The sequence below is a fragment of the Pseudomonas syringae genome, assembly GCF_021606685.1.
Taxonomy (GTDB): Bacteria; Pseudomonadota; Gammaproteobacteria; order Pseudomonadales; family Pseudomonadaceae; genus Aquipseudomonas; species Aquipseudomonas syringae_R.
Window position 1 is genome coordinate 1 of the sequence record NZ_WKCB01000042.1, and the last position, 48429, is coordinate 48429.

The window sequence follows — 48429 nt, forward strand, 5'->3', positions numbered from 1 at the left end:
ATACAGGCCGACCCAACGGTCCACAGTTGCGAGCTACCGTGGTTTGTCGTGAGAGATTGGGAGTTGAAACCCACAGAGCAACTGCAGCTATCGCCCACCTATCGGCTGGAGCGCAGCGATCAATACCAGCGCGTCGGCCTGGGGACCAATGACGCCGACATCAACCAGACCTACAACTGGCGCGTCGCCAAGGGGGAAATTGGCGAAGGCTCCTTGACGCTCTCCGCCAGCACCGGAATCGAATTGGCAAACGACTGGTCGATCAGGACGCACCTCGCAAAACCACACTTCAGTGCGCGACTGAACAATGCCTTTGTGCACACGGGACAATCGTCAAAGGGCTGGACACAAGCCGCCAGCGCCGACATCGCAGCCTACATTCCAGCCAGCAAGACCGTTGCGGCTTACGTCATCCGCAGTGAATACAAGTTGCTGCGCAGCGATGGCACCCAGCTCGCGGACACCGTCACCTATGTCAACGCGGACCATGTGTACTTTCGAGAGTCGCTGGCGGCTGACGCCGAACCCGGTGATCGCCCTGGCGCCTTAATGCCCGCAGGGCAACCGGTGAGCCAGGAGGTGCCGACCCTGGCACCTCAGGTCGATACGAGCCTAGAGATAACGCTCGATGATTTCGTTGACAACACCCTCGCCCCGTAACTGATCCAGCGCCTTCTGGAGTTTGGCCACCACCTCGTCCGGCACATTTTTGTTCAGCGCCAGATACAGCTCTGCACTGTTGAAGCGCAGCACCGTCTTGAGCCCGGTCACCCCGACCTGGCGTGCCAGATAACGGCCCGCCGGGTCGCCGGTGGCCCACAGGTCGATCTGGCCATCCATCAGCTTTTGCGCATTGTCCTGGTCACGCAGTACCACCAGCGGTTTGAGGCCCTGCTTCTCCAGGGTCTCGGCGATGGCGTCGCCTTTATAGGCACCGATCTTGTAGCGGCGTGCATGCGCAAGGTCGGCCAGCTGGATTTTGCTGTCGGCCTTGGCCAGCAGCACCCAATCATCCGGGCCAATCGGGCCGACCCATTTGAACAGCGCTTCGCGATCCGGCAGGCGCGCCATCACGAATACGCCGTAGCCGGGCTTTTCCAGGGCGAGCTTGTAGATTCGCTCCCAAGGAAAACGCAGGGTCAGGTTGTAGGAAATGCCGGCGCGCTTGAAGGTCTCGCGGACGATGTCCACGGCGATACCTTCGATGTTTTCTTCCTTGGCGAAGTTCTTGCCGTTCCTGGCCATGTTGTAGGGCGGGAAATTTTCCGTCAGCAACACCAGGGTGGCGTCAGACGGTTCTTCGGCGTGGGCCGAACCGGCCAACAGCAGGGAGGTACTGGCGAGGGCGAGCAACAGGGTCTTGAACATGAAGGCTACCGGGATCCATGGCAAGCGCAGAGAGTGCCGCGCGCCCGCCATGGTGTCCAGCAACGTTTAACGAACGACGATACCGCGCGCCGCCATGTAGGCCTTGGCCTCGGGAACCGTGTATTCGCCAAAGTGAAAAATACTCGCCGCCAGCACTGCGCTGGCGTGGCCTTCGGTCACGCCGTCAGCCAGGTGCTGCAGGTTGCCCACACCGCCGGACGCGATCACCGGAATGCCCAGCGCATCGCTGATGGCGCGGGTCACCCCCAGGTCGAAGCCGTTTTTCATGCCGTCCTGGTCCATGCTGGTCAGCAGGATTTCGCCAGCGCCCAGGGCTTCCATCTTCATCGCCCACTCCACCGCGTCCAGGCCAGTCGGCTTGCGGCCGCCGTGGGTGAAGATCTCCCAACGCGGGGTTTCGCCCGGGCCGGAAACCTTTTTGGCGTCGATAGCGACCACGATGCATTGCGAGCCAAAGTGCTGCGCGGCTTCGCCGACAAACTCCGGGTTGAACACGGCCGCGGTGTTGATCGAAACCTTGTCCGCACCGGCATTGAGCAGGTTGCGGATGTCTTGCACGGTGCGCACGCCACCGCCCACGGTCAGCGGGATAAACACCTGGCTGGCCATGCGCTCGACGGTATGCAACGTGGTGTCGCGGCCGTCGACGCTGGCGGTGATGTCGAGAAAGGTAATCTCGTCAGCACCCTGCTCGTCGTAACGACGGGCGATTTCCACCGGGTCGCCGGCATCACGGATGTTCTCGAACTTGACGCCCTTGACCACGCGACCGTTGTCGACGTCCAGGCAAGGGATGATGCGTTTGGCCAGCGCCATGGTCAGTCCTCAGCCGTTGTAGGCGTCGCAGTAAGCCTGGGCTTCGGCGACGTCCAGGGTACCTTCATAGATCGCGCGGCCGGTGATAGCGCCGATGATGCCGGGGGCCTTGGCGTCCAGCAGCGACTTGATGTCACCCAGGTTGTGGATACCGCCGGACGCGATCACCGGAATCTTCGTGGCCGCCGCCAGCGCAGCGGTGAAGGGCACGTTGCAGCCCTGCATCATGCCGTCTTTGGCGATATCGGTATAAACGATGGCGGACACGCCATCGGCTTCGAACTGCTTGGCCAGGTCGATCACCTGCACGGTGCTGATCTCGGCCCAGCCGTCGGTGGCGACAAAACCGTCTTTGGCGTCCAGGCCGACGATGACCTTGCCGGGGAACGCGCGGCAGGCTTCAGCGACGAAGGCTGGGTCTTTCACGGCCTTGGTGCCGATGATCACGTAGCTCACGCCGGCTTTGACGTAGTGCTCGATGGTTTCCAGGGAGCGAATACCGCCACCGATCTGGATCGGCAGGTTCGGGTAGCGCTTGGCAATCGCGGTGACCACTTCGCCGTTGACCGGCTGGCCTTCGAAGGCGCCGTTCAAGTCCACCAGATGCAGACGACGGCAGCCCCCTTCCACCCATTTGGCGGCCATGCTCACCGGGTCATCGGAGAACACCGTGGAGTCTTCCATGCGGCCCTGGCGCAGACGTACGCAAGCGCCGTCCTTGAGATCGATAGCGGGGATAATCAGCATCTGGCAAACCTTATTCGATATTCAGCAATGCTTGGGAAATCAGGGTTTCTCAAGCGACCACAGGTCGCTTTCGATGCTTTCGAACCTTTCTTTAAGGAGCGTCTGCGCGTCGAAAACTGCCCTGTTGTAATAATGCGGAGCCACTTCGGTGGTGAACAGCTCAAGAATCTCGGCAACCTCGAACGAGCCCAGTTTGAGCTCGAAGCGGTCTTCCATGAAGCGCTTGATCTTGAGGGTAGCCTCACTCTCCTGCTCAGGCGTGAGGTTCAAGATCGGCAACTTGGGTTTCTTGGCCATTTACCAGCGACCGTCCCAGGCGGCGAAGTTCTGCAGCAATTGCAGGCCATGGGTATGGCTCTTCTCCGGGTGGAACTGCACGGCAAACCGCGAGCCCTCGGCCAGCGCGGCAGCGAAGTCGACGCCGTAGTGCCCGCCGCCCACCACCTGGCCCGGCTTACCGGCGGCGATGTAGTAGCTGTGCACGAAGTAGAAGCGCGCCATGTCCGGCACTTCGTGCCACAGCGGGTGGTCCACGGTCTGGCGAACTTCGTTCCAGCCCATGTGCGGCACTTTGAGGTGCTCGCCGTCTTCGTGCAGGTCTTTGCCGAAGAACTTCACCTGGCCGGGAAACAGGCCGATGCAGTCGACGCCGTCGTTCTCTTCACTGCTGTCGAGCAGGGCTTGCATGCCCACGCAGATCCCGAGGAACGGGCGGTCCTGGCTGACTTCGCGCACCAGGCTGTCAAAGCCCAGGCGGCGGATCTCGGCCATGCAATCGCGAATCGCGCCGACGCCCGGGAACACTACCCGGTCGGCTTCGCGAATCACGCTGGCATCGCTGGTGATCAGCACCTTGCCGGCGCCTACGTGCTCGAGGGCCTTGGCCACCGAGTGCAGGTTACCCATGCCGTAGTCGATAACCGCGACCGTCTGCATTACAGAACGCCCTTGGTCGAAGGCATCTGGCCCGCCATGCGGTCATCCAGCTCCACCGCCATGCGCAGCGCGCGGCCGAAAGCCTTGAACACGGTTTCGATCTGGTGGTGGGTGTTGGTGCCACGCAGGTTGTCGATGTGCAGGCTGACCAGTGCGTGGTTGACGAAACCCTGGAAGAATTCCTGGAACAGGTCGACGTCGAAGCCGCCCACGGTGGCGCGGGTGTACGGCACGTGCATCTGCAAGCCTGGGCGGCCGGAGAAGTCGATGACCACACGCGACAGCGCTTCGTCCAGCGGGACATAGGCGTGGCCGTAGCGACGGATGCCTTTTTTGTCGCCGATGGCCTTGGCAAATGCCTGGCCGAGGGTGATGCCTACGTCTTCCACCGTGTGGTGGTCGTCGATATGCAGGTCGCCCTTGCTGACGATATCCAGGTCGATCAGCCCGTGACGGGCGATCTGGTCCAGCATGTGCTCAAGAAAAGGTACACCGATATCAAATCGGGCCTTTCCGGTGCCATCCAGGTTGATCGAGGCTTTGATCTGGGTTTCCAGAGTGTCGCGCTCGACGGACGCCTTACGTTCGGCCATCACCAGCTCCGCAAAATCATTGGGCGAAAAAGGCAGCCATTATAGGGGCGCGGGCGCTAAACAGAAACATCGGAGGGGATAAGACTGATGGAGTGTCGGGGATAGACATGTGCATACAACTGCGAACCCAGTTCTGAACACTCTGTACAGCCAATGTGGGAGGGGGCTTGCCCCCGATGGCGGTAGATCAGCCAGCACTCTGCGACTGAGCAACCGCTATCGGGAGCAAGCCCCCTCCCACAAGGTTCATGCGGTGTTAGTGGAACAGTACCGCCGTTTTCTGCAGGGTCACCCACACACCCCACGCCAACGGAATACCCACCACCAGCCACGCAGCAATCGCCAATGGCTTGCTGCCGGCAGAAGCTTTCCACTCCAGGGAAGTGGAGGCATCAGCACCTTTGTCATGCCCCAGCGCCTGTTCGGCGGCCAGTTCGGCGTCGGTCATGAAGTACTTGTCGGCCACCGGGCGCACCAGCAAGTTGCAGATGAAACCCAGCACCAGCAGGCCGGCGAGGATGTACAAGGTGATGTCATAGGCGGCAGCGCGTTCAACGCCGATGCTCAATTGATACTCACGCAGGTAGTTCACCAGCACCGGGCCCAATACGCCCGCCGCCGCCCAGGCCGTCAGCACACGACCATGGATCGCGCCGACCATCTGGGTACCGAACAGGTCGGCGAGGTAAGCCGGAACGGTCGCAAAACCACCGCCGTACATCGACAGGATGATGCAGAACGCCGCCACGAACAGCGCCACGTTGCCCAGGTGGCCCAGGTTCGGGATCAACGCGTACAGGGCAAAGCCCAGGGCGAAGAACACGAAGTAGGTATTTTTACGGCCCAGGTAGTCGGAGAACGACGCCCAGAAGAACCGGCCACCGATGTTGAACAGGCTCAACAGGCCAGTAAAGCCGGCAGCGATGGCCGCAATCGAGGCCAATTGACCGGCGTCCAGTTGCCCGAACGGCACATCCACACCCAGCAACTTGCCGCCGAACACTTCCTGCAGCAGCGGCGAAGCCATGCCGAGGATGCCGATACCGGCCGATACGTTCAGGCACAGCACCAGCCACACCAGACGGAATTGCGGGGTTTTCCACGCCACGTTCACGTGCACGTGACGGTGGGTGATCATCGCGTTATTGGCTTTTTTCGCCGGCGCGGTCCAGCCCTCAGGCTTCCAGCCGGTGGGCGGTACGCGGTACGAAAGTGCGCCGCCGATCATGAACACGAAGTAGATCGCAGCCATCACCAGGAAGCTCTGCCATACACCGACGCTGGTCGGCGAGCCAAAGTGGCCCATCAGCGCCGCGGCCAGGGGTGCACCGACCATCGCGCCGCCGCCGAAGCCCATGATCGCCATGCCGGTAGCCATACCGCGCTTGTCCGGGAACCACTTGATCAGGGTCGACACGGGCGAGATGTAACCCAGGCCCAGGCCGATACCGCCAATGACCCCGGAGCCAATCCACATCAGCCAGATCTGGTGGGTATAGATACCCAGCGCCGAGATCAACAGGCCGCCACACCAGCACAGCGCCGATACTACGCCAGCCTTGCGCGGCCCGGCATGTTCCAGCCAGCCGCCCCAGATCGCTGCCGAGCAGCCCAGGAAGATGAAGAACAGGGTGTAGATCCAGCCCAGCATGGAGATGGGCCAGTCGCATTGGGACGAGAAGACTTGGGCGATAAAGCTCATGTCCGGCGCACAGGCAACGGGCTTGGTGATCCCCAACGCCTTGGACAGTGGCAACCAGAACACCGAGAAGCCGTAGGCCATGCCGATGCAGAGGTGGATGGCCAGGGCGGCCGGTGGAACCAGCCAGCGGTTGAAGCCGGGCTTGGCGATAATGCGCTGCTTGGACAGGAACGCAGGCTGTGCGGCGGTGTGACCTGCCGCAGTGCTAGTGCTCATTGGTGTTTCCCCCAGTTATTAGTATGCGTCCGTCAGGCGCTCTCTCCCTCGGCCTTGCACGCATAGCGTGGCCGTTTTTGTTGAGTGAAGCTCCATTTTGGCGCGACGATACGTCGCAGAAGGCGGACGAACACGCAGAGATTAGCACCTGCGGATGACAGAAAAACCAAACTGATATCACTTTTTTCAGCAAATCTGTTTTTTCTGGCGCCAAAATCCTGTTCTCCTGGCTCTGGATACAATGTAACGATCGCGAACTGACGCAGGCTGCCAGCGCGTTATACTCTGCGGCTTAATTTTGAAATCGACATACAAGGACTCGCCCATGAAAGCGTTCGGCAAAATCCTGGGTCTGGTACTTCTCGGGCTGTTGCTGATCATTGTGGCTCTCGGCTTTGCCCTGACCCACCTCTTCGATCCCAACGACTACAAGGAAGAGATTCGCCAGATTGCCCGCGACAAGGCCCACATCGAGCTGACGCTCAATGGCGATATCGGCTGGAGCCTGTTCCCCTGGCTCGGCCTCGAGCTGCACGAAGCCAGCGTGGCGACCCTGACCGCCCCTACCCAGCCCTTTGCCGACCTGCAAATGCTTGGCCTGTCGGTGCGCGTGCTGCCGCTGCTGCGCCGTGAAGTGCAGATGAGCGATGTGCGCGTCGAAGGCCTGAACCTGCGCCTGAGCCGTGACAAGCAAGGCCATGGCAACTGGGAAGACATCGGCAAGAACGTAAGCGTGGCGACCACCACCGGCACCCCTGCTCCGGTGGAGCAGCAGGCCGAGCCGGAGCCGGAAAAACCGTCAAAACCGATCCGCCTGGACATTGACAGCCTGACGGTGAATAACGCCCGCATCGAATACAACGATGAGCAGACCGGCAAGCAATTCAGCGCCGAAAGCATCCAACTGAGCGCTGGCGCCGTGCACGAAGGCGCAAGCATTCCGGTCAAACTCACCGCCTTCTTCGGCAGCAACCAGCCGGTCATGCGCGTGAAGACCGAGCTTAACGGCAACCTGCGCATCCAGCGCGCGCTCAAGCGTTACCAGTTCGAAGACATGAAGGTGACCGGCGAAGCCACTGGCGAGCCCCTGCAGGGCAAGACCGTGACGTTCTCCACCCAGGGTCAATTGCTGGTGGACCAGGCGGCCAATATCGCCGAATGGACCAACATGAAGCTGTCGGCCAACCAACTGCGCGCGCTGGGCGAACTCAAGGTCAACGACCTGGACAAGACCCCGCAACTGAGCGGCGCTTTGTCCATCGCCCAGTTCGACCTGGCCAAGTTCCTCGACAGCGTCGGCCACCCGCTGCCGCCCATGGCCGAGGGCAGCCTGAGCAAAGTCGAGCTGGTCAGCCGCCTCAAGGGCACGCCGACCAGTGTGGCCCTGGAAGACCTGAACCTGAAACTCGATGGCAGCACCTTCACCGGTCGTGTGGCCGTGGACGATTTCGCCAAGCAGTCGCTGCGGGTACAGCTCAAGGGCGATACCTTCAACGCCGACAACTACCTGCCGGCCAAATCCGAATCTGCCAAAGGCGCAAGCGCCGCACGCCAGGCCGAAGTGCAGAACAGCGAGGCCGGCGCCATGGCCGCTGGTGGTACCACACCGCTGCCGGACGCCCCCACCAAAGGCGCCTGGAGCACTGACAAGCTGCTGCCTCTGGCTCGCCTGCGCACACTGGATATAGACGCCGACCTGGCCTTTGGGCAACTGACCCTGAGCAAGCTGCCGATCCAGAACGCCGCGCTCAAAGCCTCCGGCATCGACGGCCAGCTCAAGCTCGACACCCTCAGCGGCGGGCTCTACAACGGTACGTTCCAGGCCAACGGCACACTCGACGTGCGCCCGGATATCCCGGTATTGGCGCTGCAAAGCCGTATCAAACAAGTGCCGGTCGAACGCATCCTGCAAGCCCAGGGGCAAAACCCGCCGGTGAAAGGCCAGATCACCCTCGACAGCAACCTCACCGGGCGTGGCAACAGCCAGAAGGCACTGATCGACAGCCTCAACGGCACCGCCAGCTTTGTGATCAACAACGGCGTGCTGCTCAACGCCAACCTTGAACAGCAACTGTGCACCGGTATCGCCCTGCTCAACCGCAAGACCCTGAGCAGCACACCACAAGGCAAGGACACGCCCTTCCAGGAGCTCAAAGGCAACCTGACCTTCCGTAACGGTGTGGCCAGCAACCCCGACCTGAAAGTGCGCATCCCAGGGCTGACGGTCAACGGTAAAGGCGACGTCGACCTGCGTGTGCTGGGCATGGATTACCGCGTCGGCATCATCGTCGAAGGCGACAAGCGCGATACGCCGGACCCGGCCTGCGAAGTCGGCTCCAACTTCCAGAACATCGAAGTCCCGTTGCGCTGCCGTGGCCCGCTGGAACTGGGCGCCAAGGCCTGCCGTCTGGACAAGGACGGCTTGAGCCAGGTCGCAATCAAGGCCGCCGGCAACAAGCTCAGCGAGAAGCTGGAAGAGAAACTCGACAAGGTTAACCCGCAGCTGAAAGACGCGTTGAAGGGCCTGTTCAAGCGATGAGAAACGAGCAGTTTTCAGAGGCCGTACTCGACTGGTACGACCGCCACGGTCGCCATGACCTGCCCTGGCAACAGGGCATCACGCCTTACCGGGTTTGGGTTTCGGAGATCATGCTGCAACAGACCCAGGTAAGCACCGTGCTCAATTACTTCGACCGTTTCATGGCCTCGCTGCCGACGGTCGAAGCCCTCGCCGCCGCGCCGGAAGACGAGGTGCTGCACCTGTGGACCGGCCTGGGTTACTACACCCGCGCCCGCAACCTGCAGAAAACCGCGAAGATTGTCGTGGCCGAGTACGGCGGCGAGTTTCCCAAGGATGTCGAAAAGCTCACCGAACTGCCCGGCATTGGCCTGTCCACCGCTGGCGCAATCGCCAGCCTGAGCATGGGCCTGCGTGCGCCGATCCTCGACGGCAACGTCAAGCGCGTGCTGGCGCGCTTTACCGCGCAAGAGGGCTACCCAGGCGAGCCCAAGGTGGCCAAACAGCTGTGGGCCACCGCAGAGCGCTTCACACCCCATGACCGCGTCAACGCCTACACCCAGGCCATGATGGACATGGGCGCCACCCTGTGCACCCGCAGCAAACCCAGCTGCCTGCTGTGCCCGCTGGAAAAAGGCTGCGAAGCCCATATGCTCGGCCTGGAGACTCGCTACCCCATCCCCAAGCCGCGCAAGACCATCCCGCAGAAGCGCACGCTGATGCCTTTGCTGGCGAATGCCGAGGGCGCGATTCTGCTTTACCGCCGCCCCTCCACCGGCCTGTGGGGCGGCTTGTGGAGCTTGCCGGAGCTGGACGACTTCGCCGACCTGGAACACCTGGCCAGCCAGCACGCGCTCGAACTGGGCAAGCACCAGGAACTGCCGGGGCTGATCCACACTTTCAGCCACTTCCAGCTGGCCATCGAACCCTGGCTGGTCCAGGTCGAGGAATCCGCCCATCACGTGGCCGAGGCCGACTGGCTCTGGTATAACCTCGCCACCCCGCCGCGCCTGGGCCTTGCCGCCCCGGTAAAAAAACTGCTGAAGCGCGCGGCCGACGTATTGAATGCAGGAGTGTCGTCATGACCCGCACCGTAATGTGCCGCAAGTACAAAGAACAACTGCCAGGCCTGGAACGCCCTCCGTATCCAGGCGCCAAGGGCCAGGATATTTTCGAACACATTTCGGCCCAGGCTTGGGGTGACTGGCTGAAACACCAGACCCTGCTGATCAACGAAAAGCGCCTGAACATGATGAACGGCGAAGATCGCAAATACCTGGCAGGCGAGATGGACAAGTTCTTTTCCGGCGAGGAATACGCCAAGGCCGACGGCTACGTGCCGCCTGCTCAATAATTGATCAAAAACCGGGGTCGGCACGTAAGCGACGGTAATAATTAAATATTTTTTGAAAACTTGCTTGACGACCCCCTGAAAAACCCGTTTAATGCGCCCCGTTGCCCAGATAGCTCAGTCGGTAGAGCAGGGGATTGAAAATCCCCGTGTCGGCGGTTCGATTCCGTCTCTGGGCACCAAAACATCTAAGCCCCTGATTCCTAACGGTTTCAGGGGTTTTTTGTTTGTGCCGCATTTGCCAAGCCCGCCTCACTGGTACACAAAGGCGGTACACATGGCATCTCACAGCCGTATCATAAACGGGTCAACAGTCCCCCGGTTTCGTGCGCTCATGGCTCAACCCTTCAAGCATCCTCAAAGCGGCGTCTTTTACTTTCGACGACGTGTACCTGACGACCTGCGCCCTGCGTTGGGCCGGGAATACAAACGCTCATTGCAAACCCGAGACATCGGCGAGGCGAAGGGGAGACATGCGGCTGAATGGATAAAGTCCGAGGAAGCGTTTGCCCTCGCACGCGCTCAACTCTCTGGCGCCGAAGTTCTCAGCGCGAAGGATGTGCAGCAGTTGGCCGCTCGCTGGTTTCACCGTGAACTTGACGAACTGGAACAGTCCGGCAAATTCCGAAGGGCGTTAGTGCCCGGTGACGCTGTAGAGCTGGAGACACCATTCGGCTTTGAGCAACATCAGGAATGGTTGAGTATTCGTGAAGCATTGAACGAGGGTGACGAGACGGATTGGCGAGCAGTGATCCTGCCGCACATGCTCCGCGCCCTGAAAGCAGAGAACATCCCAGCCCCCGCCAAGGACTCACCGGCCTTAGACTCGCTCACCAGCGCATTCAAAGAGCACTTGCTCAAACTGTCGGACATTGCCAAGCGGCGAGAGGAAGGGGACTGGAGCACTACGGCAACCGAGCCCTGCGGGCTTCTACGGGGCGAACGTGGGAAAGGCATGGGCGAAGTACCTGCGAGATGTGGCGCAGCTCCAGAGCCCTGCCAGCCCTTCTCACGGTTTCCGGCACACCTTCAAGACGATGAGCCGACAGGTCGGTATTCCAGAAGATGTGCATGACGCCTTGACGGGGCACAACGATGGTAGCGTGAGCAGGGAGTACGGGAGCATGCCGCTTTCGCGAATGGCATCTGAGCTGAAACAATTGCCCAGCCTTCCAGACCTGGCGGGCTCCCTGGGGCTAAGTCTATCAACCCCAACCTGAGCCCCTGGCATACGTGCAGCGCTCATGATCGCCTCGTGAGTGCCCTGGTTACGTAGCTCATGACAGCGGTGCTCCGGCGTCCCGAGAGAGCACCAGGGCCTGTGCGGCAAGGCATCACTTATGACACGGGGGCCAGGGTCGGATATCCGCGAACTGAACATCGTTCGCCCTGGTGCCCGCATCAATGAACTGCGCAGCCTGGGCCACAAGATCCTAACTCACCGCCTTACCCTGACCGACGATCAAGGGCGCACTCACCAGGGCATGGCGCTCTATTACCTCAGCACCAACCCGCCGGCGCAGGTGACAGCATGAATGCAATCACGCTGACTCACACCGAGAACGAACCGCGCGTGGATAGCCGCCAGCTCGCCAATCAACTGGGAGCCAAGCACAAAAACCCGATGGCGCTGATCGAGCGCTACCTGGCGAATTTTGCAGAGTTTGGGGTTGTTCCGTTTCAAACGGAGAAACCCTTGGCCGGAACTGCTGGTGGTAGACCGGAGCGCTTCGCCCTACTGAACGAAGATCAAGCGTTCTTCCTGCTGTCGCTGTCCCGCAATACCGACCGCGTTGTGGAGCTGAAAGCGAGCCTGATCATGGCGTTCCGCGAAGCGCGGTATGGGAACGCCTGCCAGACGCTGGAGGCCCGCAAGAAGGAAGCCAGCAGCAGTGGCCGCCGGTTGGCTCACTGGCGCTATGACAAGCCGGGTGTGTACGCGCACGTTGCTCATCTGAGGGAGCAACTGAGGCTGCCACTCGATTCGGAGGACTTCCGCCCATGACAGCTATGCTCATGATCAGTGACAAACGGTCGATAACTTTTGTTGCAAGCAGTCGTGGTCGTCGGTATGGTTTGCCCGTCGCTGCAAATTCAGCGATCGGGCTTGGCCGCTCGAGGAACGTTAGGCGCAATAGCGCCCCCATTACGATTGCTGGCGCTTTTTTTGTGCCCGCAGTTACGTGTTATGGCGGGTTGCGTGGGGACACCTTCGGGTGTGCCGGGTTCCTAACGTCCCGGTCGGCCAACCCCGCGCAACCTGCCACCCTAATTTGCTTGGCCGCGAACGGTGGCAGTTCCTCAACGTTAGGAGCTACACCGATGCCCACCCTAAGTCCGTCCGCGATTCGCGCCTTTGCTCACCGACGCATGGCTCTGAGCGTCCTCCGCGCAAACTCATCACTTTCTGTTCGCCTCGCCCGTTACAACTCCCACATGACCATTGCACGTTCCCTGGAGTCTGCCGGCGGTGCGCAATGAATACTCTCGCCCGCACCATCCAAGAAATCGCCCACGACACGCTTGAGGATCTCGAGAGCGCCCAGATCGCCCTGCGCAAGGTTGAGGCCGTTCTCTATGCCGCATTGGCAGACAAGGGCACGAGTCAGCACGTCCGCAATCTGGTAGATGTCGCGTGGAACCTAGCCGCTGACGGCGCCAACACCGCCGACTGCAACCGCGAGGCAATTTCCGCCGCTCTGTCCGGGTGCGCTGGCCTGAACGCCGGGGGTGAGCTATGAGCCGCTCCTACAACCGCGCCGGATACTGGGAGCTGGTGGCCGGCAAGCGGCTCTATCTGTTCAACAAGTCCGCGCTGATCGAGGCCGCCCATGGGTTCGGCCTCACCCGCGTGGTCAAGGCACTGGAGGTTGGCGGGGCCCTGGCCAAACGCGACACCGACCGCGATAGCCGAAAAACCAAAAAGTACCGCATCCCCGCCGGCGGATCGGCGCGGCTGTACGTGATCGACCCAGAAGCCATGGACAGCGAAGGTGCCGGCGCATGACCACCAAATCCACCAAGTACGAATGCCCGAGTTCACAGGAACCTATAAACGTGGGGAACAGGGGGAACGGGGGAACAGCCAGTAAAACCGTGGGCTGCGGCCGTTCCCCCTTATTGAATGTTTGGGGAACAGGGGGAACACAAACATGTTTTTGAATATAAGCGTGTCTGCGTTTTCCAGAATTTGGTTATCACCGTTCCCCACAAAAAAACGTGGGGAACAGAAACCCCCTCTGAAAGCCCCGGAAACATTGGCTGTTCCCACTGTTCCCCCGTTCCCCCGATTTTTTTCTAGAGACACATATGGGCAATGGAGCAATCAGGCCGAGGTGACGCCATGAGTCTCCTTTCCGGCTTGCTCGATCACATGCCGCCAGCCATTACAGGTATCGACTCACCAATTTTGGGGAGTCGGCCTCGCCCACGCCTGGTGCTGGCCAACCCTGTCGAGCGCGCTCCCCGACTCATTACAAGCCCACACGCAAGCGCCGCCACTGCCACGCCCGAATGGCGACAAGCCCGTGACCACTACCTCAACCACATCATGGTTTGTCGGAGCTGCTACGCGCCCACCGGCCGCTATTGCACGGCTGGCGCCCACTTGCGCGCCAGCTACGACAACACGCCTATGGAGGCGTACCAATGACGCCCAGCCTTATCACCCGCTTGTGTAACATCGGTATGAAAACCGGCATCAGCGCCGCCACGCAACTCATCACCACCCGGCGAATCTGCCGCGCCATTGCTGACCAGCTCGACGTTATCCGCAGTGAACGGCGAGCCCTACGCCGGCAGGCGGGCAAGTTGAAAGCATTCCTCCCCTTCACCCGGCAAGCCATTGCTGAATTGGAGGAGCGAGCCCAGGAACACCAAGAGGCTGTCCGCAGTGGAGCGTGGAGCGCACTTGCTGGGTTTGGCCAATCACTGATGTTCGACCGTGAGGGGCTGGCGCAGGCGTTGGGCTTCGACCAGATGTGCGACTTGCTCGGCGTCAACCCAGTACATCGCCATCGGGCCAGCGCAGACGGTGACACCAGCCTTCGCGGAGTGGCCTACCTATCCCAACTGGAGAACAGCGCCGACCGCAAGAGTGAGGAATGGGGCGCCGGTGGCCCACTGTATCGCGCCTGCCACGCTGCCATGATCCGATTCATCAGGGAGTGCCCAGAAGACCAACTGCCTGATCCATTCGCCCCTGGTGCGCCGTTCGGCCCAAAGCTGCCACCAGCCCTCAGCATCGTCGGCAACTGACTATTTTCCGCGCCACGTTTTGCGAATCACGAAAACGTGGCGCGACACCGAGCAACACCACCGAGCACCAGCCCACGACCAGCGCCAGCGGCGTATAGAGGAAACATGACTGACCAAGACAGCAACACAACGGGCCAGGCGCCCACGCACCGGGAGCGCTTCGCCGAGGCGTGCGCAGTTCAGATGCTGGAGCGCCATGGATCAGCGGCAGCACACATTGCATACGACGTAAGGGTCACAAATAACGGCCAGAAACACCAAGTTGATGGCCCGTTTCTCACATATGTGGAAGCGGCTATCTCGGCTGAGATCCTGCGCAAGTCATGCAGAAACGCCAGGGCGAGCAGCGCTTGTTATCAGGACCACCCGGCAATTACTCCTCAATTGATAAAAGACTGCCAGGCCAATCGCGCCCGACTGGCCCTGGAACTCAACCTTGCATAAGGAAAATCGACTTATGACATCAAGCACCGAAAAAACTCAAACAGTTATTGTCTCGGGCAGTCTTATCCGAATCACTGGCAAGCGAGAGCATCCCATTTGCACAGAGTCAGGATCATCCATTCTCGGGATGATGGGCTATTTCAGGCAGTTCCCTGGCTTTGAAAGACATATGACGGAGAGCGCATCAAAAGGAGTTAAGTACGCCGTTTTTGTCGGGAATCAAAACGTTAGCGAGGGCGACCTAGACAAGCCAACTGGCCGCGAGGTAATCAGAATTGTTCCAGTGATTGCTGGTGCTAAACGTGCCGGCAGCTTGCAAACAATTGTCGGCGTAGTCCTTATTGCAGTGGCAACGGTAATGACTGGCGGCTTCGCTGGGATCGCTGCCGGTGGTGGCTGGGGAGTGGTTGGCGCAGTCGGTATATCTATGTCGGTTGGCGGCGTCATGGCAATGCTAAGTCCTCAGCCAAAAGGGCTTGGCACCCAGGACGGGGCAAATAATAGAGCGAGCTATAGCTTCAACGGCCCCGTAAACACAAGCGTGCAGGGTAATCCAGTGCCCCTGCTGTATGGACGGATGATCGTGGGCAGTGCGGTGATCAGCGCCGGCATCTACTCCGAGGATCAAATGTAACTGCCCCTGAGAGCCCGCGCTTTGCGGGCTCATTTTGAGCAGAGTGCGCTCAGTATCACGAAGCCTTCCCACGGCCAAAAGGCCGAGTTATAACGAAACATCGCCACAACGCTGTCTCACCACACACAGCGCCCTCTTTCATGGACATCAAATAAGGAAATTCAATGAAAAGGATTGCCAGCGCGCTCGCGATTGCTGCCGCACTTCAAGGTTGCGCCTCAGTACCTATGGGTGATCCTACCCTTGACGCAGAAATGAAGCGTTTCGGCACGCTCCCGGATATGTCTCGGATTTACATCTATCGCAACGAGAATATGGGGGCAGCGATCAAAATGACGGTTACCGTCGACGGCCGAGTGATTGGCGCTACAGCAGCCAATACTTACCTAGTTGCGGAGGTTCCTGCCGGCCCCCACACAATTGGTTCCGACGCTGAAAATCTGACCATGCTGAAGGTGAACGCCCAACCAGGGAAAAACCTTTACGTGTGGCAGGAGGTGAAAATGGGGTTTGGTTATGCCCGGAGCCAACTCCATCTGGTGAAAGAAGCCGAAGGCCGCGAAGGCGTGCTTGAGACCAAACTTGCGGGTTCACTCTAAATCAAAGACAGACGATACGGTCTCACTCAGACCAAATCGTCTGTTTCGCCACATCGCTGGTAACCACTCTGGTAACCACCAAAAGTAACCACATACATAATTGTCATCCACCAAAGCAATTTCAGCCACGGATTCAACGAGCCCAACGTAATCGTGCTATCGCCTTAAATTGGGGGATGCCGACAGACCCCCTCTCATTCCGAGCTTTTGAACCAGGTCTAGTCAGCAACTCCTCAATAGCTGGGCGCTCTGCCTCGTAGATCGCGAATGCGTTCAGGTCAGCATCTAATAAAACCAACTGGACAACATCGAATGGCTGCCTGAGGTCAATGGAGCCCACTCGGCCGACAACTTTTTTCAAATTGGCAACCACCCGCCCTTTTATCTGTATTTGGACCGCCCCCCCTTCCCTTATTTCTGTGGCGTCGTAACCCGCTGTACGCGCCGCGTGCAGATCCAAACCAAGAATCGCAGCAGCTTCGCACTCGGCAATTTCGCCAGTGATACCTAGGGGCTTTCCGGTCAACTGCTGGTATCGGGTGGCAAGTCGTTTGGCCTGCTTCAGAAGTTCAATTAGCTCCACACGGTCAGAGTCAGTCGGTGTGCGCAAGTTGGGTTCGGTCATGGTGTATTGCTCTTAGTTTTTGTCAGCAACATATCTTGGCCCGCGCCCTATCGTTATACGTCTTGGTCGGAAGACCTCACCGTCAAATACTACCCTCGCGCTTAACTGACAGTATTCGGGTTTCTCCAAAAAGATGAGTTGCGTGCCCGAATGTCCTCCCGACCTGAACAATTGCACCTCCCCGGACGAAATTTTGCCAACAGGCCGCGAGCGCTGCCATCTGCCCCTGGCCGGTCTGATCCCAACATTTCTCAACATCGTGACAGACCCCGCACTCGATCCAATGTCAGGTTTTGTCAGGTTCTCGACCTGAAAAAAGGTTAAGTTTTGTTAAGTCGCCAGCGCTGACCAGATCGGGCGGTATCCACTTTGGTATCCACGGTTTACACACCACCCGAACCGGGTACCGCCAGTAAGAGCTGTCATTGGTGCTGATGCGGATGGAGGTCGACCTTTGAGACTACTGATAACATTCGCCTTTCCCTGCGTGCCGTCTCTCTCAAACAAGGAATGTTCCCAATGAGAACCTTATACCTGATGTTTTTATCGATCACCCTTGCCGGCTGCGCAGGCGGCATAGCTAGCGGTACGGCACCTTCAGTGAAGTGGGTAGCTAACTCTAAAACCGATAGCTTTACGGATGTATCCAGCTGCGCTGTAACTGTTGGATCTCTCTACACCTCGAATGGGGTGTTTACCATGACGAACAAGTACTACCCCTACATTGAGGTAGTGAACGGAGACCTCCGAGTAGGTGTGAAAAGCGGCGGCCGCTTCCTGATCCCGGTCGGCGACGTCCAGCTCAGAATCGATCAGAACAAGGCATGGACGATCAGCACCAGCGAAACCCCGCTGGACTATGTGCCCGAGGGCCAGCTCAAAGCGATGCAAGCCTACGCACCGAAAGATCCCCAGCAGCAACAAATAGTGGAAAACGCCTACAAGACTGCGATGGAGGCTACAGCTAGGTCCATGTCGCCGTTTACCGCGTCCACAGGCGAGAAGGCTCAGTCAATTCTCAAAGAGATGCGATCCGGCAAGACGCTTATCTATCGTACTGTTGGCCTGAATCAAGCGGCGTCTACGACCGGGGAATATGTACTGGATCAGTCGCTGGAGGTCGCATTGCGTCAGTGCGGCATCCAATAAGCGCAGGCATCCGGGGTTCTCGCGCATCGTTTCGCGTACCTGGTCAATGCGCGAAGCCCTCCCCAGGTAAGGTTTCACGCAGCCTTCACGCGGCATATTCACGCACTGGGCCGCGTGATGGCCAGGCGGCCTACAGATGCTGTCTAGCCACAACAAAGGCTCGTTTATGACGCATGCTACAACTCGCTAGTGGTAATCAGATCGGGCGGTATCCACTCTGGTATCCACGGTTTGGAAGGTATCAATTAGCGATGAACTGAGGCGCGTTTAATCGCCTTCGGGTTCTCCGTTCTGGGCGGCTGGTCCCGTTGCAGCCAAATCCTCTAATGCCTCTAGCGTCTCCCTGTACAGGCTTTCCAGCCATTTCCACGCTGTTGCTTGAAATAGATCGCGCTGATTCTGAGGGTATTCATTAGCGATGACAGAAAGAGATCCAACCAAACTGAGCCCGCAGAACATTAGGGGCTGTGCCAGCCCCTCATTAGACGGACCAGTAAGAAGTATGTTTTTCCGGCTGAGATACAGCCCCATGTTGTTATCCAGGCTATCCGCGCCTGTGTGAACGTATTGGCTCGCAAGCTTGTATTGCGGCCTTAGAGACTGATACCCAGAAAGCTCCTCCAATTTGGAGAAAGTGATTTTCTTGGTGTCAGGAAGAAGGACTTTTGCCCATCCGTTTTCACGGTCAAAATCGGAGCCATGTTTCTGAATTGCGCGATCAAATGCCTCCTGAAGCTCCGTCATTACCTCGGCTGATATCGGCGGTTCACCAGTAACCTTGCTGTGTGCATTAAAAAACTCAGCTGCTCGTAAACCTAGAACTGACTGGAAATCTTTAAAACGCTCTGACAGCGAGTTATCTGCATTACCCAACAGAGAGAGCACTACGCATGTCTCATGCATAGCCCGCCAGCGGCTGAACCCGCCTTCTGAGTATCCGCCTGAAAGAGAGTTATGGATTTCTCCGGATAGCTGAACAGAACGCGAAAATAAACGAGTCAACACATTAAATTTTACGTCGGATGGCAACTGTCCGTTACGTTGCTCCTCTATCAACTCAGACAGAATTTCTTGGCACATCAACGTGAGACTTCTAAGTCTGCCTAGCGGTTTTCCCCAGGTTACGGACAGCCTTTCGCGGAAACCGGAGAAATCTGAATGGTCTCCGGAGAGCGTCTCCTCGAGCCGCCCCTCCAATCTCTGTTTGAGATTTTCCGCTTCGCGTTGGAGAACGGTGTCTACGTCAGCGGATGATTTCTTCAGCGTCATGTGCCTTCAGCTCTTTAAGGAATGGGTTGGCCGCTTTCGACATCCTGAGCAGATGGTCCCATTTTTTAATCGCTGTTAATACCGCCCCATGCCCTGGCGACAACAACTTGCCGCAGCATGAACACACAGTAAGTACGCACGGTTGGTACGCATTCGGGTGCTTAGCGGCAGCAAGTTCGCACTGAGGTTCGCACGTCTGGTTCGCAACCTCTAACGCGAACCAGGCCGCCAACCTGTTATCAAAAGTTATGGTTGCCAGGCGATGGTTTCCACTGTGGTTTCCACCAAAATCAGGTGTTTTGACTGGCAACCTAGCCGTTGGCTAAACAAAAATCACGGATGTTTTATGTAAAGCGCTACACCAGGCAATGAAGCGCTACATGTAATCACCCCCGCAATGCAATGCTCGCGAAGCTTCAATCTATTCCTATGCTGGCTAGCTGATTGGGGAGCGCTTTAGATCAGCCCTATAATCGAAAGCGCTTAACCAAATCGTCAAGTTCATGACCTAAGCGTGCCAACTCGATACTTGAGGCGGCTGTCTCATCACTAGCTCCAGCGGTTTGTTCAGAGATATCACGCACGTTCAGCACGCTACGGTTGATCTCTTCAGCCACTGCGCTTTGCTGTTCAGCAGCTGAGGCAATCTGTTGATTCATCAACTGGATTGTAGACACCGTGCGGGTGATATTTTCCAGAGATGCTCCGGCACGACGAGTTAACTCAACACTGCTATCACTCAATATACGACTGTTCTCCAGAACGGCGGATACCTCTAGAGTGCCGCTTTGCAAGCTGGAGATTAGTTTTTCAATTTCTTCGGTGGATTGCTGGGTACGCTGCGCCAGGCTACGAACTTCATCGGCAACTACCGCAAAACCTCGTCCAGCTTCACCCGCTCGCGCTGCCTCAATGGCGGCATTGAGAGCGAGTAGGTTGGTTTGTTGTGCAACCGCTTTAATAACATCGAGCACGCCGCCGATTTTGTCGCTTTCCTCTCTGAGATTACTCATAGCCACGGTGGAGTTGCCGACTTCGATAGCCAGGCGTTCGATTTGAGCCACGGCCTCACCAACAACTTTGTCTCCCTCCTGAGCTTGCCGATCTGCGGCGGCCGCGGCGTCAGAGGCTTCTTCAGCATTACGCGCTACCTCTTGCACGGTGGAGGTCATTTCGTTCATGGCTGTAGCAACTTGATCGGTTTCGACTTTCTGGTTATTCACACCCGCACTGGTCTGCTCAGTTACGGCTGACAACTCTTCGGCAGCACTAGCGATCTGTATGACACTAGCGCCGATACCGCCAATCAGTTCGCGCAAGCTGGTGGTCATCTTTTGCAGGCTTCTCTGCAATTGCCCCAACTCATCGCGACGGTTGACCTCTAGATCCTGACTTAAATCGCCTGATGCAATACGATCGACGTCCTTGAGGACATGCTGCAACGGTGTAACGATTTGCCGGGTAATAATCCAGGCCGCGACGGCGCCGAGCAGCAACGCCAGCGCAGCGATACTCGCAAGCAGGGTTTTAGCAAAAGAAGAATCGGCCTCGCGCTTGGCGGATTGCGACGCTATCAACTGCTGCGCAGTATTGAGCAAGATTTCGCCTTGCTCACTCATTCGGGCAAACACTGGAGTCAGGTCGGCTCCCGCTTGGCTTAAAGCACGTTGGGCATCGCGGTACACATTAACTGCGGCTATCTGCTTGTCAATCAGCGCCAAATCGCTGGGAGAGGTCAGATGAGCACGCGCAGTGTCCAAATGCACAGTTAGCTTCTCAAGCGTCTGAAGAATCAACTGGGCACCATCTCCCTTGCGGTTGAGCTCTATTTGCAAACGATGAACGCGCAAGTCCTTGGTCATCTCGGCGACGCGAGCAATACTCTCAATCTTGAGGCCCCGCTCATCAAGACTATTGATTGCTATCCAGCCAGTGAGAGCGAGCAGAGAAGTTAGCGCCAACACCAGGCCGAAGCCAAAACCGAGTTTCGTACCTATACGGATATTGCTGATCCAGTCGAACATACATGCTCCAAGCAGCAGATTGCGTTTACCTACGGATACCTATCGGCTAGCTCACCGCTAGGCTGAGCAACAGAATATTGCGGGATGTGTCACGAGGATCAGAGGCTCATCCCCCTACCTGATCGCCAACGCCAGTTTGCGAAACAAACGCCATGACTGAACCACCGCCAGCGATTTGAATGTCAGATTTCTGCGTGTTGAAATCGACACTCAGTGTAGGAATCAACACTGAGTGTCGAGCGCGCGAAGGTGATGGGGTATGCCTGTCTCTGGTGACCGCTACTTTGACCACGCTTTGACGGAATGTAAGGCAGGCGTCAGACCAAAACCGCGCCGGGTGGGCGTCTGAGGCTTATCGCGTGGCCAGCCCGTCAAACAAGCGCACCTTGACCGCTGATACCCCTGACAGCCCCCAGACGGATACGGCGCTTTCGGCCCGGCTACTTTTACCCGGCTTTTACGGAGTCGCTGGTAAATGTGAGACAGGCATGAGACGGATTCGGCAAGCGTGGCCGCCTGAGAACGCTCATCGGCCAATGCGGGCGGGGCTCACGCATTAGATGCGGGGAAATCCCGTATCACATCGCCAGGCCACTTTGCCGCCGGCAGACGCAAACCACGTAAAGGTGATTCCAGGCATTCGCGGCGCCGGTGCTACGCTCTCTCGAAACACGGAGAGCCACCATGACGGATACCAAACTGATAGCCAGCCTGTTCGACCGCCTCAATCAAAACCAGCTCGCCCTGGGCGCCGCAGTGGAGGAGCTTTCCAACTGGGTCGAACAGCGCGGATCGGCAGACATTGCCATAACGTGCGCGGCGCGCTGGAAACGCTCGACGAGAACCTAGAGGTGCCCTACCGGCGCGACGAAGTGGCACCGCCGGTGATATGCCTGGTGCCGCCGAGCATCGTGCTGGTGGCCCAAGGGGCTAAGCAGATGTGGGCGGGCGGCGAGGGTTTCCCCTACGACACGGGGCGTTTTCTGGTGACGTCGCTGGACCTGCCGGCCAACTCCGAAGTCACCCTGGGCAGCCCGGAGCAGCCTTGCCTGGGCCTGAGCGCGACATCATGGCCTTGCGGGAGCGGGCGGTGGTGTCCTGACGCCGGGCGAGGGCGCCGCTACCTCACTGAACACCACCCCCATCTCGGTCAGCAACTCGGCGCGGGTGGCGGCCGAAGAGTCGCGGTAACCGCTCAGGTCACGGTATGCCGTCAGCGCCTGGGTTGTGGCCAGATCCCTTGTCCCTTGGCGCCATAGCCAGGGCAGCAACTGCAACCGTGCCTTGATCCGGTCAGAGGGGCGGTCGGCCGGCAGCTGGTCGATCATGGCCACCGCTTGGGGCAGCAGTGCTGGCTCGGGCTGTTTCAGGCCCGCTTGCCGGGCCAGGTCCAGAAGCTTGACCAGGGTGCTGATGTCTTCAAGGCTGCGCGGCGTGCCGGCGGCGGGTTCCAGGGCCTGGAATGCCTGCCGGTAGCTGGCGCTGAAGTCCTGGTGGGCTTGCCACTGCAGTTGAGCCACCTGCTGCCAGGCGCTGGCCTGTTCCAGCGCAGATTGCTTGATCGGGCGTTCGGCGAAATAGCGCGCGGTGGGCAGGTCATTACGCTCGCTGGCATCCTTGATGAGCTTTGGCCACAGGCGGGCGCCGTAATGGGTGTTGCCGTCCTGGGGCGCGGCGGCGAGCAGCGCATAGGCTTGGTCCGGGGCGCCAGTGATAGCCAGGCGTGTCATGTTCAGATAGGGCGTCAAGGGCTCTGGCAGCGAGGCTCTGCCGGCCTTGAGCGCCAGCAGGTTGAGCTGGCTGAGGACGTAGCCTTTGCGCGAGTCGCGCAGTTGACCGGTGGCCTCGATCCCTTGGTCGACAAAACCCAGAGCCTGGGTCTTGTCGCCCATTTTCAAGGCCAGCTCGGCCAGGCCGAGCCAGTCGAAGGCGGCATTTTCCCGCTCGCGCGCAAGGGCCTGGGTCACCGGGCCGATCATCCAACTGCGGGTATGCTGCGGGCTGCGCTGCATCGCGTAGATCATCCGGTCGTAACTGTCGAGCTTGTGCGCATACTCCAGCGCCAAAGCAAGCAACGCACGGGCCTGAGTCTCGTCGCCCGCTCCGCAGTAGTGCAGTGCCAGCCACATGAAGGCCCCGGTGCTGGCGGTGCTGTCGCGCTCGGCCTGTTGCCGGGCAATGTCCAGCGCCTGACCCAGCAACGCTTCACGGCGCGCCGCGCTTAGCTGTGGCAGCTCTGCCACTTCCACCAGCCGATAGGGCTGCGAGCCAGCATAAAGACCGGCGATGGTCTTGAGGGCGTCATCGACAAAACCGGCCCTGGCCTGGATCAGCGGCAGTGATGAATCGATATTTTTCTCCTGGCCAGCCTCAAGCAGGACGGCACGGGCCGCCTGATGCCAGTCGTGGCGGGCGATCAGGGCCTCGGCATTGCTGGCATGGGCAAGCAGTGGCAGGCAGGTGAGCAGCAGGGTGGTCAGCGTCCGTGCGAGGGTGTTCAACGGCGGGTCTCTGAAGGTCTAACGAGTAGGGTGGCAGACTAGGTTTTGTACGTAAAGTGCCTGCGCTCGGCCATGCTGCGTTAAAAACCGGCTCGGAATACTCATTTACTCCAGTAAAGTCGGCCGCGACTCCGACCGTTCCTCGCCTGTTTTTGCCTTGCCTGACCTTCGCTCGCCGACTTTTCGTACAGAACCTAGTGTTCATTCGCCAGGGCATTGCTGAGCTGACCGTCGCCGGCAGCCTCGGCGAGGTATGACACTCGCCAGAATTCTGGACAGGCATTGGACGGGCTGAGAGGTCACAGATCATCCAGCTCGGCCTAGAAGGCAAAGCCACCAAGGCCTGGCGTCAGATCGGGTAAACAGCCGGATAGCCGAGTCGTCCAGAAACAGGGGCGAGCCGCGAAAGTCACTTGCGGGACAAGTAGCACACGATCGAACCCGGCAAACGCGGCCATAATCCTTGACCAGCCTTGACGAAATTCTTGACAGGTCTTGACGGATTTATCCAGCGCCGTCAGCGGTTGGCGCTCTGAAAGCCACGCAGTTCAAGGCTTTGCGAGCATTCGGGCTGCCTGACCAGCACCAGCCCAGTCTAAAATTCGGGAAGCGGCCGTCAAGGTGGGTGTTCGATCAATATCCTGGCGCGATGGGGTGGTGAAATACCGGGCCAGAAAAATGCTTAGCGCGCCAGGCAATACTAGACAGGCACTAGACGGATTCCCGACGACAGAACAAGGGTCAGTTGCCCGCAGCCCAAGCAATGCGCCGCTTCCAACATCAAAGATGGCGTGCTGGCGCTAGATGCTCGTCTAGTATTTTCCGGGGCTTCCAGCGACCTGACAGCAGGTCGGAGCAGGTGGTGAACGAGTCGTTCACCCTGGAGCGGAAACCGGTCGGCCTGCCAGCTTGGCGAACCCCCGGATTCCAGGTAGCTGCTCACGTTCCGCTGGTAACATCTGCAGGTCATCGGCTGGCCCCGCTTCATTCCGGCGCCAGCATCAACCGCGCACCGAGGATAGAGCCGTGTCCGTTATTGACTGTGATTATCTACCCGCCGATAAGGTAGCGTTTCCGCCGGAGCTGGCGCTGCTGATTATCAGGAAGGCCAGCGCAATGGCGGCGGCACTCGAGGAGCAGGCGCTCGACCAGCTCACGAAGGACGCCCGGCGTGCCCTTTCGCGGGGAGCTGAGCCAAGGCGAGTCATCAGGGAAATGCGGTTATAGCGCGGCCCGCAGCAACTACTGGGATCTTGGTAGATTTCCCGCACCTGCCCTACCGAAATGGGAGTTCAGCCTAGCCAGGTTAATTGATGGGGATCGCCTTCACGATATTGAACAGCGAGAACATTTTTCCGGCCTGAAGGTACGCGAGAAGTATCAGCACATAGGCCGCCACGACTAACGATACGGCGGACCACTGGCATACGTCCCCCGCCCTCTCGTGCCACTTCAAGCGCTCAGCGAAAAAGTATTGCGCCAGGTAAGTAAGGGCCGTCGCTATACCCGTGGCGAAAACCGCCCAACCAAGCAATGTCATGGTCAACGCAAGAGCCTCAAGCCCTTCAGGCTTTAGAGCAGACCAAGCAGACCCTGCAAACGCTAGCAGCGCCGCAGCGGAGCCCCCTGATACCAGGAAACATGTTTTCAAGGCGTTGGTACTAGCCTCCCAGCCAGACCTGACCATCTCAATGTCCCACTGATGCGAATGCTCGGCATCTTGGAGCTCTGTCTCTGGAGAGCCGGCGTTTTGCATCGCATGCGCTTTGAGCTGTTCTAGATACTTATCCAGCACGTCGACGTTGACGGTCGTAAGCCCTTTTCGCTTATTGTTTTTCAGATCGGTCTGAAGAATTTCGATCGCTTGTTTAGCATCCATTCCAACTGACTCCCATGATTTTGACGAGCTGGATCATATCAGCCGCCGATTCTGGAATTGTCAGGGAGGTGCGCCGTGATGTTGGGTTAGTTCCTCCCGAATCGTCATCACCACCCCGATACGGGGTGGTGCTTGCGCGAGGCGCTGGTAATAACGCCTCTGTGAGGTGGAATCGCCACACGGCGCCAGCACCATCGCCGCAAGAGTTTGACGATGACTCCTCAAAGTGAGGAGTGAGATAATCGGACCACTTTTGAACAGGTCCATCAAAGGAGTGGTGATGATGACCATACCTTTATACACGCAGCGGGTTTATCGAGATGGGGTTACCACTCGTCGGGCATCGACAGAGGAAATCAGCACGGTTTCGGTCGCCGCCGACAGGTTAAAAACAGAGCCGCATTCTAAAAAGAGAGTAGATTTGTGAGTAGATTTATATATCGACCAAAGACAAACCCTTTAAACACGTGACCTGCAGCCAGTTGTTCGATTCCGTCTCTGGCACCACTAATTAGTTTCAGGTGGTGCAAACGTCATCTGAAACACACAAAAAACCCGCCTAGTGCGGGTTTTTTGTTGCCTGAAATTTGACCCGCCTGAAGTGCAATGTCACAACCACTCAAACGCCCAAATCGGCTCACGCTGCCCGCTCAACGGCATCAGGGCCGATACAACGGGAACGCCTCTATCAGCGGCACTATTTCCCGACCCGTCTCTATCGCGCTTTCCGAGGGATCATTCGGTCTTGGAATATTCCTGGCAAAGTGAAAGATGATGGTCTGCCCGGTGGTCGCGTCCTTGTAGTACTTGAAATAACTGATTTCCGAGAATTGCCCGTCTTTGCGCAATGAGGTGGGATAAAACTGCATCGCATAATCGATTCCGGTTTTATTGTCGGTCAGCAGGATCGCGGGCTGGTTCGGATTGTCTTGCTGGTGAAGCTGGATGGCGCGCTTGGCGAGGTCGAGGGGTTTGAAGCGGTTCATCTCGCGAGGTACGACGGTAAAGTCCAGCATTTCATTCCAGGTATCGACACTTTCCTCTGCCGGGAAATACTCCCACAAGCCCGCCTTTTGGAATTTCAGGACGAACGTCTTGCCGCCGAATACCACGGTTTTGGTGTCGGCAATTGACGGGCTGGACATATTGGAGGTTTGCGGCGTGGTGCAGCCGCAGAGCAGGAGGAAGGCGGACAACACAAGTAATGTGGCTTTCATTTCAATCCTTGAAAAGGTACGTCAGTGTATTTTGCGCAAGCCACAGTAGCCCAACGCATCACTGAATACTGCCTCTAACAGGTCACTTCAGCAAAAACACCCTCAACGGATTGTCATTCAAGCGGCCTTCAAACCTCGGCGCCAAATGCTCCAGGGGTGTGCCCTTGAGCAACGCGGCTTGTTTACGCGCCACAATCACCCATGACGGCCGAGGCAATGCATCCAACCGCTGGGCCTCAGAGGCGCCAACAAACACCGGCTGCTCATCGTGATCCAGGTTCATCATGTAGCGCACCGCCCAGGTATCTCGCCCCAGATCGACAAACACCAATGGTCCAGGCTGCGCCGCGCGAAGCGCCTCTACTCGGCTGACAAACTGCCGGGTGTCGAACTGCAAGTCCTTCGACGGCTCCACCACCGCCACCAGCAGTGACCACTGCGCCACCAGCGCAATCAGGCTTAGCCACACCAGCCGCCCCGCCCGGCGCCAGGCGAGCAGCGCCGCCACTTGCAGCAGCACTAGCATGCCAATCAGCAGCGGTAGCGAAACGTCAGGCCAGTAACCGTGCTTCTGCCAGCCGTGCCGGCAGACAAAGACCACAACCACGCACAACGCCGGCAGCGCGGCGATCAGCCCCTCATAGCCTCGACGTACGCCCGCGAGCCAGCCTTGCGCCTGGAGCAGCCCATAGGCGGCGACAGCGGCAAACATCGGCACCATCGGCAAGATGTAATAGGCGCGCTTGAAGTGCGGCACCGACAGGCCAAGCAGGATCATCAAGCCGCAGGCACCCAGCCGCACCACCAGCTGCAGCGGGTCATCGAACCGCTCAGGCCAGCGATGACGCAGCGCAACCATGGTCGCCAACGCCAACGGCACCACGGGGAAGTAACGGTACATACTCAGTTGGAAGTAGAAATAGAACGGCTCGCCGGTTTCATCGAGGCGCCCGCCCACTTGCATCTTGAACACCTCATCGGCAAACGCGTCGCCGCCACTGATACGCGCCAGCTTCACCAGCAGCCACCAACAGGCCGCCAGCAATACCAGACCGACCATGCCGTGAACCAACACCTGCCTGACGCGCTCCCCTGGGCGGCCCAGCGCCCAATACACACAGACCACACCGCAGACCTCGATCAACCCCAGCGGCCCGCGTATCGCAAAACCCAGGACAAACAGCGGGAACACCGCGAGCTGCCGCCACCGCGAGCCGAGCCGCTGCCCACTGTGCAGCAGGTAGAAACTGCCTACGCAAAGCAGCGCCACCATCTGATCCAGGCACACCGAGCGCGACTTTTCGAGCAACTGGGTTGTGAGCAAGGTCAGCAACACCGTGAGCAGAGCCCAATGGCGCTCATACGCAACCAACAACCGATAGATCAGCGCCACCACACCGGCAGACGCCAACGCCGTGGGCAAGATATTGGCCAAATGGTTAGGCGCGCCGAATAACCGGGCAAACATAAAACTGAGAAACGTCGCTGTACCGGGGTAATCCGCGTAAGGCTGCCCATAGGTAGTAGGGAAAAGACTCGCGCCATGGCGAAACATTTCCTGCAGGAACAGCGCCCAACGCCCGTCAAAGCCCTGAGGCTGCTGATCCCAGATGCCCCAGGTAAACAGCACCAACGCAAACAGGAAAATGCCCAAGGTTTCCAGGCGAAAGCGGTTGCGATGATCCATCGATTGACCTGTCAGGTGGGGAGCGCTGGCCTATGGTGCCGAGCGCACTCCTGAATAGCGCCTGAACAGACCTGAACATTCGCGCGTTTACCGACCTGCGGGCCACACCCACTTAGGGATCAGCCGCACGTAAAGCAACTCGCCCATCAACTCGACCAGGGTTTGCAGGATCACCGCCGTCGCTGCCAACCCGCGCACATCTTCCGGCAGCGCCAAGGCCAGGGGCAGCACCATCAGCGAGTTACGCGTTGACGCGCTGAACATCACCGCCCGTGCCGTCAACGCTGGCAATGCGAATAGCCGCGCAGCCAGCGCGCCCAGCAGCGGCGCCAACACCAGAAAGCCGATATACACCGGGATCACCGGCAACAGCAGGTGGATATCGCGCACCACCGAGGTGATTTGCGAGGCAATCACCACAAACAGCACCAGCGCCATGGCCGGTACCGGCAGCCAGGCCCAGGCGGTGTTCCACGCATTGATCAGCGCTGATCTGCGCGCCAGGGAACCAGTGATCACCGCCAGCACCATCGGCACCACGATCAGCAACAGGAACGCCTCGACAAACGGCCCCACCGCCACCACCACGTCGGGTTGCTCGCCCAGCATAAGACCCAGGTACAGCGGCAACAGAATCAACTGCAGCAGCAACAGCACCGGCGTTGCCGCCAACATCAACCGCGAGTCGCCCTTGCCGATATGGGTAAACACCACCACGTAGTCGATACACGGCGTGAGCAATACCAGCAACGCCCCCACCAACAACGCCGGGCGCCCCACCAAGCCACGGGTGAGCGCCCACACCAGCAACGGCACCAGAATGAAATTGGCCAGCAGCAACGCCGACAAAAAACGCTTGTTACCTAAGGCCTGGCGCAGGTCCAGAAACGGGATTTGCAGGAACATTGCGTACATCAGCACTGCGATCGCCGGTGTAACCAGTGCGCCGAGCGTGTGCGCCCCTGAAGGCACAAGCAAACCGAACAGCGCTGCCAGGAGGACCGCGACGAAGTACACAGGAATCTGGTGGTGTTCGAGGGTGTCACGGGTCATGGACGTGCTCAGATCGATCAAAGGTTCGCCAGCCTAAGCATCCAAGCCAATAAGGTCGAGCATCGTGAAAATCCGCGCACCTGTGGCCCGCCAAATTTGCTAGTTTCGATGTCCGATAAAAGCGCGTGCGCCTCCAAGGCCACCCATAAAAAGCGCAAGGACCCAACTGACCATGAACCTGCCGCCCCGCCCCACGCCCGAGCCCTTCAGCGAACTCACTGCCGACAACCACACCATCGGCGGCTTTACCTGGCGCCACTTGCGCACCGACCTCGAACGCCCGGTGGTGATCATCAACGCCGCCACCTCCGTACGCTGCCGCCACTATTCGCGTTTCGCCGACTACCTGTTCGCCAATGGCCTCGACGTGATCACCTACGACTATCGCGGCATCGGCGAGTCCCGTAGTGGTTCGTTGCGGGGCTTCAAGGCGTCGTGGTCGGATTGGGGCTCGCTGGATTTCGAGGCGATGCTGCTGCGCGCGCAGCGCGAGTTTCCTGGCCAGCCGATAGACGTGGTCGGCCACAGCTTCGGCGGCTGCGCAGCGGGGCTGGGCACATCCGGCGCGCTGATCCGACGGATCGTGACGGTGGGCGCGCAATTCGCCTATTGGCGCGACTACGAGGCCAGCCGGCGCTGGCGGATGTTTGCCAAGTGGCACGTGGTGATGCCGCTGGTCACGGCACTGTACGGATATTTCCCCGGCAAGCGTCTGGGCTGGCTGGAGGACACGCCGGCAGGCGTTGTGCGGGACTGGAGCACACCGACGTCCAGATACGAAACGCGACCAAGCGGGCGCGCCCTGGCTGGCTTGCCCTTCAGCCGCGTCAAGGCGCAGATGCTGGCGATCAGCATCACTGATGATCCATTCGGCACTGTGGCCGCGACTGAACGGCTGCTGGGTTACTTCGACGGCTGCGAACGCACTCATCTAAGGATCGCCCCTGAGGAAATCGGCGAAAAACAGGTCGGTCATTTCGCATTTTTTCGTAGCGAATACCAGGATCGGTTGTGGCCGATTGCACTGGCGTGGCTGCAAAACGGCGAGCTGGAGCCCAGCGTCCCGGGTCAACAGTTGGCGAGCTAAATTACCTCACTGAACCTTCATCAATTCCTACAAGATCGCCCTTACTCATCGGAATGCCAGTGAGGGAAATAACTGAGACTCTTCTTCGCCCAACCTTGAGTCCGCTAGCGCGAAGAACCTTATGAAGACAACTCCAGCGCCTTCCATGGGTGACCCACAACTCACCCCCCTTGCTCGCAAGCATCGTCGAGCTCATTCGCACGGCGCGCCGACAAGCGTTGCGCAGCGTAGATACATTACAAGTGCTGACCTGCTGGCAAATCGGGCGCCATATCGTCCAATTTGAACAACAGGGAAATGCACGCGCCATGTATGGCAAAAAACTTTTACCTACTTTGGCAAAAGAGTTAACGAGACATTACGGAAAGGGGTTCGACACAACCAACCTGCGACATATGCGCGGCTTCTTTCTGGCGTTTCCAAAATACGACGCAGTGCGTCGCGAATTGAGCTGGACCCACTATCGCACGCTTCTACGCGTAGAAAATTCCGAAGCCCGCCAGTGGTATATGCATGAATCCGCGTCCCAAAACTGGACCACGCGTGCATTGGAGCGCCAAATTGGCACGCTCTACTATGAGCGATTGTTAACCAGCCAAGATCGCATTGCAGTCAAGACGGAGGCAAATGCCAAGCTCGCAAGCCTGAAGCAAAGCCCCAGGGAGTTCGTTCGCGACCCAGTACTTCTTGAGTTTCTCGGTTTACCCAATGCGGGCGCAATTCTGGAAAGCGATATAGAAAAAGCACTGATTGAACAATTGCAAAATTTACTGCTGGAGCTGGGCAAAGGGTTCGCTTTCGTCGCCCGCCAGCAACGAATCAGTACCGATAGCAAGGATTACTACCTTGACCTTGTTTTCTACAACTACCTGCTCAAGTGCTTTGTAATTTTCGACATAAAACGGGGAGAACTCACGCACCAAGACATTGGCCAAATGGATATGTACGTGCGCATGTACGACGCCCTCAAATGCGGTCCAGAGGACGGCCCGACGGTAGGCATCATTTTGTGCTCTCAAAAAGATGCCTCGGTAGTGCGTTATTCAGTACTGGAGGGCAACGAACAGCTGTTCGCCAGCAAGTACAAACTGGTGCTACCCAGCGAAGAAGAACTGCGTGCCGAACTGGAATTACTGACGGAACGCGCCCTTGGCGAGGACCTGCTGCAGAACCCCTTGGGATTTCCCCCAACCTGCGCTTCAATACCCTACCCAGATCCTGACCCAAGGACGTGAGCCCATGGCTTCGCCGAACAAACAGCAAAAACGTGCCCACCGGGCGAAGGCCAAGGCCAAGCAGAACCGTACCCAGCGCGCCGTCGCCAGCAAGCCGGATGCGTTCGCCGGCGATGACAGCCGTATTGACCTTGAGTCGGTGGACCTGACCGAGCTGTTCGTGGAGATGCGCACCGCTGGCGAAACCAGTCAGCAGGCGCTGTGCGCAGTTTTCCTGGCGCACCCGCTGTTGGCGCTGGTGCTGGAGCAGGAAGGTGAGGAAGAAGCCACCGACTTTATCCTGGCGGCCCTGATCGAGTATCGACAGTGGGCTACCGACAGCGACGATGAAGCCGCTGCACTGGCGTGGATCGAGTCGCCGGAGTTCCAGGCAGATTACGTGGCGGCGTCTCAGGCGCTGACAGATTCGGCAGACTAACGCAGAACCCAATGTGGGAGGGGGCTTGCTCCCGAAGGCGGCGTATCAGTCAAGGAGATGCCGACTGACACACCGCTATCGGGAGCAAGCCCCCTCCCACACTTTGAACTGCGGCGCCATCAGGCACCGCAGTCCATCACATCAGTTAAGTACCGCAGCACCCGCTCTCTGGGCCTTACGACGGCTCGACACCAACAACCCCGCCGCCACCACCAGCAAGCTCAGAACGCCAGTCGCGATGATCTCGACCCGGTGCGCTTCCTGGAACAGCATGATGGTCAATGTGCCGACGATGAACACCATCACCGCGTAGGTCAGGCCGGGGAACAGCCACATCTTGAAGACAATCTTCTCGCCCGCCGCTGTGCGTTTCTGGCGCATGCGCAGTTGCGACACCGCGATCACCAGGTAAACCAGCAACGCGATGGCACCGGAGCTGGCCAGCAGGAACTCGAACACCGCCGCCGGTGCCACGTAGTTGGCGAATACCGCCAGGAACGCCGCGCCCGTCGACAGCAACACGGCCCAGTAAGGCGTGCCGCTCTTGTTGGTGCGCTTGGCCACGGCCGGTGCATCACCGCGACGACCGAGCGAGAACAGCATGCGCGAAGCGGTGTACAGCGCCGAGTTCAAGCAACTGGTCACGGCCACCAAGACCACCAGGTCAACGATCAGCTTGGCGTTCGGGATGCCCATACGCTCGAGCACGGTCTGGTAGGAACCTACCGCCGCCAACGTCGGATCGTTCCATGGCACCAGGGACACCACGATGAAGATCGACAACAGGTAGAACAAGCCAATCCGCCAGATCACCGAGTTGGTGGCCTTGGTGATTTGCTGGCCCGGGTTCTTCGATTCCGCCGCCGCGATGGTGACGATCTCGGTGCCCATGAAGGAGAACATGGTGGTCAGGATCGCTGCCAACACCGCGCCCATGCCGTTGGGCATGAAGCCTTGGGTGTCGAACAGGTGCGAAACGCCGCTGACCTGGCTGGTCGGCAGGAAGCCGAAAATCGCCGCCAGACCGAGGATCACGAAGCCCACAATCGCCACGACTTTGATCAGCGCAAACCAGAACTCGAACTCACCGTAGTTCTTCACGCTGAACAGGTTGGTCGCGGTCAACAGCAGGGTGATGATCAGGGTAAAGGCCCAGATGGCCACATCCGGGAACCAGGCATGCAGGATGGTCGCAGCGGCGTTGGCTTCCAACGGAATCACCAGCACCCAGAACCACCAGTACAGCCAGCCGATGGTGAAGCCGGCCCAGTGGCCGATCGCGCGGTCAGCGTAAGTAGAGAACGAACCGGTGTCCGGCGACGCCACGGCCATTTCGGCCAGCATGCGCATCACCAATACCACCAGCGTACCCGCAGCGGCATAGGCCAGCAGTACGGCAGGGCCGGCGGCAGCAATCGCGTGGCCGGAGCCAACAAACAAACCGGCACCGATGACGCCGGCAATCGACAGCATGGTGACGTGACGCGGTTTGAGCCCCTGTTCGAGGTCATTGGAGCTTTGCGTACTACTCATTGACACACCTTTACGAGGAATTGCGAAAACGGTCCGCCCGGCCCGGGATCTCTCTCGTGAAAAGAAACCAACAGGGCGTTCTTTATTTTTTACGCAAGATTTGCGCCAAAATGTTACAGAGCCGCGATTGACGCGGGCTGCAGCAGCGTCGAGCGACAATCGCAAGTCATTGAGAACAATGGCATTCCGCTATAGCGTTACCGTGCGACTCACTTTCAAGACGGATAAACGCACCATAAACACACACAAAAAGCACGTGACGCTCCATAAGAGGGCTGATATGGACCGTTTGCCCGGTTAACCCTTCCAACCCCCGGCCAAAGCTGGCACCATCGCGCCCTTTTTTACGCGAAGCCTGCGGTTTTCCGGGTTCAAACGGTTGTTCGGTTGTTGATGGCGCGACACGCTGCTGTGCCGATGCGACACCCTGCCGCACACCGCCCGTTTACCGCTGGCCGCGCTGTTGGCTGCCATCAAGACGCTATGCTAGCTTGGCGCCTCGCCAGGAAGGCGGCCCAACAGCGTCGAACGCAATGAACACAATGAGGACCGCACATGGCCGAGGCCACGCCCGCGCTTGAAATCCGCAACTTGCATAAACGCTATGGTGAGCTGGAGGTACTCAAAGGTATCTCGCTAACCGCCCGTGACGGCGACGTGATCTCGATCCTGGGTTCCTCCGGTTCCGGCAAGTCCACGTTCCTGCGTTGCATCAACCTGCTGGAGAACCCGCACCAGGGCCAGATCCTGGTGGCTGGCGAAGAACTCAAGCTCAAGGCCGCGAAAAACGGCGAGCTGATGGCCGCCGACGGCAAGCAGATCAACCGCCTGCGCAGCGAAATCGGTTTTGTGTTTCAAAACTTTAACCTGTGGCCGCACATGAGCATCCTCGACAACATCATCGAGGCGCCGCGTCGTGTGCTCGGCCAAAGCAAGGCTGAAGCCATCGAAGTGGCCGAAGCCTTGCTGGCCAAGGTCGGCATCAGCGACAAACGCCACGCCTACCCTGCGCAATTGTCCGGCGGCCAGCAACAACGGGCGGCCATCGCGCGCACCCTGGCGATGCAGCCCAAGGTCATCCTGTTCGACGAGCCCACTTCGGCCCTTGACCCGGAAATGGTTCAGGAAGTACTTAATGTGATCCGCGCGCTGGCCGAAGAAGGCCGCACCATGCTGCTGGTCACCCATGAAATGGGCTTTGCCCGCCAGGTGTCCAGTGAAGTGGTGTTCTTGCACCAGGGCCTGGTCGAAGAGCAAGGATCGCCACAGCAGGTGTTTGAAAACCCGCTTTCGGCGCGCTGCAAACAATTCATGTCCAGCAACCGCTAACGGAGCAACATGCATGCAGAACTATAAAAAATTCCTTCTGGCTGCGGCCGTCTCGATGGCGTTCAGCGCCACGGCCATGGCAGAAACCTTGAAAATGGGGATCGAAGCGGCCTACCCGCCCTTCAACAATAAAGACGCCAGCGGCAACGTCGTCGGCTTCGACAAAGACATCGGCGACGCGCTGTGCGCCAAGATGAAAGTCGAGAAGTGCGAAGTGTATGTGTCCGACTGGGACGGCATCATTCCCGCCCTGAACGCCAAGAAGTTCGACTTCCTGGTGTCCTCGCTGTCGATCACTGATGAGCGCAAGCAGGCCGTCGACTTCACCGACCCGTACTACTCCAACAAGCTGCAATTCATCGCGCCAAAAGCCACGGCCGACTTCAAGACCGATGCCGCTTACCTCAAGGGCAAAGTGATCGGTGCACAACGCGCGACGCTGGCCGGCACCTACCTGGAAGACAAGCTGCCGGAAACCGACGCCAAGCTCTACGACACCCAGGAAAACGCCTACCTTGATCTGACCTCTGGCCGACTCGACGGCATCCTCGCCGACAAGTACGTGCAGTACGAGTGGCTCAAGAGCAAAGACGGCTCCGCCTACGAGTTCAAGGACGACCCGGTTGTAGAAAGCGACAAGATCGGTATCGCCGTACGCAAGGGTGACCCACTGCGCGAGCGCCTGAACAAAGCCCTGGCAGAGATCAAGGCAGACGGCACCTACAAGAAGATCAACGACAAGTACTTCCCGTTCAGCATCGAATGACCTGAACGGCCTGACCGGCGCGCTCAACTGAGCGCGCCGGCTTTGTGCACTGCCTGCCGCGATATGAAAACACCATGAATTTTGATCTCTACGGATTCGGCCCGGCGCTTGCCGCCGGTGCGCTGATGACCGTCAAACTGGCGCTCACGGCCCTGTGCCTGGGGCTGGTGCTCGGCCTTGCCGGCGCCTTGGCCAAGACCTCACCGTACAAGCCATTGCAATGGCTTGGCGGTGCTTACTCGACCATCGTTCGCGGTATTCCCGAGCTGCTGTGGGTCCTGTTGATTTATTTCGGCACGGTCAACCTGATGCGTGCCCTTGGCGAACTCTTTAGTATCCCCGACCTTTCTCTCAGCGCTTTTGCCGCCGGGGTCATCGCCCTTGGCCTGTGCTTTGGCGCCTATGCCACCGAAGTGTTCCGTGGCGCGATCCTCGCCATTCCCAAGGGCCATCGAGAAGCCGGTGTGGCGTTGGGCCTGTCGAAGTTTCGCATCTTCACCCGCCTGATCATGCCGCAGATGTGGCGTATCGCCCTGCCGGGACTGGGTAACCTGTTCATGATCTTGATGAAGGATACGGCGCTGGTGTCGGTCATCGGCCTGGAAGAGATCATGCGCCACGCGCAGATCGGCGTAACGGTCACCAAGCAGCCGTTCACCTTCTTTATGGTCGCGGCCTTCATGTACCTGGGCCTCACCGTGCTGGCGATGACCGGCATGCACTTCCTGGAAAAACGCGCCGCCCGCGGCTTTGCAAGGAGCACCCAATGAGCGGTGACTACAGCTGGCTGTCGCATTTCGACCTGGGCCTGAACTGGGCCGTGATCATCAAATGGCTGCCCAAACTCGCCCAGGGCGCGACCCTGACCCTGGAGTTGGTAGCCATCGCGGTGATCGCCGGCCTGCTGCTGGCGATTCCGCTGGGCATCGCCCGTTCCTCGCGTCGCTGGTACGTCAGCGCCCTGCCCTACGCCTATATCTTCTTTTTCCGTGGCACGCCGCTGCTGGTGCAGCTGTTCCTGGTCTACTACGGCCTGGCGCAGTTCGACGCCGTGCGTAACAGCGTCATGTGGCCATACCTGCGCGATCCGTTCTGGTGCGCCAGCGCCACCATGACCTTGCACACTGCAGCCTATATCGCCGAGATCCTGCGCGGCGCGATCCAGGCCATCCCGCCGGGCGAAATCGAAGCGGCGCGCGCCCTGGGCATGTCCAAGCCAAAAACGCTGTTCTACATCATCCTGCCGCGCGCCTCGCGCATCGGCCTGCCGGCCTACAGCAACGAAGTGATCCTGATGCTCAAGGCCAGCGCCCTGGCCAGTACCGTGACTTTGCTGGAACTGACCGGCATGGCGCGAACCATCATCGCGCGCACCTACCTGCCGGTGGAGATCTTCTTCGCCGCCGGCCTGTTCTACCTGTTGATGGCCTACATCCTGGTACGCGGCTTCAAACTGCTGGAACGCTGGCTGCGCGTCGATGCCTGCCAGGGACGTTGAAGCACGCTTTGAGGCGCTGGATGCGTTTCTGATCGAGCACCAAGGGCTGTGGCGACCACGGCCCTTTACCCATCGGCAGTTGCCCTGGGAAACCGACCATCCTGAACTCGCCCATTGGCTGCGCCAACGTACGTTGGCCGAGGCCGAAGCCAGTCACAACACGCCCCATGAACTACACGCACCTGCGCCTTTTCCACAGTTGGCCGAGCAGGCCCTGCGTCTCAGCGCTGTGGATAAGTTACCCACGCACCCGCTGGCACCCGCGCGCCATCGCCTGAACGTCGACGTGCCCGGGCGCAAATGGCAACAGATCGAAGCCTTCGGCGCCGCGCTGCAGTTTGCCCAACCGCCCGCACACTGGCTGGACTGGTGCGCCGGCAAGGGCCACCTCGGCCGTCGCCTGCTGCAAACCGGGCAACAGCTGACCTGCCTGGAATACGACCCGGCGCTGGTCGCTGCGGGCCAAGCCCTTAGCGAGCATCACCAACTGCCCGCCACCCATCGCCTGCAAGACGTGATGGCGGCTGTAACGATCAGCCCCGAGCATACGCCCGTCGCCCTGCATGCCTGCGGCGATCTGCACGTGCGCCTGTTGCACCTGGCCAGCGCCGCCGGCTGCAAACAGCTGGCGCTGGCGCCCTGCTGCTACAACCGGATCAACGCCGACACCTACCAGGCGCTGTCCACGGCGGGTAAAGCTTCACGCTTGCAGTTATCCATCGATGACCTCGGCCTGCCCCTCAGCGAAACCGTCACCGCTGGCAACCGCGTGCGCCTGCAACGCGACACCTCCATGGCCCGGCGCCTGGGCTTCGATCAGCTGCAACGGCAACTGCGCGGCTGCGACCAGTATCTGCCCACGCCGTCCCTGCCTGCCGGTTGGCTGGAAAAGCCCTTCACCGACTACTGCCAGGAGCTGGCCATCCGCAAGGGGTTATCCACAGGTGAACAGGATTGGGCGGCGCTGGAGGCGTTTGGATGGCAGCGGTTGGCCGAGGTCAGAAACCTGGAATTGCTGCGTGGTCTGTTTCGGCGCCCGTTGGAATTATGGCTGGTGCTGGATCGGGCATTGTTTCTTGCCGAGAACGGCTACAGGGTCGCGGTGGGCAGCTTCTGTGAACCTGCATTGACGCCGCGCAACTTGATGGTGCTTGCCGAGCGCGATTAAAGGGCAAAATTGTCGCACCACAGCCTGTGGATAACTCTGTTGATGGATTTTTAACAAGACCTGTAGAAATCTGCCTTACAGCACGAAAGCCGACCTGATCATTTTTTGTTCAAAAAATAAAACACAGGCAAAACAGCCAGTTGCGCCGTAATGAGAACGCCTTCATAAAAGGGCTAACCGTCAGCAGTAGCAACCAACCAATTGTGCATAAGCGTTGCGCGTCAAGCTTATAACGCAGCCGCCAGAGGGCTGGTTTTAACGCTGATAAGCCATTGGCACAACCCATTGATGTCGTCGCTGGCCAGGCTCTGGCCCACGTTATCCAACGGGTCCGAGCCAAAAGCCAAGGCTTCGCTGATGGACGGGTCGCGGTGTACGACCTCCAACAGGTTTTCGCCCAGACGCAGCTTGAATGCATCGAGCATTTCCAGGCTGAACGCCGAATGCTCATCCAACTGGTTGATCACAAAGTGGCAACGCGGCGCACAGTTGCGCTCAAGGTAAGGCGCCAGCAAAGCCTCCATTTGATCCAGGGTGCCCAGGCACGCGGCATCCGGCTGGACCACGACCAACACCAGGTCAGCCACATTCAACGCCTGATGCAGGTACACGTTATTCCCGGCGGGGGTATCGACGATCACGGTGTCGCGTTCATTCAAGCCAAAAGAACACAGCTGCTGCGCCAACCATTTGGGCTCACGCGTGAGCCAGCGCCGCAGGTTTTCCTGCTGCTGCATATCGGTATCGCCAAAGGGCATCATCCGGCAGCCGGCGAACCCCGTCTGCAATACCGTTTCCCACTGCCCATTGAGCAGGCTGGTGGGGCCGATACCCGGCAGGTCATGATTTACACCAAAGTGCTGGCGCAGTGCATTTTGAGGGTCGAGGTCCAACGCCACCACCGACTCGCCCAAACGCTGCAACCCGCTGCTCAAGGCCGTAACCAGGGTGCTGCGGCCAACGCCACCATTGACGGACACCAGCGCGACCACATTCGGTCGCGGCGCGTTTGCGTCAAACGGTTGAGGTTGTTCGTTGGCGCAAGGGCCGTTGGCATCGAAGCGCGACCCGTCCTTCATGTTCACGCGGGTGCCATCATCGAAGGGAACAGTGCCGAAAAAGTGCAGCCGCGCGTTGCGCCCTTGAGGGTCACGGGCAACGCTCTTGCCGAACAGGGCAAACAGATCATCAGTACGGCTCATGGCCGGAGCTCCTTCACGGCGCGGTTAAAGACGTGGGAGGTCGGCAAGAAGCAGGGGGCTTACCGCAAGTCTTTTTGTGTGCGCTTGGTTGACACATTCTGTGTCAGGGACGGTGCGCTGTCATTATTTTGATGAATTCTCAACAAGTCTTTCAGACGAGTGGAAAATCGCCAATTTAATGACGACACCTTATTGAAATATGCGCCAAAGTGATTTCATGGTGCCATTGTTTTTTACCCGTTATCACCGCACCATTGCCGCACCTTCAATGCTGCAAGCTTGGGTATTCGCAGTGGCGATACGCTTTAAACTCCCTCGAATTCTGCTCGGTTTTGCCATCACTCTGATGATCGGTAGCGGCCTGCCGGGCTATTTGCTTGCCGATTGGGATTTCAGCCAGATCAGCCGACGCGCCGAGTCGCTCTACGGGCCGTTGGGCGCCGGGCGACAACGCATTGATGCCTGGCAGCAATTGCTGTCGACGCAAAAGCAGATCAGCGAGCTGGAACAGCTCAAAGTGGTCAACTTGTTCTTCAACCGGCAATTGCACTACGAGGAAGATATCGACCTGTGGCATGAGGTTGATTACTGGGCCACCCCCATTCAATCCTTGTGGAAGGGCGCAGGCGACTGTGAAGACTATGCCATCGCCAAATACTTCAGCCTGCGCCACCTCGGCATCGCCGCAGACAAGCTGCGGATCACCTACGTAAAGGCCCTGCGCCAGAACCGCGCGCACATGGTACTGACTTACTATGCCAGCCCCGAAGCCATGCCTCTGGTGCTCGACAGCCTGATGGACCCGATTCTGCCGGCCAGCCAGCGTACGGACCTGTTGCCCGTGTACGCATTCAACGGTGAAGGCCTGTGGTTGACCGGCGCGGCAGGCAACAAAAAAGTCGGTGACACCAAGCGCCTGTCACGCTGGCAGGATGTCTTGAAAAAAATGACCGCCGAAGGGTTTCCGGCCAGTTCGGATAATTAACAGGAGCTACGATGTCACTGTTCAAACAATTGCTGATCGCTATCTGTGTGTTTCTCGTGGTCGCCTTCAGCGGTAGCTTCGTGGTCAGCCTGGAAAGCTCGCGTACGCAGTATGTCAACCAGCTGCGCTCGCACGCCCAGGACGCGGCCACCGCGCTGGCGTTGTCGCTGACACCGAACATCGATGACCCGGCGATGACCGAGCTGATGGTCAGCTCGATCTTTGACAGTGGCTACTACGCCAGCATCCGCGTGATCGACCTGAGCAATGACCAGGTGCTGGTGGAACGTGCCGCCGAGCCGGATGCCAGTGGCGTACCGGCCTGGTTCGTGAAGATGATCGGCCTGGCCCCGGCCGGCGGCGACGCCATCGTCAGCCGAGGCTGGCAGCAGGCGGCGCGGGTCGAGGTGGTCAGCCACCCGATGTTTGCCGTGGCCAAGCTGTGGCAGAGCGCCTTGGGCAGCCTGGGCTGGTTGCTGCTGTGCGGCGCGGCGAGCGCGGTACTCGGGGCATTGTTGTTGCGCCGTCAGCTCAAGCCGCTGGATTACATGGTCGAGCAATCCCACGCGATTGCCCGCCGCGAGTTCCTCAGCTTGCCCGACCTGCCGCGCACCCCGGAACTGCGCCGCGTGGTCCAGGCCATGAACCAGATGGTGGAGAAGCTCAAGGCGCTGTTCCACGAGCAGACCGAACGCAGCGAGAAGCTGCGCGTGGAGTCCTACCAGGACAGCCTGACCGGGCTGGCCAACCGTCGCTATTTCGAGATGCAACTAAGCTCGCGCGTCAGCAACCTGGAAGAGGACAGCTCCGGTTACCTGCTGATGCTGCGCCTCAACGACCTGGCCGGCCTCAACCAGCGCCTCGGTGGGCAACGCACCGACCAACTGCTGCAAGCCGTCAGCCAGCAACTGGTGCGCACCTGCGCCAAGTACCCGGAAACCCACAACCTGATCACCCGCAGCCGTGGTGGTGAGTTCGCCGTGCTCGCCCCAGGCCTGGTGCGTGATGAAGCGCTGCAACTGGCCCAGGAACTGGAAACCACCTTGCAGAGCCTGTACGAAACCGGCGCCACCGACATGCCCACCGTGGCCTATATCGGCTTGGCCCCCTACCACCCCGGCGACGCTTCGGCAGACCTGCTGATGCGGGCCGACCAGGCCCTGGTGCAAGCAGAAGCCAGCAGTGGCCAAAGCTGGGTCTGCCTGGAGCACCAAACGCCCGACACCGTCAGCGATGACCCACACAGCTGGCACACCCTGCTCGACAACGCCCTGAGCCAGGGCCGCTTCCGCTTGTTCTTCCAGCCAGTGGTCAGCAGCAGCGACACCCAGCGAGTGCTGCATTACAAAGTGCTGTCGCGCCTGCTCGACAACCAGGACCAGACCATCGCCGCCGGCCACTTCCTGCCATGGCTGGAACGCTTCGGCTGGACCGCACGCCTTGACCAATTGATGCTCGACCTGGTGATCAAACAACTGGCCCAGCACAACCAATGCGTGGCGCTGAACCTCTCCGCCGCCACCTTGAACGACCCGCAGGCCCTGGAACATATCTTCGAGCGCCTGGCCCAGCACCCGGCCCTGGGACCGCGCCTGTTCCTGGAAATCGGCGAGGAGCAAGTACCCGAGCAAACCCAGCTGGAGCTGATGATCCGGCGCATGCGCAACCTGGGCTACAGCCTTGGTCTGCAGCGTTTCGGCGGTCGCTTCAGCATGATCGGCAACCTGGCGCACCTGGGCCTGGCCTACCTCAAGATCGACGGCAGCTACATCCGCGCCATCGATCAGGAAAGCCACAAACGCTTCTTTATTGAAGCGATCCAGCGGGCCGCCCACAGCATTGACTTGCCGCTGATTGCCGAGCGCGTGGAAACCGAGGGAGAGTTGCGGGTGATCCGCGAGATGGGTGTTGAAGGGGTGCAAGGCCAACTGGTCGGTGAACCGGCGCCCTGGAAGTAAAACGCTGAACCCTCGTGCCTCCTTGAGGTTGATGCCGTGAAGGAGGCGCGCAGGGCTCAGATCAAACCGGTTTCATCGTCATTGATCAGTTCGCTCAACCCACCCAACGCCGCTCGGGCCTGGGTACGTTCCAGGAACTTGGCCTGTGCCGCCGGCGGCAAGTCGGTGATGCGAATCACGCCCTTGGCCGTCAGCACGTGGATCAAGTCGTCCAGCACGCGAATCATCTCAAGGTCACTGCTCTTGAGCTGCTTGAGGCTGTTTTCGATCTGGTCATCGGCGAACCATGCCTGGATCTCATGGTGGTCCGCTGGCAGCGTCTCAGTGGCTTCCGCGTAGGCCTGCGCCTCGACGCGAACCAGTGCGTTGTGTTGATCGCGTTGCACGTAGAACATCAGCGTTCTCCCAATAAAAATCCCTGCAGGCGCCGCGCACGGCGCCCACAGAGATTACACGCATTTTCCCCAAGCCGATGCCAATGGGCGCCAATCCCGAAAGATTGACGCCCCAGAGGATCAGTCGTGGTGCTTGACGGTCAGGTCGCCACCGGCGATCAGGTTATTGATCGCGGCGCTGCCGCTGCCCCAGTTGGCGCCATCGACCTTGATCGTGACATCAGCCGTGCCACCACTGGTGGTGAACGAACCGGTGCTGCTCACGCTCAGCGTCGAGTTGCCCGACGAATCGGTGGTCAACTTCAAGTAGCTCGACAGGTTGTTGTCGTTATTGCCTTGCAGCAAATCGGACAGGTCCAGCTTGTCGCCTTCGCTGTGCTTGAAGTCAGTGATCTGATCAAAGCCGCCGTTGGTGTTGGTGTCGCCTTTGAGCCACACGAAGGTATCGGCACCCGCGCCGCCGGTAAGGATGTCGTTACCCTTGCCGCCGACCAGGATGTCGTTGCCCGCGCCGCCATTCAAAGTGTCGTTGCCGCCCTGGCCGAACAGGATGTCGTTGCCGGCATTGCCGATCAGGCTATCGCCGCCATCACTGGTGCCGTAGATATTCGACGCGTTGGCCAGCGCACCGACGTCCTGCACATGCTCAGTGATGTACTGATGCAAGGTGCGGTCATCGATCTGATCGACCGTGGTCGCCAGCTTCTCGGCAGCGAATGCCTTGAGTGCCGCGCTGCCTTCCTGGCCTTTGTAGCTGATCAGGTCGCCGAAAATGATGTCGTTGCCCGAACCGCCGGAAACGGAGTCGGCACCGGTATCGGCAGTGTGGCCGGTAATGGCATCCGCCAACTTGGCGGTGTCGATATTGGCAACCACCTTGTCGCTATCGAACTGCTTGAGCACGGTGCTATCAATGTCGCTGCCCAGACCGATGGCCTGCACCTCAACCCCGCCTTTGACCGCAGTGGTCAGCGCAGCGTAAGCGGCTTTGGCCATTTCCAACGGATAGTCGTAGTAGTAGCTGCTATTGCCGACAGCCCCGGCCACGTCGAAACCACCGCGGCCGTCGGACACGACATAACCTTCAAAGGTTTTGGTGCCGGACGAGTTGTACGAGTAGACCTTGCCGTCAGTGTCAACGATAACCTGGGTCTTGCCGTAGACCGTTGCGGTGATCGCAGTGGACTGGCCCAGGGTGTAGGTTTTGCTGTTGACCTTGCTGTCGAAGTAAACCGTGTCGCCGTTACGGCTGGTCGCGCCCAGAGCGATGTTGCCGTAGGTGTAGTTGTAGACGTTCGGCGCACCATCGGTAATGAAATACGTCAGGTTTTTCGCACTGGCGTTGCTGGTCGCTTCAGAGCTCTTGAACCAGGCCGTCGCGGTGTTGAAGGCGTCCTGGTAGTTGGTCACGTCAGTCGAGTTGGAGCTCATGCTGTTCAACACAGCCTGCAACGCATCCTTGGCAGCCGCCTGGTCAGCCAGGTTGACCGACACTTGCGATTCGACCTTGGTGTCGAAGTCCACCAACAACACCTTCACCACACCCGAACCGGTCAACTTGGCGTTGGCGATCAAGGTATCGAAGATGGTCGACAACTGGGACTTGATCGAGGTCATCGCACTCGGGCCGATACTGCCCGAGGTGTCGACGATAAACGCGATGTTGTAGTTGGTGCCCGGCGTGGTGATGCCACCTTTGTCGCCCACCACGATGTTGTTGGTCGAGGTAGAGCCGAGGTCGATGGTATCCGCCGCAGCGCCGCCTTCCATGACGGAGGTGTATACCTGAGGCTTGACCGTGATGGTGGTCGTTGCCGCCAACGAACTCACGCTGTTGCCACCCTCATTGTCAGTCACCGACACATCAATGGTGCGATCGCCCAGCGTTGGGTACTTGCTGGTGCTGGAGTACTGGAACGACTCAAGCAGCGTCTTGTAGGTCGCCGCATCCGCCACGCCCGACAGGGTCAGCACGATCTTGCCGCTGACGTCAGTCCCGACGCTGGTCAAAGTGATGCCTTTATACGTCCCCCCCACCGCTACCAGACTGGAGCTCAGCACATCGCCCGAGCTGGCGTTTTTGAGGGTGATGGTCGCACTTTGCATCTGGGTGCTGTCCACGTCAGCGATGGCCACGCTGCCGGTAATCGCAACACCGCTGGTGCCACGTTCGGTGTACGAGGTGCTGAAGCCCGTGGCAACCGAACCGTCGGCAGTGCTGAGGTCCAGGGTTGGGGCGTCGTTGACCGCAGTGATCACGATGCTCACCTTGCCGGTCGTCACCGCCGAAGCGCCAGTGCTCAACTCCGTGGCGGTGGCTTTCACGGTGATGTCGAAGCTGGCGGTCGAATCCTTGAGCGGCGTGACCGTCAGGGTTTTCAGGTTCCAGGTGCTGACATCGTAGAGCGTGCCGCTGCCGTTGGAGGTGATGCTTTGCCCAGTGGTGCCGTCGGTAATCACGGTGCCGGCTGGCAAGCCGCTGATTTCCACCTTGTGCGACTCCGAGCCATCGTTGTCGACAAACGTGGTGGTAATCGGGCTGACCTTGATCGCGGTGTCTTCCAGGCCACGGTTGTAGACGTAGCCGGTGTAATAACCTTCGCCGTTGACGACATGGCTATCGCCCAGCACCGCACCCGCGGCTTTCAATGCTTCCACGCTGGTGTAGGTCTGCAGGCCGCTGTTGCCCAGGGACATCGACACGCCGTTGTTGATCGACACATTGACGTCGTAGTTGCCCGCGCCTGCCTGGTTGTAGTGGTAGATGTCGAGGGTGTAGTAGCCCGACTCGGTCGGCGTGTAGCTCGACCCGGTAATCGCGCTGCCCTTGCTCCACGTCTCGGTGGCAACCAGCTTGCCGCCCACGGTAATTGCCAGGCTGTCGTCGGCCGTACCGGTGAAGGTGTAGCTCTTGCCGGCTTCCAGGTAGATCAGGCCGGAGACTTTGGTCGCAGTGCCGTCGACCACATTGCTGTTGCTGACGTTACTGGTTACACCGGTGGAGGCCGCGCTGGCGGCTGTCTTGGCGTCAATCACACGGATCAGGTCGCTGGAATTGACCACACCGTTACCGTTGGTGCCCAGGTCATTACGCAGAGTGCCGCCGGTCCAGGTTTGAATGACCAAACCAGTCGGCACAGCGCCGAACGCGCCAACCGTCACCACAGGAACGTCCGCCACCGGGTGGATATCCACGGTGATGACCTTGGTGTCGCTGTAGGAATTGCCGTCGGTAGCCTGGAATTTCAGCTGGGTGTAATCGCTCTGCATGTTGCCCACACCTGTGCCCGCGAAGGTGTTGTCACCCGATTCGTTGGCCGCCGGGGTGTAACGCACAGTGTGGTTGTCGAAATCAGCCTGGCTGAACGACTTGCCGGCCGAGGTAGCGGTTTTCAGGTCACTCGCGGTAAGCGCGACCCACACGCCGTTGACGCTGTACTCGATGGAACCGGCCGGCAGGCTGGTGAACACCACTTTCGGGTTTGCGGAGTCCTCGTCGCTGACGCCGAAGGTCGCCCAGGTCAATTCGATCGGGGTGTCTTCGTTGCCCTGGATGTAGCCGTTGCTGGCGATTGGCGTGTCATCGACCAACGTCACGGTCGGCTGGCCAGTGCTGTGTGAGTTGGCGCCGTCAGCGTCGGTCACGGTCAGGTCGATCTTAGGCAACTGGTGACCGGAGTTGACGTAATCCGCGCCCTTCTGCGTCAGCACAACGTTAGTGCCGGACAGGCTGTAGTAGCCATCCGCGTTGGTGCCGCTGGTGAAGGTGATCTTCAACTGGGCGACCGGTGTTTCTTCATCGCTCGCTGTGAAGGTACCGGCTACGGTGCCGACTTTGGCGGTGTCCTCAACGATTGTCGCAGGCGTGATCGCGATCACTGGCGCGTCGTTGTGCAGGTTGACGGTTGGCTGCGCTGCGTTGTGCGAGTTCAGGCCTTCTGGATCGGTGACGGTCAGATCGATTTTCGGCAGCTGGTTACCGGCGTTGACGAAATCTGCGCCCTTCTGGGTCAGCACCACGTTGTTGCCGGAGATGCTGTAGTAGCCGCTCGCGTTGGTGGTGCCGGTGAAGGTGATGGTCAGGCCTGCACGTGGTGTTTCTTCGTCGGTCGCGGTGAAAGTACCGGCGACGGTGCCCACTGCAGCCGAGTTCTCTTCGAGGGTGTTAGCCACGACGGAGATCACCGGCACATCGTTGTGCAGATTGACGGTTGGCTGCGCTGCGTTATGCGAGTTCAGGCCTTCTGGATCGGTAACGGTCAGGTCGATTTTCGGCAGCTGGTTGCCGGCGTTGACGAAATCTGCGCCCTTCTGGGTCAGCACCACGTTGTTACCGGAGATGCTGTAGTAGCCGTCTACGTTGGTGGTGCCGGTGAAGGTGATGGTCAGGCCCGCACGTGGTGTTTCTTCGTCGGTCGCGGTGAAGGTACCGGCGACGGTGCCCGCAGTGGCGGAGTTCTCTTCGAGGGTGTTAGCCACGACGGAGATCACTGGCACATCGTTGTGCAGGTTGACGGTCGGCTGCGCTGCGTTATGCGAGTTCAGACCTTCTGGATCGGTGACGGTCAGGTCGATCTTAGGCAGTTGATTGCCAGCGTTGACGAAGTCAGCGCCTTTTTGCGTCAGCACCACGTTGTTACCGGAGATGCTGTAGTAGCCAGCTGCGTTGGTGGTGCCGGTGAAGCTGATTGTCAGACCCGAGCGCGGGGTTTCTTCGTCGGTTGCTGTGAAAGTACCGGCGACGGTGCCCACAGTGGCGGAGTTCTCTTCGAGGGTATTAGCCACGACGGAGATCACCGGCACATCGTTATGCAGATTGACGGTTGGCTGCGCGGCGCTATGCGAGTTCAGGCCTTCTGGATCGGTGACGGTTAGGTCGATTTTCGGCAGCTGGTTGCCAGCGTTAACGAAGTCCGCACCTTTCTGGGTGAGCACCACGCTGTTGCCGGAGATGCTGTAGTAGCCGTCTACGTTGGTGGTGCCGGTGAAGCTGATAGTCAGGCCCGCACGAGGAGTTTCTTCGTCGGTCGCCGTGAAAGTACCCGCGACGGTGCCCGCAGTAGCCGAGTTCTCTTCGAGGGTATTGGCCACGATGGAGATCACCGGCACATCGTTGTGCAGGTTGACGGTTGGCTGCGCTGCGTTATGCGAGTTCAGGCCTTCTGGATCGGTAACGGTCAGGTCGATTTTCGGCAGCTGGTTGCCGGCGTTGACGAAATCTGCGCCCTTCTGGGTCAGCACCACGTTGT

The 48429-nt window shown here is 59.3% G+C and carries 43 protein-coding genes, 1 tRNA gene and 3 pseudogenes; 28 read left to right on the forward strand and 19 right to left on the reverse strand.

From position 1 onward, the window contains the following. Positions 1–660: pseudogene (locus GIW02_RS16585) on the forward strand (Vps62-related protein); the annotation flags it as partial. Here the strand turns inward: GIW02_RS16585 and GIW02_RS16590 are convergent. The 7 genes from GIW02_RS16590 to GIW02_RS16620 all read right to left on the reverse strand — a co-directional run bounded on the left by GIW02_RS16590 (position 613) and on the right by GIW02_RS16620 (position 6399). Then, complete coding sequence (locus GIW02_RS16590; RefSeq protein ID WP_236414374.1) at positions 613–1368, reverse strand: substrate-binding periplasmic protein; 756 nt, start codon at positions 1366–1368, stop codon at positions 613–615. The pseudogene GIW02_RS16585 and the gene GIW02_RS16590 overlap by 48 nt on opposite strands. Positions 1369–1434: 66 nt before the next feature. Then, positions 1435–2205, reverse strand: a complete 771-nt coding sequence (hisF, locus tag GIW02_RS16595) for an imidazole glycerol phosphate synthase subunit HisF (protein ID WP_236414373.1) — start codon at positions 2203–2205, stop codon at positions 1435–1437. A 9-nt stretch (positions 2206–2214) separates the two neighbouring features. Further along, positions 2215–2952 (reverse strand): 1-(5-phosphoribosyl)-5-[(5-phosphoribosylamino)methylideneamino]imidazole-4-carboxamide isomerase, encoded by a 738-nt coding sequence (hisA, locus tag GIW02_RS16600; protein WP_003187784.1) that lies wholly within the window; start codon positions 2950–2952, stop codon positions 2215–2217. Between the two features lie 39 nt (positions 2953–2991). Continuing rightward, on the reverse strand, positions 2992–3249 hold the full coding sequence (locus GIW02_RS16605) for a DUF2164 domain-containing protein (RefSeq protein WP_236414364.1): 258 nt from the start codon (positions 3247–3249) through the stop codon (positions 2992–2994). Further along, positions 3250–3888, reverse strand: coding sequence for an imidazole glycerol phosphate synthase subunit HisH (hisH, locus tag GIW02_RS16610; RefSeq protein ID WP_016979116.1), 639 nt, complete (start codon positions 3886–3888; stop codon positions 3250–3252). It abuts the gene before it with no gap. Continuing rightward, a complete protein-coding gene (gene hisB, locus GIW02_RS16615) occupies positions 3888–4481 on the reverse strand; it encodes an imidazoleglycerol-phosphate dehydratase HisB (protein ID WP_003218037.1) in 594 nt (197 codons plus the stop codon). Before hisB ends, hisH begins: the two co-directional genes overlap by 1 nt. Before the next feature lie 256 nt (positions 4482–4737). Beyond that, positions 4738–6399 carry an OFA family MFS transporter gene (locus GIW02_RS16620; RefSeq protein WP_236414362.1) on the reverse strand — a complete coding sequence of 554 codons (1662 nt, stop codon included), beginning with the start codon at positions 6397–6399 and terminating at the stop codon, positions 4738–4740. A gap of 325 nt (positions 6400–6724) precedes the next feature. Here GIW02_RS16620 and GIW02_RS16625 point away from each other — a divergent pair, with 325 nt between their 5' ends. The 13 genes and pseudogenes from GIW02_RS16625 (at position 6725) to GIW02_RS16690 (ending at position 16202) form a co-directional block, all read left to right on the forward strand. Beyond that, a complete protein-coding gene (locus GIW02_RS16625; RefSeq protein WP_236414360.1) occupies positions 6725–8938 on the forward strand; it encodes an AsmA family protein in 2214 nt (737 codons plus the stop codon). Next, positions 8935–10002 carry an A/G-specific adenine glycosylase gene (gene mutY, locus GIW02_RS16630; RefSeq protein WP_236414358.1) on the forward strand — a complete coding sequence of 356 codons (1068 nt, stop codon included), beginning with the start codon at positions 8935–8937 and terminating at the stop codon, positions 10000–10002. Before GIW02_RS16625 ends, mutY begins: the two co-directional genes overlap by 4 nt. Then, entirely contained in the window at positions 9999–10271 is a 273-nt protein-coding gene (locus tag GIW02_RS16635) for an oxidative damage protection protein (protein ID WP_122718183.1), read from the forward strand. Before mutY ends, GIW02_RS16635 begins: the two co-directional genes overlap by 4 nt. Before the next feature lie 103 nt (positions 10272–10374). Beyond that, positions 10375–10450 (forward strand) — tRNA-Phe (locus GIW02_RS16640). 152 nt (positions 10451–10602) lie between these two features. Beyond that, positions 10603–11343, forward strand: coding sequence for a DUF6538 domain-containing protein (locus GIW02_RS16645; RefSeq protein ID WP_236414356.1), 741 nt, complete (start codon positions 10603–10605; stop codon positions 11341–11343). Positions 11344–11608: 265 nt separating this feature from the next. Continuing rightward, complete coding sequence (locus GIW02_RS16650) at positions 11609–11803, forward strand: helix-turn-helix domain-containing protein (RefSeq protein ID WP_456361651.1); 195 nt, start codon at positions 11609–11611, stop codon at positions 11801–11803. Then, a complete protein-coding gene (locus tag GIW02_RS16655; RefSeq protein WP_236414354.1) occupies positions 11800–12273 on the forward strand; it encodes a Rha family transcriptional regulator in 474 nt (157 codons plus the stop codon). The genes GIW02_RS16650 and GIW02_RS16655 overlap by 4 nt, the downstream gene beginning before the upstream one ends. 472 nt (positions 12274–12745) lie before the next feature. Further along, positions 12746–13009: a hypothetical protein gene (locus GIW02_RS16660; RefSeq protein ID WP_186761711.1), complete on the forward strand. Its 264-nt coding sequence runs from the start codon at positions 12746–12748 to the stop codon at positions 13007–13009. After that, a pseudogene (locus GIW02_RS16665) lies at positions 13009–13275 on the forward strand (DUF927 domain-containing protein); the annotation flags it as partial. The gene GIW02_RS16660 and the pseudogene GIW02_RS16665, both read left to right, overlap by 1 nt. A gap of 641 nt (positions 13276–13916) precedes the next feature. Beyond that, on the forward strand, positions 13917–14525 hold the full coding sequence (locus tag GIW02_RS16675; RefSeq protein WP_236414343.1) for a hypothetical protein: 609 nt from the start codon (positions 13917–13919) through the stop codon (positions 14523–14525). 105 nt (positions 14526–14630) lie between these two features. Next, the gene (locus GIW02_RS16680; RefSeq protein WP_236414340.1) at positions 14631–14969 is read left to right on the forward strand and encodes a hypothetical protein; all 339 of its coding nucleotides are present in this window, start codon (positions 14631–14633) and stop codon (positions 14967–14969) included. A gap of 13 nt (positions 14970–14982) precedes the next feature. Further along, positions 14983–15603, forward strand: coding sequence for a tail assembly protein (locus GIW02_RS16685; RefSeq protein ID WP_236414339.1), 621 nt, complete (start codon positions 14983–14985; stop codon positions 15601–15603). A gap of 164 nt (positions 15604–15767) precedes the next feature. Then, positions 15768–16202, forward strand: a complete 435-nt coding sequence (locus GIW02_RS16690; RefSeq protein ID WP_236414337.1) for a DUF2846 domain-containing protein — start codon at positions 15768–15770, stop codon at positions 16200–16202. Between the two features lie 133 nt (positions 16203–16335). Here GIW02_RS16690 and GIW02_RS16695 read toward each other — a convergent pair whose 3' ends face one another. Further along, positions 16336–16827, reverse strand: coding sequence for a DUF6998 domain-containing protein (locus GIW02_RS16695; protein ID WP_236414335.1), 492 nt, complete (start codon positions 16825–16827; stop codon positions 16336–16338). Positions 16828–17346: 519 nt separating this feature from the next. Here GIW02_RS16695 and GIW02_RS16700 point away from each other — a divergent pair. Continuing rightward, complete coding sequence (locus GIW02_RS16700) at positions 17347–17976, forward strand: hypothetical protein (RefSeq protein ID WP_186765479.1); 630 nt, start codon at positions 17347–17349, stop codon at positions 17974–17976. 267 nt (positions 17977–18243) lie between these two features. Here the strand turns inward: GIW02_RS16700 and GIW02_RS16705 are convergent, their stop codons facing one another. Both GIW02_RS16705 and GIW02_RS16710 read right to left on the reverse strand, forming a co-directional pair. After that, positions 18244–19245 (reverse strand): DUF5677 domain-containing protein, encoded by a 1002-nt coding sequence (locus tag GIW02_RS16705; RefSeq protein WP_236414333.1) that lies wholly within the window; start codon positions 19243–19245, stop codon positions 18244–18246. A gap of 467 nt (positions 19246–19712) precedes the next feature. After that, positions 19713–21269, reverse strand: a complete 1557-nt coding sequence (locus GIW02_RS16710) for a methyl-accepting chemotaxis protein (protein WP_236414331.1) — start codon at positions 21267–21269, stop codon at positions 19713–19715. Positions 21270–21953: 684 nt separating this feature from the next. On the opposite strand from GIW02_RS16710, the gene GIW02_RS16715 reads away from it, so the two are divergent. Both GIW02_RS16715 and GIW02_RS16720 read left to right on the forward strand, forming a co-directional pair. After that, positions 21954–22118, forward strand: coding sequence for a hypothetical protein (locus tag GIW02_RS16715; protein ID WP_236414375.1), 165 nt, complete (start codon positions 21954–21956; stop codon positions 22116–22118). A 20-nt stretch (positions 22119–22138) separates the two neighbouring features. Then, positions 22139–22330 (forward strand): annotated as a pseudogene (locus tag GIW02_RS16720) (AraC family transcriptional regulator); the annotation flags it as partial. 6 nt (positions 22331–22336) lie between these two features. On the opposite strand, the gene GIW02_RS16725 reads toward GIW02_RS16720, so the two are convergent. Further along, the gene (locus GIW02_RS16725; protein ID WP_236414329.1) at positions 22337–23770 is read right to left on the reverse strand and encodes a hypothetical protein; all 1434 of its coding nucleotides are present in this window, start codon (positions 23768–23770) and stop codon (positions 22337–22339) included. 1026 nt (positions 23771–24796) lie between these two features. Between GIW02_RS16725 and GIW02_RS27355 the strand changes: the two genes are divergently transcribed. Beyond that, entirely contained in the window at positions 24797–24997 is a 201-nt protein-coding gene (locus GIW02_RS27355; protein ID WP_236421947.1) for a hypothetical protein, read from the forward strand. Positions 24998–25076: 79 nt separating this feature from the next. On the opposite strand, the gene GIW02_RS16735 is transcribed toward GIW02_RS27355, so the two are convergent. The 4 genes from GIW02_RS16735 to GIW02_RS16750 all read right to left on the reverse strand — a co-directional run bounded on the left by GIW02_RS16735 (position 25077) and on the right by GIW02_RS16750 (position 29606). Beyond that, a complete protein-coding gene (locus GIW02_RS16735; protein ID WP_236419430.1) occupies positions 25077–25649 on the reverse strand; it encodes a hypothetical protein in 573 nt (190 codons plus the stop codon). 659 nt (positions 25650–26308) lie between these two features. Continuing rightward, positions 26309–26866, reverse strand: a complete 558-nt coding sequence (locus tag GIW02_RS16740; protein WP_236419428.1) for a hypothetical protein — start codon at positions 26864–26866, stop codon at positions 26309–26311. 82 nt (positions 26867–26948) lie between these two features. Beyond that, positions 26949–28553: a glycosyltransferase family 39 protein gene (locus GIW02_RS16745; RefSeq protein ID WP_236419426.1), complete on the reverse strand. Its 1605-nt coding sequence runs from the start codon at positions 28551–28553 to the stop codon at positions 26949–26951. An 87-nt stretch (positions 28554–28640) separates the two neighbouring features. Continuing rightward, the gene (locus GIW02_RS16750; protein ID WP_236419425.1) at positions 28641–29606 is read right to left on the reverse strand and encodes an arsenic resistance protein; all 966 of its coding nucleotides are present in this window, start codon (positions 29604–29606) and stop codon (positions 28641–28643) included. A 172-nt stretch (positions 29607–29778) separates the two neighbouring features. Here GIW02_RS16750 and GIW02_RS16755 point away from each other — a divergent pair, with 172 nt between their 5' ends. The 3 genes from GIW02_RS16755 (at position 29779) to GIW02_RS16765 (ending at position 32346) form a co-directional block, all read left to right on the forward strand. Next, the gene (locus GIW02_RS16755; RefSeq protein WP_236421948.1) at positions 29779–30693 is read left to right on the forward strand and encodes an alpha/beta fold hydrolase; all 915 of its coding nucleotides are present in this window, start codon (positions 29779–29781) and stop codon (positions 30691–30693) included. A gap of 170 nt (positions 30694–30863) precedes the next feature. After that, positions 30864–31928: a PDDEXK nuclease domain-containing protein gene (locus tag GIW02_RS16760; protein WP_236416348.1), complete on the forward strand. Its 1065-nt coding sequence runs from the start codon at positions 30864–30866 to the stop codon at positions 31926–31928. A 4-nt stretch (positions 31929–31932) separates the two neighbouring features. Then, positions 31933–32346 (forward strand): hypothetical protein, encoded by a 414-nt coding sequence (locus GIW02_RS16765; protein ID WP_236416346.1) that lies wholly within the window; start codon positions 31933–31935, stop codon positions 32344–32346. A 141-nt stretch (positions 32347–32487) separates the two neighbouring features. On the opposite strand, the gene gabP is transcribed toward GIW02_RS16765, so the two are convergent. After that, on the reverse strand, positions 32488–33879 hold the full coding sequence (gene gabP, locus GIW02_RS16770; RefSeq protein WP_236416343.1) for a GABA permease: 1392 nt from the start codon (positions 33877–33879) through the stop codon (positions 32488–32490). A 555-nt stretch (positions 33880–34434) separates the two neighbouring features. On the opposite strand from gabP, the gene GIW02_RS16775 reads away from it, so the two are divergent. The 5 genes from GIW02_RS16775 (at position 34435) to GIW02_RS16795 (ending at position 38640) form a co-directional block, all read left to right on the forward strand. Beyond that, positions 34435–35208 carry an ABC transporter ATP-binding protein gene (locus GIW02_RS16775; RefSeq protein ID WP_017738342.1) on the forward strand — a complete coding sequence of 258 codons (774 nt, stop codon included), beginning with the start codon at positions 34435–34437 and terminating at the stop codon, positions 35206–35208. A 13-nt stretch (positions 35209–35221) separates the two neighbouring features. After that, positions 35222–35974, forward strand: coding sequence for an ABC transporter substrate-binding protein (locus GIW02_RS16780; RefSeq protein ID WP_236416340.1), 753 nt, complete (start codon positions 35222–35224; stop codon positions 35972–35974). Between the two features lie 74 nt (positions 35975–36048). Further along, positions 36049–36744 carry an ABC transporter permease gene (locus GIW02_RS16785; protein ID WP_236416338.1) on the forward strand — a complete coding sequence of 232 codons (696 nt, stop codon included), beginning with the start codon at positions 36049–36051 and terminating at the stop codon, positions 36742–36744. A gap of 38 nt (positions 36745–36782) precedes the next feature. Continuing rightward, positions 36783–37472: an ABC transporter permease gene (locus GIW02_RS16790; RefSeq protein WP_236416371.1), complete on the forward strand. Its 690-nt coding sequence runs from the start codon at positions 36783–36785 to the stop codon at positions 37470–37472. After that, on the forward strand, positions 37453–38640 hold the full coding sequence (locus GIW02_RS16795; RefSeq protein ID WP_236416336.1) for a methyltransferase: 1188 nt from the start codon (positions 37453–37455) through the stop codon (positions 38638–38640). Before GIW02_RS16790 ends, GIW02_RS16795 begins: the two co-directional genes overlap by 20 nt. Positions 38641–38867: 227 nt before the next feature. On the opposite strand, the gene bcsQ is transcribed toward GIW02_RS16795, so the two are convergent. After that, entirely contained in the window at positions 38868–39842 is a 975-nt protein-coding gene (gene bcsQ / locus GIW02_RS16800) for a cellulose biosynthesis protein BcsQ (RefSeq protein WP_236416333.1), read from the reverse strand. A gap of 268 nt (positions 39843–40110) precedes the next feature. Between bcsQ and lapG the strand changes: the two genes are divergently transcribed. Then, a complete protein-coding gene (gene lapG / locus GIW02_RS16805; RefSeq protein WP_236416368.1) occupies positions 40111–40827 on the forward strand; it encodes a cysteine protease LapG in 717 nt (238 codons plus the stop codon). Between the two features lie 11 nt (positions 40828–40838). Continuing rightward, positions 40839–42785: a cyclic di-GMP receptor LapD gene (gene lapD, locus GIW02_RS16810; protein WP_236416331.1), complete on the forward strand. Its 1947-nt coding sequence runs from the start codon at positions 40839–40841 to the stop codon at positions 42783–42785. A 56-nt stretch (positions 42786–42841) separates the two neighbouring features. On the opposite strand, the gene GIW02_RS16815 is transcribed toward lapD, so the two are convergent. Together GIW02_RS16815 and GIW02_RS27360 are read right to left on the reverse strand one after the other, a co-directional pair. Continuing rightward, on the reverse strand, positions 42842–43180 hold the full coding sequence (locus GIW02_RS16815; RefSeq protein WP_236416328.1) for a tryptophan synthase subunit beta: 339 nt from the start codon (positions 43178–43180) through the stop codon (positions 42842–42844). A 120-nt stretch (positions 43181–43300) separates the two neighbouring features. Then, entirely contained in the window at positions 43301–48421 is a 5121-nt protein-coding gene (locus GIW02_RS27360; RefSeq protein ID WP_456361652.1) for a beta strand repeat-containing protein, read from the reverse strand. Between the last annotated feature and the right edge of the window lie 8 nt (positions 48422–48429).

What these genes read in the sequence shown, in the direction of transcription:
- GIW02_RS16590 (WP_236414374.1), bottom strand. Translation starts at nt 1,368, where the DNA reads ATGTTCAAGACCCTGTTGCTCGCCCTCGCCAGTACCTCCCTGCTGTTG.
- hisF (WP_236414373.1), bottom strand. Translation starts at nt 2,205, where the DNA reads ATGGCGCTGGCCAAACGCATCATCCCTTGCCTGGACGTCGACAACGGT.
- hisA (WP_003187784.1), bottom strand. Translation starts at nt 2,952, where the DNA reads ATGCTGATTATCCCCGCTATCGATCTCAAGGACGGCGCTTGCGTACGT.
- GIW02_RS16605 (WP_236414364.1), bottom strand. Translation starts at nt 3,249, where the DNA reads ATGGCCAAGAAACCCAAGTTGCCGATCTTGAACCTCACGCCTGAGCAG.
- hisH (WP_016979116.1), bottom strand. Translation starts at nt 3,888, where the DNA reads ATGCAGACGGTCGCGGTTATCGACTACGGCATGGGTAACCTGCACTCG.
- hisB (WP_003218037.1), bottom strand. Translation starts at nt 4,481, where the DNA reads ATGGCCGAACGTAAGGCGTCCGTCGAGCGCGACACTCTGGAAACCCAG.
- GIW02_RS16620 (WP_236414362.1), bottom strand. Translation starts at nt 6,399, where the DNA reads ATGAGCACTAGCACTGCGGCAGGTCACACCGCCGCACAGCCTGCGTTC.
- GIW02_RS16625 (WP_236414360.1), top strand. Translation starts at nt 6,725, where the DNA reads ATGAAAGCGTTCGGCAAAATCCTGGGTCTGGTACTTCTCGGGCTGTTG.
- mutY (WP_236414358.1), top strand. Translation starts at nt 8,935, where the DNA reads ATGAGAAACGAGCAGTTTTCAGAGGCCGTACTCGACTGGTACGACCGC.
- GIW02_RS16635 (WP_122718183.1), top strand. Translation starts at nt 9,999, where the DNA reads ATGACCCGCACCGTAATGTGCCGCAAGTACAAAGAACAACTGCCAGGC.
- GIW02_RS16645 (WP_236414356.1), top strand. Translation starts at nt 10,603, where the DNA reads ATGGCTCAACCCTTCAAGCATCCTCAAAGCGGCGTCTTTTACTTTCGA.
- GIW02_RS16650 (WP_456361651.1), top strand. Translation starts at nt 11,609, where the DNA reads ATGACACGGGGGCCAGGGTCGGATATCCGCGAACTGAACATCGTTCGC.
- GIW02_RS16655 (WP_236414354.1), top strand. Translation starts at nt 11,800, where the DNA reads ATGAATGCAATCACGCTGACTCACACCGAGAACGAACCGCGCGTGGAT.
- GIW02_RS16660 (WP_186761711.1), top strand. Translation starts at nt 12,746, where the DNA reads ATGAATACTCTCGCCCGCACCATCCAAGAAATCGCCCACGACACGCTT.
- GIW02_RS16675 (WP_236414343.1), top strand. Translation starts at nt 13,917, where the DNA reads ATGACGCCCAGCCTTATCACCCGCTTGTGTAACATCGGTATGAAAACC.
- GIW02_RS16680 (WP_236414340.1), top strand. Translation starts at nt 14,631, where the DNA reads ATGACTGACCAAGACAGCAACACAACGGGCCAGGCGCCCACGCACCGG.
- GIW02_RS16685 (WP_236414339.1), top strand. Translation starts at nt 14,983, where the DNA reads ATGACATCAAGCACCGAAAAAACTCAAACAGTTATTGTCTCGGGCAGT.
- GIW02_RS16690 (WP_236414337.1), top strand. Translation starts at nt 15,768, where the DNA reads ATGAAAAGGATTGCCAGCGCGCTCGCGATTGCTGCCGCACTTCAAGGT.
- GIW02_RS16695 (WP_236414335.1), bottom strand. Translation starts at nt 16,827, where the DNA reads ATGACCGAACCCAACTTGCGCACACCGACTGACTCTGACCGTGTGGAG.
- GIW02_RS16700 (WP_186765479.1), top strand. Translation starts at nt 17,347, where the DNA reads ATGAGAACCTTATACCTGATGTTTTTATCGATCACCCTTGCCGGCTGC.
- GIW02_RS16705 (WP_236414333.1), bottom strand. Translation starts at nt 19,245, where the DNA reads ATGACGCTGAAGAAATCATCCGCTGACGTAGACACCGTTCTCCAACGC.
- GIW02_RS16710 (WP_236414331.1), bottom strand. Translation starts at nt 21,269, where the DNA reads ATGTTCGACTGGATCAGCAATATCCGTATAGGTACGAAACTCGGTTTT.
- GIW02_RS16715 (WP_236414375.1), top strand. Translation starts at nt 21,954, where the DNA reads ATGACGGATACCAAACTGATAGCCAGCCTGTTCGACCGCCTCAATCAA.
- GIW02_RS16735 (WP_236419430.1), bottom strand. Translation starts at nt 25,649, where the DNA reads ATGGATGCTAAACAAGCGATCGAAATTCTTCAGACCGATCTGAAAAAC.
- GIW02_RS16740 (WP_236419428.1), bottom strand. Translation starts at nt 26,866, where the DNA reads ATGAAAGCCACATTACTTGTGTTGTCCGCCTTCCTCCTGCTCTGCGGC.
- GIW02_RS16745 (WP_236419426.1), bottom strand. Translation starts at nt 28,553, where the DNA reads ATGGATCATCGCAACCGCTTTCGCCTGGAAACCTTGGGCATTTTCCTG.
- GIW02_RS16750 (WP_236419425.1), bottom strand. Translation starts at nt 29,606, where the DNA reads ATGACCCGTGACACCCTCGAACACCACCAGATTCCTGTGTACTTCGTC.
- GIW02_RS16755 (WP_236421948.1), top strand. Translation starts at nt 29,779, where the DNA reads ATGAACCTGCCGCCCCGCCCCACGCCCGAGCCCTTCAGCGAACTCACT.
- GIW02_RS16765 (WP_236416346.1), top strand. Translation starts at nt 31,933, where the DNA reads ATGGCTTCGCCGAACAAACAGCAAAAACGTGCCCACCGGGCGAAGGCC.
- gabP (WP_236416343.1), bottom strand. Translation starts at nt 33,879, where the DNA reads ATGAGTAGTACGCAAAGCTCCAATGACCTCGAACAGGGGCTCAAACCG.
- GIW02_RS16775 (WP_017738342.1), top strand. Translation starts at nt 34,435, where the DNA reads ATGGCCGAGGCCACGCCCGCGCTTGAAATCCGCAACTTGCATAAACGC.
- GIW02_RS16780 (WP_236416340.1), top strand. Translation starts at nt 35,222, where the DNA reads ATGCAGAACTATAAAAAATTCCTTCTGGCTGCGGCCGTCTCGATGGCG.
- GIW02_RS16785 (WP_236416338.1), top strand. Translation starts at nt 36,049, where the DNA reads ATGAATTTTGATCTCTACGGATTCGGCCCGGCGCTTGCCGCCGGTGCG.
- GIW02_RS16795 (WP_236416336.1), top strand. Translation starts at nt 37,453, where the DNA reads ATGCCTGCCAGGGACGTTGAAGCACGCTTTGAGGCGCTGGATGCGTTT.
- bcsQ (WP_236416333.1), bottom strand. Translation starts at nt 39,842, where the DNA reads ATGAGCCGTACTGATGATCTGTTTGCCCTGTTCGGCAAGAGCGTTGCC.
- lapG (WP_236416368.1), top strand. Translation starts at nt 40,111, where the DNA reads ATGCTGCAAGCTTGGGTATTCGCAGTGGCGATACGCTTTAAACTCCCT.
- lapD (WP_236416331.1), top strand. Translation starts at nt 40,839, where the DNA reads ATGTCACTGTTCAAACAATTGCTGATCGCTATCTGTGTGTTTCTCGTG.
- GIW02_RS16815 (WP_236416328.1), bottom strand. Translation starts at nt 43,180, where the DNA reads ATGTTCTACGTGCAACGCGATCAACACAACGCACTGGTTCGCGTCGAG.